Genomic DNA, 56993 nt, shown 5'->3' with positions numbered 1-56993 from the left:
GGGCTTTGGCGGATCAAGTCAAGGGACCCTTGTTCCAGGAGAATTTTCTATTTGGGACGCTTTAGCAACTATGGGGGGCGCTGGATTAGGCTTACTGCCTGTTGTTATAGCCACAGGCATTTCTTTTTCAATCGCTGGGAAACCAGGAATTGCTCCTGGCTTCATTATCGGATTAACAGCGAATGCAATCGGCGCCGGCTTTATCGGTGGTATCTTGGGCGGCTACTTAGCAGGATATCTCGTAGTAGCAATTTTGAACTATGTAAAATTACCGAATTGGGCGAAAGGATTAATGCCGACTTTAATTATTCCATTTTTGACTTCGATTATAGGCGGATTAATCATGGTGTATATTATCGGTACGCCAATTACCGCATTAACTTCACTATTAACCAACTTTTTAGATAGTCTAGGCAACTCTTCTCTTTTGATTTTTGGCGGCGTAACTGGCTTATTGAGTGGTGTAGATTATGGCGGACCGATTAACAAAACAGTTTTTGCATTTGTTTTAACGATGCAGGCAGAAGGCTTAAACGGCCCAATTACCGCGTTACAATTGGTTAACACAGCAACACCTATAGGATTTGGTCTGGCTTTCTTTTTTGCCAAGTTATTGAGAAAAAATATCTATACAAAATTAGAGGTTGAAACGTTAAAATCAGCTGTTCCAATGGGGGTTATTAATATCGTTGAAGGAGTCATTCCTTTAGTCATGAATGACATTGTCCGGGGAGTTATAGCCACAGCAATCGGTGGTTTTGTCGGTGGAGCAACAACAATGATTTTAGGCGCAGATGCCACAGTACCATTTGGTGGAGTCTTGATGATTCCGACGATGAGTAAACCGCTGGCTGGTGTCATTGCAATCGTTGTAAATGCAGTAGTCACTGGTTTAGTCTTAGCAGTTATTAAGAAAGATGTATCTGAAAAAGATGCAGCCTCACTAGTAGAAAAGGAAGAAGATGAAATTAGTTTGGATGATATTCAAATTTTCTAGAAAGCAAATAGGCAAGCTAAAAAAACAGCAATCTTGAGACAATCAAACGTAAACATTGTAAAAGGGCTGGGTTAGCGGAGGCACAGATTGGGTACTTTTAGCTGTCCCGATTTTTTTTAGACGCCATTCACACACAGAAGAATGGCTAGTTATGAAAGAATAGCAAAGTTATAAAATAGTATAAAGAAAGAGTTGAGAGCTAGAGTGAGTAAAGTTGAATTTTCTCCATCATTAATGACGATGGATTTGGACAAGTTTAAGCAGCAGATTACTTTTTTGAATACTCGTGTTGCTTCCTATCATATAGACATAATGGACGGTCATTACGTACCAAACATTACCTTATCCCCATGGTTTATTGAGGAGTTAAGAAAAATTTCAGATTTGCCAATGTCTGCTCATCTAATGGTGACAGACCCAAGCTTTTGGGTTCAGCAGCTTGTGGATATTAAATGTGAATGGATATGTATGCATGCAGAGGTTTTAGATGGTTTGGCTTTTCGTTTAATTGATCAGATTCATGATGCAGGCCTCAAAGCGGGAATTGTCATTAATCCTGAAACACCAATTGAATCAATTTTCCCTTATATTGATTTACTGGATAAAATCACAATCATGACAATTGACCCAGGCTTTGCGGGACAAAGATTTATTGAAAGTACCCTTGATAAAATTGTTGATTTACGCAAATTACGTAAAGAAAAGGGCTATAATTATGTAATCGAAATGGATGGATCGTCAAATCGTAAATCATTTAAACGGATTGATGCAGCAGGACCAGACATTTATATTGTCGGAAGAAGCGGGTTATTTGGACTAGATGAAGATATTGAAAAAGCCTGGAAAATTATGAGTACTGATTACGAAGAGATGACTGGAAAGAAAATGCCATCAGAAATTTAAAGTTAAGACAGCAGCTATTTCCTCGGCTGTAAGATAAAATTCAAAAGAACTTATTTAATCATTTGGGTAAATTAGGGTTTATTAATATGAGCTAATTGTTTCTGTTCCAACGATTATTCGGATTTAGGTGTACTAAAAATCTGGAAATTGATTCATATCCCGACCTCCTTGTGTAGCCGGAGGTTGTAAGTCACTACGATGACAAAAAAGTTCTTGTTCTGATGTCTCACCGTTTATTTAGATTTTAGAGAAAAAGGGTTTGGGCATATTACGTTGTCCCGAACCCTTTCTTGGAGGGAAAAGAATGTTTGATAAAATTGATGAATTAGGAGTTAACACACTGCGGACATTAAGTATTGAATCTATTCAATCGGCCAATTCAGGTCATCCTGGATTACCTCTGGGCGCTGCTCCAATGGCTTATGTCCTATGGACAAAGTATTTGAAAGTAAACCCAAAAACTTCAACAAAGTGGATTAATCGTGATCGGTTTATTTTATCTGCCGGGCATGGATCGGCACTGCTATACAGCTTGCTGCATTGTTCTGGATATGAGGTAAGCATTAATGATTTGAAAAATTTCCGTCAGTGGCAAAGTAAAACTCCCGGACATCCGGAAGTCCATCATACCGATGGGGTAGAGGCGACTACGGGTCCTTTGGGTCAAGGGATTGCGATGGCAGTAGGAATGGCGATGGCAGAAGCCCACCTTTCGGCAACATTTAATAGAGCGGAATACAATGTAATTGACCATTATACTTATTCGCTTTGCGGAGACGGCGATTTAATGGAGGGTGTATCACAAGAAGCGGCCTCAATGGCTGGACATATGAAATTAGGAAAGTTAATTGTGCTGTATGATTCAAATGATATTTCTTTAGACGGACCCACAGCAAAGGCTTTTACAGAAAACGTGGGGCAAAGATTTGAAGCTTACGGCTGGCAGCATATCCTAGTTAATGATGGAAATGATTTGGATGACGTTGCTAAAGCAATAGAGCAAGCAAAATTAGAAACAACAAAACCAACATTGATTGAGGTAAAAACGGTTATTGGCTATGGAGCTCCTAATCAAGGAACATCAGCTGTTCATGGTGCACCTTTAGGGAAAGCTGGTATTTCAGCAGCTAGAGCTGTATATGGCTGGGACTATCCTGAATTTACAGTACCAGTCGAAGTAAGCCGTCGATTTAGAAAAACAATGATTGAAGATGGTCAAAAAGCAGAAGATGAATGGAACCGCTTATTTTCAACATATGCGAGTACTTATCCTGTATTGGCTGAGCAATTCAAGCAAGCATTTGCAGGAGAATTACCAGAAAATTGGGCTGCTGAATTACCTTCTTATGATGTTGGTTCAAGTCAGGCAAGCCGGGTATCGAGTCAAGAGATGATTCAGGCATCATCTAGAACAGTTCCTTATCTTTGGGGTGGTTCAGCTGATTTATCTGGCTCTAACAATACAATGATAGCGGATGAGCTGGACTTTGAACCTAATCAATATGAAGGGCGCAATATTTGGTTTGGCGTTCGCGAGTTTGCGATGGCAGCTGCTATGAATGGTATTCAATTACATGGCGGGACAAAAGTATATGGTGGTACCTTCTTTGTATTTGCAGATTACTTACGTCCAGCGATTCGCTTAGCAGCTATCCAAAAAACACCAGTAATTTATATACTTACACATGATTCTGTTGCTGTGGGTGAAGACGGACCTACCCACGAACCGGTTGAACATCTAGCAAGCTTGCGTTGTATGCCAAATGTCCAAGTTATTCGTCCAGCTGATGGAAATGAAATGAGAGCTGCATGGAAAATTGCAATGGAAACAAAAGATAAGCCAACGGTTCTAGTATTGAGCCGTCAAAATCTGCCTGTTATTAAGGGGACGAAGCAATTGGCTGATGAGAAAGTTGCGAAAGGCGGCTATGTTATTTCCCCGCAAAATGGCGAGTCTTTAGATGGGATTCTGATTGCTTCGGGATCAGAAGTGCAATTGGCAGTTCAGTCACAACAGGAGTTATCAAAAGAAGGAATTGAGGTTTCCGTTGTTTCAATGCCTAGTTTTGATTTGTTTGAAGAACAATCAGAGGAATATAAAGAACAGGTACTGCCTGAAGCTGTAAAAAGACGTATTTCTATAGAGCTTGGTTCAAGTTTTGGCTGGGATCGCTATGTAGGCAAGGCTGGGAAGGCAATATCAATCGATTGTTTTGGAGCCAGTGCTCCTGGAGATAAAATTATTGAAGAATATGGCTTTACTACTGAAGCAGTTGTAACTGCGTATAAAGATTTTTTACAATAAATTTGATAAAAATATTCTATTTTTCTGCTCAGATATAAGAAAATTAGATGAGTAAAAGCAACTTTAATCAAGCATGATAGGTTGCTAATTTATTGATGAAAAAGATAAAACTAAATCATTCTAACAAATAAAGGTTGATGAAGCTAGTTTAATTGTTTGATTGTACAACATTTGTTTTGATTTATTTTGGAAATATGTATATTATATTATTATATCGTGTTTAACAACCCACAGTGTTAGACCCTTTATTGATATACTCTACTTCTTATGAGGTAGAGTTATTTTTTTACCTTAGTCGCTAGTGAATCCTTAAATATTTCAAAAGAAAAACTAAAGTTTTTGATTTAAAGAGAACCTCATAAAGAACCGGACTAGTTTGGTAGGCGTCAAAGATCAATCATCATGTGATAGTTGGAAGTAGCTAAGTTTTGTATGAAAATCTTATTAAGTTTGCGGCATAAAATTTGCTGGATGCTAACTGAAATAGGTTTAGCTGTCTTTGAGATTTTTGAGGATTTAATGGTTTATGAAGAGTATAGTAATGAAAGGGTATCTCTTTTTTAACGATGCTCTCTTTCATTGACGGGCTATACTTGTTGCTAAATTTTATGAAGATAAACTATTAAGAATCTGATAAATAAATAATAACTTTTACAAAAGTATCTATGCTTACTTGAAACGACATTATAAAATGCAGTAAGAACGATTTTATTTTTACTATCGGTATAACAACAGTTTGGGAGGGAAACAATGACTAAGCAAAAGAGGAATAGGCTGCTTATTGGTGCGTTGGCTGCTGGCGTGGTGGTTTGTTCGGCAGCAGGTTTTTTCATTTTAAAAAATCAACAGGAAAAAAAGGATGTTGCTAGTGCGGTTAATAAGTATACAGAGGCACTAGCAAAGCAGGATTTTTCAAAATACAATGAATTATTTACAGAAAAATCCTTTGCTGAATATTCAACCTCTAAGGATGAAACGATCCAAAGGTATGAGTCAATCTTTTCGGGGATTGGTGTAAAAAATGTTAAGGTGGAGAATCTCTCAACAACCGAGAAGGAAAAGAATCATTATCAACTATCCTATACCTTAAAGCTGGACACAGAGTTTGGTGAAATCTCTACAGAAAAATATCAAGTAACGATGAAAAAAACAGACGAAGCTTATTCATTTGAGTGGCAACCTTCTTTACTATTTCCGGAAATGAGTGCTGAGGATACAGTCAGTGTGGCTAATGATGAGGTAACACGAGGGGAAATCCTCGACAGAAATGGCAAGAAAATCGCAGAGAACTATGATTATCAGCAGCTGGGAATAACTCCTGGTCAATTAGGTGAGGGCGAACAACGGGCCCAGCACATACAGGCGATTAGTGAGAAGTTCGCTATTTCGACAGAAATAATCAATGAAAAATTAAATCAAACATGGGTGAAGGATGATTTGTTTGTCCCTCTTAAAACACTGGAAAGCAGTATCAGCTTTGAGGAAATAGCAGCGCTTCCTCAGGGAGCATCGATTGGTAAAATCAATCAGAGACATTATCCTTATGGGGAAGCGACAGCACATTTATTAGGTTATGTGGGTAAAGTCAGTGCAGAGGATATTGAGGAAAATCCTGCGTTATCGGAAAATGACTATATCGGAAAAGCTGGTTTAGAGGCGGCTTTCGACGAGAAGCTAAGAGGTAAAAACGGTGTAAGTGTTGATATCTTAGATAAGAATGGACAAGTTAAGAAGAACTTGCTAGCGGTTGAAAAGATTCAGCCAGCAGATATCACATTGACAATTGATAGCGACGCACAGAAAATTGCCTACGAGTCTTTAGCAGGTAAGCCGTCTACGGCTGTTATTTCAAGTCCTAAAACAGGTGAACTGCTGGTGGCGACAGGTGCGCCATCTTATAATCCCAATAAAATGGTTTTGGGAATTTCTGAAGAAGAGTATAAAGTCTATGCAGATGATACAAATCTGCCATTCATGGCTCGCTATGCCAATCGCTATGCACCAGGTTCAACTTTTAAAACAATTACTGCAGCTATTGGTTTGGATTCAGGGCACATTAATACAACAGAAGAACGGGAAATTAATGGTTTGAAATGGCAAAAGGATGCAAGCTGGGGCGGTTTTTGGACGACACGGGTGAAAGAAACACCTGTGGTTGATTTAAAAAAAGCATTGGTCTTTTCAGATAATATTTTCTTTGCGCAAAAGAGTTTGGAAATGGGGGAGGAGGTTTTTCGCAGCGGGTTGAATAAGTTCATTTTTGGTGAAGAATTGGATTTACCCATCTATATTGAACCTGCAAGTATTTCTAATGAAGAAACTTTTCACTCTGAAATTCTTTTGGCCGATACAGCTTATGGACAAGGTGAATTAATGATTTCACCGATTTCTCAACTGACAATGTACAGTGTATTTATGAATGACGGGGCTCTTGTGTATCCTCAAATTGTTAAGGATCAAGAAATAAAAAGTAAAAACGAAGTTGTCAGTGCTAACGCGGCTAATACTGTATTAAATGATTTAATTGACAGTGTTGCCTCGCCGGAAGGATATGTATATAGCTTAAACAATCCCAATTTTACATTGGCTGCTAAAACAGGAACTGCTGAAATAAAAGAAAAGCAGGATACATTAGGTACAGAGAACAGCTTTTTATTGTTTTTCGATGTGGATAATCGTAATTTCATGGGGCTTATTATGTCTGAAAACTCAAGAGAAAACGGTACAGCTACAGAAAAAGCTGGCGGAGTTGTTCAATATTTGGAAGAACATTATCAATGATACGAGGCAGTTAGTTGGTAAAGGAAAAAAAGCGAGCGGCAACTGCGAAACAAGCAGTGCCGCTCGCTTTTTTATATGAGGAATGAAGGGAAATTTTATACGGTACCAACAGCTTGCTGATATTCTGTTTGTGCAGCTTTTCATTTATAAAAAAAGCAGAGAGTATTCAGAAAGTTAATCAACTTTCAAAGATAAAAAGAAGAACAACAAGCACACCTATAAAGAAAGTAAAAATAACAGAAAATTCAGTTAATTATTCTGTTAACAGAAAACTCTTTTTAATGAACGAAAACGCTTTAAATAAGGTAGAGCCAGCCATATTAATGTGATATAATGAGCAACGGGTAAAACAATTATTTTAGGGGGCAATTATATGAAAAAGATTACATTAACAACGGCTATTTTATTGGCATTACTAACAGCTACAGGATGTTCTTCTGATGACAAGAAAACTGCAGAAAGTTCTTCTACTGCACAAAGCAGCTCAGTAACTACAGAAAGCAGCAGTTCAGCGGCAGCAGCAGATATCACAATTGCGGACGGCAGTACCAAAGATTCAGCACCTGCTGAAGGAACTGTGTACATGAGACAACTGCTTACAGCACCTCATGGAACAAAATCATTTGCTGTAGTCAATGTAACAATGAACGGAGATAAGATTTTAGCAGTGCAATTGGATGAATTCCAATATGTGTCTCCTGATGACTTCACAGGCGTACCGAATTCTGATGGTGCATTTGGTGAAAACTATCCAACCGATACAGTATTATCCAGCAAACGCGGCAACGACAAAGCCTATTCGGCAATGATGGCAGATAAAGGCGGCGCTTCTCAAGGCTGGGCTGACAGCATGGATGCAATCGCAGCTTTTGCTGTAGGCAAAACAGCGAAAGAACTGGAAGACACTGTTAAAGAATTAGACGACTTAGGTGAAGACGGCAATCCGGCTGATGTAGTAACAGGAGCAACATTCTCTGATACTAGCGGCTACCTGCAGTCAATCATCGATACAGCAAACACTGGTATGATTTCAGAAGGCATCAAAACCTCTACAGAAGACTTGAAGGAAACACAAGTATTAGGCGCACCTCATGGAGATAAATCATTCTCTGTTACAACAGTTGCTTTAGATGGAGATAAATTAGCAGCAGCTTCATTAGATGAGTTCCAATATGTTGATCCAGCTGATTTTGGTGGTGTACCAAATTCTAATGCTGATTTCGGAGCAGATGTTCAAGAAGGCCTAGTATTATCTTCAAAAGAAGCTAATAATGATGCCTATTCAGCAATGATGGCAGACAAAGGCGGAGCAACTAATCCTTACGCAGATAATATGTCTGCAGTAATCAAATTTGCTTTAGGCAAAACAACTTCTGAATTGGAAGACACAGTTAAGGAATTAGATGGTCTAGGAGAAGATGATAGTCCAGCAGATGTAGTAACAGGAGCAACATTCTCTGATACAGCAGGTTATCTACAAGCAATCATCGATGCAATGAAAGCAGCAAAATAAAATTGCTCGTTGACTGTATAAGTTTAAAATCAAACAATTTATAACAGCAACATTAAATGGACTGAAACCCTTGGGAATTCAAGGGCTTCAGTTCATTTTTAATTTAGGCGGTTAGGGAAATTCTCTATAAAGTTAGAAATCAATGGTATAATAAGCATGAACTGAATTGCAAAGCTTACAGATGAGGAGAGAATATAAGATGCTGGATAAGAGTATACCTTACCGTGAAATATGGATGGTTCGGTCAAAGGAAGAACCAGTGCCAGCAATCAATTTACCTGAAGGGTTTCATTTTGCTTTCTATCAAGAGGGAGATGAGGCTGAATGGGCAAAAATTGAAACCTCAGTATTCGAATTTTCAGATGAGGAGGAAGCCCTGGATTATTTTAGCCGAGCTTTCGCACCATTTCCACAGGCGCTTTCGCAACGAATGCTGTTTATTGAAGATGAAACCGGAGAAAAAACCGCAACCTGTACAGCGTGGTGGAAAGAAGTGGATGGTAAAACGAAACCGCTGCTTCATTGGTTAGCGGTTAAGCCGAAGTTTCAAAAGAGAGGGCTGGCAGCGGCTTTAGCAGCAGGGGTGACAGTGCGTTTGGCTGAGCTTGAGCCAAATGAAGATATTTATTTACATACACAAACGTGGAGCCATCCAGCGGTCAAGCTGTATGAACGATTGGGTTATAAAATAGTTCCTGAAAATATAGACGGCAGTAAAAATGAAGACTATCAAGAGGCGTTAGAGATTATTAATCAGCTGCAGCAGAAAAAAATGGAATAGCAGCCGTTTTTGAGGGATACTTGGAAAAAGATTCAAGGCTATCTATGTTCCGCTAAGAAAAGACAGCTAAAAAGGAGTGAACGAATCATCGAGAAGAAATCAAAGTTGGATAAACGGAAGAATCTAATCTTTATTATTGTCTTTTGTTTATTGGCAGCATCTGTTGTTTATGCAGTGATAATGCTGCAGAGTGCCCCTTCAGGCAGTTCAAATAAAGAGTATGAACTAGTTAAAAGTGATTATGTTCTAATGATTCTGCAATGTGTTGTTGGAATGATCGTCATTTTTATTCCCTATCGAGTAGAAAAAATATACGGAATTGATATTCCCGATTTGATGGAAATCATCTACTTTATTTTTCTTTTTTGCGCGATTTATTTAGGTGAGGTTCAGAATTTTTACTACAAGATTCCATTTTGGGATATGATTCTACACGGCTTTAGTGCTGGTATGCTCAGTGCACTAGGTTTTCTAATTGTTGATTTAATCAGTAGAAGTAAAAGAACCAATGTCCATCTCAGTCCGTTCTTCGTTAGTCTGTTTGCTCTTTGTTTTGCGACAACCTGTGGTGTGCTTTGGGAAGTTTATGAATATTTAGCAGATCATATTCTACAGACCAACATGCAGAAATTTATGACAGTAGAGGGAGAGATTCTTTCGGGACATGAAGCGTTAGGCGATACGATGGAAGACATCATGGTCAATCTGGCTGGAACCTTAATTGTTGTAGCCATCGGTTATCTTCACCAAAAGCGTCAGGAAAAAATTAAGGACCGTTTGATATAACCAATAGTTTTTTTGTAGCAGGTAGTTGATACAGACAACAAAAATATGTCGCTGCAAATTATCATTGAGCATTATTAAGATAGAGAAAATAATGTTGACTAAAAAAAGAATAGCTTTGATTCAGGATTCAAAACGAATTTCGTTTTGCAGTTTATCAAGAAGAGAGCGAGACAATCAGCAAAGAGTATTTCAGTTGATTGTCTCGCTTTTTTAATTATGCTCCCTGAATTTCTTGGCATATTGTTTGGGTGTAACGCCGGTAATTTTCTTAAAGGTACGAATGAAGTTGGAGTAGTCATTGAAACCGGAAAGGTAGCAGGTGTTTAAAACATCCTTGCCGTTTTCCAAATGCTTTTTGGCTGCGGAAATCCGGCTCAGCAAAATATAGTGATAGATGCTGCTGCTGAGTTCTTTTTTGAAAATACGGTTTAGATAGATGCCGTTGTGAGAAAACTTTTGAGCCAGCATATCAACAGACAGCTCTGAAGAATCCAAATTTTCCTGAATGAAAATCAGCATATTTTTAACCAGCTCTGGTAAATGACTGTCCAAGACTGCTTCTTCGCTGTTCGCTGCGCAGCGGTTGGCATAGAGTAGGATTCGAATCAGCATAGAGGACATCTCTAAATCATGACCATAAGCAGAAGGAGCGTTGTATTCATTGGTTAGTTCCTTCATTAGATTAATCATATGCTGAAGTTGGTTGTCAGAAAGCTGGATTAATGAGACCCGTTCATTAAAGGTTTTCAAAAGAGATGTTTTTTCTGTGGACAGCACTTCAGCAAATTTATTGGAAAAGTGAACGGAAATTCGTTCGTACAAGGCATCAGATAAAAGGTTTGGACCATGAATTTGGTTATTGTTGATAAAAAGCAGGTGCCCTGGCTTCAGCTCAATTGCTTTTCCATCGATGAAATAGCGGACGTCTCCTCTGATAAAGAGAAATAGCTCCAAGTGATTATGAAGATGCAATTTGATTTTCGGGATATTAATATTGTAATAGCAGTCAATCTTTTTGTGGAAATGCTCAATAAGATATTCCATGAATAACACTCCTCTATAAGTTTGTTTTTGCATGTTTTTATGTTTACAAACGCAAAGAAAGCGCTTTTAATTCATATTATAATCACATTGTAAGGTAAAAAAAAGAAAAGTCAAAGAGTTTTTCACCAGCTCTTTGATCAAGAAGGGGATTATTAAGATGAAAAAATTTCTAAAGCTCGCAGTATTGTCTACCTTGTTTGTCGGCATCTTATCTGGATTAGCTGCCTGTGGTAAAGGCGGGGAAGAAAGCGGGGGAAAAGAGTCGAATGAATTGTCTGTCGCAGCCTGGGCATATGATGCCAACCCTGAATTCAAAGCGATGGTGGAAGCCTTTGAAAAGGAGAACGATGGTGTAAAAATTAAAATCGTTGATATTGCTGCTGATCAATATGAAGACAAAGTAACAACGATGCTTTCAGCTGGTGATTCGACAGATGTGCTGGCAATTAAAGGAGTAGGAAGCTACGTCAACTATGCAACTAAAGGACAGCTGCTGGATCTTTCAGAGGATGCAGACAATATCAAAAATCCGGACAATTTCAAGGGCAATTTGGAAGGATACAAACTGGACGGTAAATATTATGCATTACCATTTAGAAAAGATATTTATATGCTTTTTTATAATAAAAAAATCTTTGATGACAACAATGTCGCTTATCCAGAGGAACTGACTTGGGATGAGTATGAAGAACTGGCGAAACAGCTGACGACTGATAAAGACGGAGAAAAAATCTATGGCACGTATCATCATACTTGGTATCCGATTCTGTTATGTACAGCAGCTAATCAAACGGACAGCTCACTGCTGGATGGAGATTATGGCTTTACAAAAGAATATCTGGATCGCTGGATCCGCATGCAGGATGAAGGGTATGCAATGGACTATTCATCCATAAAAACAGCGAGTGTAACTTATGCTTCGCAATTTGAAACAGAGAAGACTGCTATGATGCCGATGGGCAGTTTTTATCTAGGCAAACTGTTGAACGCTGCCAAAGAAAACCGTACGACTGTTGAATGGGGAATTACTTCGATGCCGCAGAACGAAAAAGGAAGTGTTAGTACGTATGGCGGCCCTTCTGGATTTGCTGTTAACAAAGGATCGAAAAATCCGGAGCTAGCTAAAAAATTCGTTAGCTTCTGTTCAGGTGAGGAAGGTGCGAAAGCAGTTGCCGGGATTGGGATGACGCCAGCTTATCAGTCAGAGGAAGTGATGGATGTCCTTTATAATCTTGAAGGCATGCCGCAGGATGAAGAAAGTAAGCGTGCTTTGAATCCAGATAAAAACGGCTGGGAAATGCTGCCGGATCCAAAGAGTGCAGAAATTAACTCAATCATTAATGAAGAATACGATTTAATTATGGTAGAAGATAACTCTGTGAAAAAAGGAATTGACGCATTGAATAAGCGTGCGAAGGAAGTGTTGGAAGAAGATAATTGAGGAGGAAATGATGAATTCAGTTAGCTACTCAGTCATGAAAACGAAAGAAGAATTTACTACAGCTTTTCAAAAAATTGCACAGCCGGCTGTGCAAGCATTGGATGAACGGCATCCGGGGCTGCTGGATATCGGTTCTGCTGGAGCAATTTACAGTAAAAAAACAAGAGAGGCAGAAGGTTTTTTACGGCTACTGTGGGGCTACGGCCCCTTCTATAGTCAGCAGTCAGCAGATGAAACCTTTGATAAGCTGTTGAAGGGCATCTGTGAGGGAGTCAATCCAGACTCTCCAGATTACTGGGGAAAAATTGGTCACGTAGATCAGCTAATGGTGGAGATGGCTCCTTTGGCAGTTTTTCTTGTGATGAATAAAGAAAAGGTTGACTCACGACTGTCGGAAAGACAGCACCACTACTTAGTTGAATGGATGAACCAAATTAATTCATTTGATACGGCGCAAAATAACTGGTTGTTCTTCAGGGTTCTGGTGAATGTTTGCCTTCATAAAAATTACGGAATGGATACCTTCGTTCAAATTGAAAAGGATTTCGCCAAGATTGAGACCTTCTATTTAGGAAACGGCTGGTATTACGATGGGGTGAAGGTTCAGATTGATTACTACATTTCCTTTGCAATTCATTACTATTCTTTACTGTATTCCGTTCTATTTGAAGCAGAAGATCCTCAACGCAGCAGAATTTTGAAGGAACGGGCTGCAGAATTCGCGCAGACATTTCAGCACTGGTTTGATGATGAGGGACGGGGAATTCCTTTTGGAAGGAGCTTAACCTACCGTTTTGCCCAAAGCTCTTTCTGGTCAGCGATGCTGTTTGCTAAGGTGGAGGGATTCGCTCCGGAGAAATCCAAAAGCTTATTAAGTAAAAATTTGGCTTTCTGGCTTTCACAGGATATCTTTTCTCCAGAAGGCTTGCTGCGAGTCGGCTACTGCTATGATGATCTGGTGATGTCGGAGGAGTATAATGCTCCCGGCTCTCCCTACTGGTCATTAAAGGCGTTTCTGGTTCTGGCGTTGCCGGAAGATGATTCAACTTGGTCATTGCCTGCTGCTTGTTCAGAATCATCAGCGGACACAGCGCCAACCCTGATAAAGGAAGCCAGAATGCTGTTGAAAAAAAGCTCTGACGGCAAAGAGGTTCAAGCCTTTCCTGTGGGTCAGTTTGTCGAGCTGCATACACATGGGGAAGCAAAATATGGAAAGTTCGTATACTCTACATTATTCGGCTTCAATGTATCTAAAGGGCTGGTTGGTTATGAAAAAGGCGGCTTTGACAATGTGCTGGCTGTTTCAGAACGCGACAACTTTTATCGTGTCCGTACAGCCTTTGAAAGCTACCATACGGAAAATACACATGTGGCTGTTACTTGGCAGCCTTGGGCTGATGTGGTTATTCAATCCTGTATTATTCCGTTTGGACAATGGCATTTCCGCATCCACAAAATCAATAGCGAAAGGGCATTGAATATTCGTGACGGCGGATTTTCGGTTCCTTATGATGGGGCAGAAACTGTACAAATCCAACAGACAGAAACACGCAGCTTTTTAGATTCAGCCATCGGGGTCTCTGGTGTCGTTAATCTCTCTGGTCAAGGACAGACAGGCATTTCAGCTCGTTTAGCGAATGTCAATGTTTTATACAACAACGTTGTATTTCCTTATCTGAATCAGGATATTTCTAAAGGAGAGACAATCATCTGTAATGCTTTCTTAGGAGATGGTCAAAAGAAGAGCAGCGAGATCCAAGACTTACCGAAGGCCGTTGTTTCTGATAACAAGGCAGTTCTAACTGTGGGACAAGAGCAAAAAACAATCGATTTACCGTTCATTTAAGGAGTAGAGGAGAAGACGATGGAAAAAATTGATGACTACTTGGATAAAATCGCAACGAAGGTTTTAAGCGAATCAGCCAGAATAGCAGAGGGCATTCCTTATATTCCGGAAAATGGGCGCTATACAGATATGGGGCAGGAAGATATTGCCTGGTGGACCAATGGCTTTTTTGGAGGACTACTCTGGCAGCTCTATCACCATACTGGGAAAGAAGCCTTCAAATCTCATGCAGAACGTATTGAAGTGAGACTGGATCAGGCATTGGATGAGTTCGTTGAGCTGCATCACGATGTAGGTTTTATGTGGCTTCACACAGCGGTAGCTAACTATCGTGCAACTGGGAATGAGAAATCCAGAGTTCGAGGGTTAAAGGCAGCTTCTGTTTTGGCTAGTCGTTTTAATAGTAAGGGGCAGTTCATTCGAGCATGGAATGAAGATAAAACCGGCTGGATTATCATTGACAGCATGATGAATATTCCGCTGCTGCATTGGGCATCCGCAGAACTCAATGATCCGCGCTTTAAGCAGTTTGCTATTGCTCATGCGGATACGGTTCAACAGTATCTTATTCGCAAGGATGGCTCATCAGCTCACATTGGCAGCTTTAATCCGGAAAGCGGAGATTTCATTGAATGGATTGGCGGACAGGGCTTTAGCAGTGATTCTGCCTGGTCACGAGGACAGGCATGGGCAATCTATGGCTTTGCGTTGAGCTATAGGCATACGAATAATGATGACTATTTAAATACAGCGATTCAGGTTGCCAATTACTTTTTAGCAAATATTTCGCAAACGAATGATGTACCAGCAGTCGACTTTAAGGCGCCAGCGATTGAAGAAGACACAGATACGAGTGCAGGAATGATTGCCGCCTGCGGTTTGCTGGAGCTAAGCCGGTTATTGCCGAAGGAACAAGGGAAAATCTATAAAGCTGCAGCAGAAAAAATGCTGACAGCAGTGTTGGAAGGCTATACGGATTTTTCAGTTGAAACGGATGGTTTAGTAAGCGGTGGAGCAGTTGACTACCACGGGAAAGAAGGCAAAAACGTTGGCTTGGTTTATGCAGATTACTTTTTGATTGAAGCTTTGCTGAAGCTAAAGGAAACTGAAATGGATCTTTGGTAATCGTGTCTTAGTCTACAGATGAGGGGGAAATACGATGAAAAAATATCTGTTATTCTTGCTTTTTTTTACTATTATTTTCCTCTCTTCCTGTGGAGAGCAGGAGCGCCTGCATTCTTTTGACCATCAGGTGGAAGAAGAAACAGCGGCAATCTATAAGCACTATTCTGCGGAGGCTTTTCAAAATGGCGATGTACCTCCGAATACTCTTATTCAGCTCAGCGGTGTCATTACGGTCACAGATAATGATGATGGACAGTCAGTCAAAAAAAATGACCGCTTTATTCTGGAAGCAGAAGGACAGCGGTATCAGGTAATTAATTATTCTGACAGTGAATGGCAGCTGGCGGAACAGGTAACAGTTTATGGAGAATACTATGGGTTTATCAAAGCTGAACAAATAAAAAATGAACTTTAGTAAGGGGGGACATGTCTTGAGCACTTGGCTCGGGCATGGGAAATAATGGAGTCTGTTAAACAGCGTCGTTCAAAAAGCTTGAAAAGAAAAAATTTATTGACTGCTTATTCATTTATCGCACCAAACTTTATCGGATTTTTCATCTTTACATTAATTCCGGTTGTTTTTTCGCTAATTCTAGCATTTATGGAATGGGATTCGTTCTCAACACCAAAGTTTGTCGGATTAAATAATTTTATCAAAATGATGAATAATGAAACGTTCTGGATTTCTTTTAAAAATACCATATTGTATACAGTTGGCGTGGTGCCGCTGACGCTGATTTTTTCATTGGGCTTAGCCATTTTGTTAAATCAGAAAGTTAAAGGGATGAAATTCTTTCGAACAGCATTCTTTTTCCCTTATGTAACGTCGCTGGTAGCTATCGCTGTTGTCTGGAATATGCTGTTTCATCCAACCATGGGACCGATTAATCAGTTTCTGAAAGTGATTATTGATAATCCACCGGGCTGGACATCTAGCTCTCAATGGGCATTATTCGCAATTATTATTGTTAGTGTTTGGCGTGGTATGGGTTATTATATGATTTTATATTTAGCTGGTCTACAAAGTATTCCTAAAGAATTGTATGAGGCAGCATCTATGGATGGAGCCAATAAGTGGAAGCAGTTTATGAATGTTACGTTGCCTTCGCTAAAGCCAACCACCTTTTTTGTCACAATTATGCTGGTAATCAACTGCTTTAAAATCTTTGATTTAGTTCAGGTTATGACAGCCGGCGGTCCAGGCAGGTCTACAAACGTACTGGTTTATACCATTTATAATGAAGCCTTTGTTAAATTTAATTTCGGCTATGCTTCAGCAATTGCACTGGTACTGTTTATTATCGTTCTGATGATTACGGTTGTTCAATTTAAATGGAATCAGATTCAGGAAAGAGCTTAGCGAAAGGAGAGGAGCGAGATGCAGATGACTGCAAAAACCAAACTATTGGATGCACCAGAGAAAAAAATGAAAAAGAAAAGCGGCGCGGTCAAACGAGGAGTTTTAATCGTAATCCTGACTATTTTGGGATTAATAACGCTGGTTCCGTTTATCTGGATGGTTTCAGCATCCTTTAAGGCGAATAATGATGTTTATACCGTTCCAATCCAATGGATTCCTAAGGAATGGCATCCGGAAAACTATGCAACCATTTGGGAGCGGGTCCCTTTAATGACCTTCTTTAAGAATACAGGTATTTTAAGCGTACTGATTACTTTGATCCAACTGTTTACCAGCAGCTTTGCTGCTTATGGTTTTTCCAAGATGTACTTTAAGGGCAGAGATGTACTGTTTCTAGCCTATATTGCAACGATTGCTGTTCCGTGGCAATCTTACATGATTCCGCAGTTTATTATGATGCGTAAGCTGGGATTAACTGATACTTTATGGTCGTTAGTTCTGTTGCAGGCCTTTAGTGCATTCGGTGTCTTCCTGCTTAAGCAATATTACAGCAGTATCCCGGATGAGTTGTGTGAAAGCGCTCGAATTGACGGATTATCTGAATGGGGCATTTACCGAAAAATTATTCTGCCGTTAACCAAACCAGCCATTGCCAGCTTGACAATTATTACATTTGTTAATACATGGAATGACTATATGGGACCGTTCATCTATTTGACCTCGACTGAGAATAAAACGATTCAATTGGGACTGAAAATGTTTGTTGGTCTGTACGATGCAGAATATGCGCTGATTATGGCAGCATCGGTTCTATCTATTTTGCCGGTAGCTATTGTGTTCCTCGCTATGCAGAAATACTTTGTGGAAGGAATTGCAACTTCAGGAATGAAAGGCTAGGTGAGCAGGATGAAGTCGATGCGTACATTTGAAAATAATATCTATATGAAAGCATTTCACTGGGCGTATTGTTTACTGACGTTCAATCTCTTATTTACATTGTTGAACCTGCCTTTATTCTTAGCATTCAATCTGTTAGCCATTGATTTGCGCAACCTGTTTTTTTTCTCATAGCAGCTCTACCCTTTGGCGGCGCGTTTGCTGCGCTGTTGGGATCGCTGGAGCAGTTTATTCAGGAAAAAGAAAGCGAGCCCTTCAAGGTGTTCTTTCGTCAAGTCCGTAAAGGCTGGTTAAAAGGAACCGGCTATTGGCTGGCTGCAATACTTTGTATGATTATCATTGGAGCAGATTTGTGGTTCTTTGTAGCAACTCCATGGTTTCAATGGATTAGTCCTTTGTTCTTTATTATTGGAGTGCTGGGGTTGGGGGTCTTTCTGAATACTGTTTATTTTCAGCTTAAAAATCCACTGGCTCGCAGAAAAGAGATTTACAAAATCAGTCTTTACTATGCACTTAGAAAATGGTATGTAACGGGACTCAACAGTTTACTGCTGATAATTATCCTAGGTTTTATGCTTTTGAAACCACAGTTTGGGTATTTACTCGCTCCATCCATTTTGGGCGGACTAATTTATTTGAACAGCAGCAAGCTTCATAAGTTGAGACAAAGCCCTGCTGAAAAGGTTTAAGCGGGGAGCTTTTTTTAAGGATATGTTAAGCTATGCTGGTAGGACAAAAACTGAATAAAATCATAAAGCTTGGAATTAAAATCAGGAACTTTCTGGTTTTATTCTAAGCTTTTTTCTACCAGTGTATGAGATTTCACTAATCATTTGAACTGTTAAAAGCAGGGGAATAGCAGTGATTACCTTTCCAATTAATAGTGACCTTTCTATAAGCAGATTTGATGATTGATGTTGATTAATAGCGTACTGCTGTAGATTTACAAAGGAATGACGAATACATGAAGTAGACTGAGAGGCTAAGCAATCTTTATTTTTCGGACGAAAAGTTGTAAATCTGGTATAGTTAAAGAAAAAAGCAAAGAGGATGCTTATGGAAATCAGACTTTTACGTTATTTTTGGACAGTTGCTCAGGAAGGGAATATTTCGAAAGCTTCAAGATTATTGAATATTACACAGCCAACACTGAGCCGGCAAATAAAAGAGCTTGAAGAAAGCATAGGGGTACCTTTATTTCATAGAGTAAAAAATAGGCTGACTTTGACTCAAGACGGATTTTTTTTGAAAGAACGTGCTGAGGAAATATTGCTGTTGGATGAGAAATTAGAACATGCTTTCTCAGAGCAGCGGAAGAAGCCCTTAAGCGGCTGTGTTACTATCGGCTGTGTTGAGGCAGACAACTCGGATACCTTAGCTATGCTGCTGGAGGAGCTGATAAGTGACTACCCGCAAATTCGATTTAATCTTGTCACTGGAACAAGTGAAGATATTGCCGAGCGCTTAGAAAAAGGAATTCTTGATTTAGCGATTTTGCTGGAGCCAGTCTCTTTACATGAAGTTGAAATGCTAAGACTACCCAGAGAAGAAACTTGGGGATTTCTTTTATCAAAAGAGCTGTTTATCGCTCAAAAGAAGCAGCTGACACCAGAAGATATGCTTGGTTTGCCTATTCTATGCTCCAATCGAGAAGAGGTACAGCGTCTATTGAGTGACTGGTCGGGCGTACCCATTACCAACTTAAATATTGTCGGTCATTTTAATTTGATTTTTAATGTATTTTCTTTAGTTGAAAATAAGGTTGGTGCAGCGTTAACAATTGAAGGGGCTGTTTCCAATAGAAATTCAGCAGAGACACTATTTGTTCCGCTGAGCCCATCAGTCAAAACGAGCTGTGTTCTAGTATGGAAGAAAAGAGTTCAGACACCTGCTGTTCAAGAGTTGATTAATCGGTTTAACTATGCTTTTCAACTATAGTCTTATGTAATAATAGGTATTAGACATAGAATAAAATGAGCGGTACGATAAACATGTGTTTATTGTACCGCTCATTTTTTTGGAGGGATGCTTATGACAGCGGTCATTATTTTTTTCTCACGGGCTGGAGAAAATTTTGTTAAAGGAAAAAAACAATATATTTTAGTCGGACACACTGAGGTTGTCGCAAGAAAGATAAGTGCTAAATTGAAGATTCCAGCGTATCCTTTACTGCCAGTTACACCCTACCCGAAAGACTATGAGGAAGTGGTTCAGCTAGCCGCAGAGGAAAAACAGCAGTCGCTGCGAATTTGCTATGAGAATTTGCCCGTTAATTTTAAGGATGTAACGCATGTCTTTCTTGGATTTCCCAACTGGTGGGGCAGCTTTCCTAGAGTAGTCGGGACATTTTTAGAGGATATGAATTGGGAAAACAAGATTATTTTTCCTTTTTGCACACATGAAGGCAGTGCTTTTGGATCAAGTATGCAGGATTTAGAAAAAGCCTGTGCCGGCGCAGAGATTAAAACCGGTTTACCCATCCGCGGTTCGCGTACTGAGCTGTCGGATACAGCGATAAAAAACTGGCTGCTTTCTTTTTAGAAGGTAGCATAAATAAAAAATAATGGAGGAATAGAGGATGACGAAGCATGAAGAAGTAAAAAACGGAGTGATTTTCCCCGTGGGTGAAAAGAATCAGGCATTTGCACAATACTTTATTGGACAAAGCTATTTACAAAGCTTGGTTGCTGACCCAGCCATAAGTGTGGGAGTTGGTAATGTCACTTTTGAACCTGGCTGTCGGAATAACTGGCATGTTCATCGGGACGGTTTTCAGCTATTGCTTGTTACTGGTGGTGAAGGCTGGTATCAGGAAGAAGGACAGCCGGCTCGATTTCTCAAAGCAGGAGATGTGGTTGTAACTCATGATGGGGTGAAGCATTGGCATGGCGCTGCGAAGGACAGCTGGTTTGAACATCTGGCCATTACCGCTGGAACACCTGAATGGCTGGAAGCAGTAAATGATGACTGGTACAACAGTTTAAAACAATAGGGAGGTAATATGATATGAGAAAACAGACAGCAGGAAGAAACCAATTGGGCGAATTTGCGCCGCAGTTTGCGGCCTTGAATGATGATGTGTTATTTGGAGAGGTATGGGCAAAGGAAGAAGAGCTTTCACTGCATGACAGAAGTATGATTACTTGTTCTGCTTTACTGGCGCTAGGCGCTCCTCAGCTTGAAGCTCATCTAAAAATCGCAAAGGAAAATGGTGTGACTAAGCAGGAAATTACGGCACTGATTACTCATCTGGCTTTTTATGCAGGCTGGCCTAAGGCTTGGACTGCTTTTTCAATGGCGAAGGAAATTTTTGACTAGCTGATTAAGCATCAGAATCAGGGAGAAGATTGTTATGAAAAAACGAAATGTGACAGGAAAATAGCTATAGTTCAAGTCCTGCTGCTCCCCGACTACTTGAAAAACAGGGCTGCATCCAACCCTGTTTTTACGAAATCGCAACGACCGCACACTTTGTCTTATTCACGAGAGAGGATTGCTGAGGGCGCTGCTGTTTGGCACGATATAGCTTTTCAGCAGAGGCGTTGGCAGTTTTTGTCGTTAGTCAACCTTTTTTAGCAGCTGTAAAAAAGCTTTCGCTGCATTAGAAAAAAACTGATCCTTTTTCCAGATAATACTAACAGAGGCAGTTAATGGCGGTGAAAAAGGAATAAAAGCTAAATCTGAATTTTCCGTAGAAAGAACACCATCAATACACAGTGCACTTGCAATATTATGTTTTACCAGGAGTGAGGCATTGTAAAGCAGGTTATATGTACCCACTACATTGAAATGTTCCAGATTGCTGCCCAGCCAATCAGCCAGCTGGTTGTCAACAGAGGACTGATTAGAAATTAATAACGGCGTACCGGCAATTTCATTAGGTGCGACCGTTTGTTTTTTTGCTAACGGATGTGTATGATTTACCAAAATTCCCCAGTGGTCAGATAACGGCAGGCGCTTATATTCATATTTTTGTTTTTCAACCGGATCAATAACAAGACCAAAATCTAACAGCCCTTTATCAACTTTTTCCAGTACATCGTCCGCATTCCCACTATATAACCGGATGGTTATCTTGGGATACTGTATTCTCAACTCCTGTAAAAGAACAGCGACGAATTCAAATGCTTTTGTCTCCCCGCCGCCAATGGCGATTTCACCGCTAATTTGTCCATCAGGAAGTAGATTTGAGGTTGTTGAATGAACAAGGGACAAAATTTCTTTGCCTTTATTAGCCAAATAGAGGCCTTCTTCGGTTAAGACGATCCCTCGGTTGCCCCGTTTAAAAAGTGTAACACCCAGCTCATCCTCTAAATCTTTAAGCTGCTTCGATAAGGTCGGCTGAGAAAGATGCAGCACTTCAGCTGCTTTACTGATGGTTTTTTCTTTAGCCACAGTTAAAAAATAATTCAGTACTCTTAATTCCATTTTTATTCCTCCTTCATATAGAAAATAGTTATAATTAGCTATTCAATATAAGTATTGGTTAAGTATAACTCATTTGCGTACAATAAAGGTAAGAAATTCAGAATAAGGAGAAGAAAGATGAAGAAATTAAATTTGCTGAAAAAAATCCAAAATCAAGACATAGTTGCTGGGTCACCATTATTTAAAGAGATTCATTTAGTTAAGGAAGCAAACGAACAATTACTAGTAGAAATGAATACAAGCTACCATACAAATATGGAAATGCTCTCGTATCTTGAAAAAATAACCGGTCGCAGCTTAGCTCCTTCAACAACAGTTTCGCAGCCCTTTTATAGTGACTTTGGGGGACACATTGAATTAGGAGAGGATGTTTTCATCAATAAGAACGTCACTTTTGTAGATTTAGGGGGTATTACAATTGAAGACCATGTTTTGATTGGTCCGGATTCAAGGTTGATTACAGTCAATCATTTGATTGAGCCTGAAAAAAGGCGAGGAATCCGAGCGGCTCCCATTTTAATCAAGGAGAATGCCTGGCTTGGAGGGAATGTTACAATTCTGCCGGGAATAACCGTAGGAAAAAATGCAGTTGTGGCAGCTGATTCAACAGTTACTAAAGATGTTCCTGATAATACCGTTGTAGCCGGCAGTCCGGCAAGGGTGATGAAGAAGCTTCCTTCTTGAATGGAAAAAGAAAAGAAGTTGAAAGGTGAAGATGCTATGCTTGATAGAAAGCTGAAAAGAGTTTACCGGCTGTTTTATGTGATAGGATTAGCAATGTTTTTTCTTTCCGGCTGTTCCCCCAAGGAAGCTGCTGTGCCAATTTCAGCTATTGAATCAGAGGATCAGTTGTCAGCGGCTCCCAAAAGCAGCAATCAAATAGATGGAAAGGAAAGTCTACGTATAGTGAAACTGAAGCTGGATAATCAAGACTTTCAGCTTGAGCTGGAAGAAAATGAGACTGTAGAGGAGTTGACTGCTCAGTTTCCTCTCTCTTTAGAGCTGGAAGACCTAAACCAAAATGAAAAATATGCCTACCTATCAAAAGCCTTACCGACAGCTCCACAAAGAATAGTCCAGATTGAAAAGGGAGATGTGCTGTTGTTCGGTTCAGATTGCCTAGTGATTTTTTATGAAAGCTTTGAGACAAACTACACATATACTCGTATAGGAAAAATTAAAGAAGCAGCAGCGTTAGATTTCCTTAAAGAAAGGAAGTCAGTATGGCTGTGGCTAGGTTAGTTAGCTTTATAGAGTGGACCGATTCGGGCTCCACTCTTTTTTTGTGGAAAATATAGAGATGGTCAAATATCCATTTAAAAAAAATTTTTCAGCCAGCTTACAAAAAATTTGAATTTTTGCGAATGATTTTTCCTTTTTCTGCGACTACCTTAATGTACACCACTTTTTTAGAAGGGAAAGAAAGCGTGTATTAGCCAAAATGATTTTTTTACAACAGTATATAAATAAGAAAGAGTAGCATTTAGTGACCTATCCTTAAACTACTTAATCACTGGTATACTGAAGAAAAGTAAATAACCAGCAGCGGAAAATAGTTGTTGGGAGACTAGGGAAGGGCGAAGGAGTGTGAGCAATGGCAGAAAAAAAGTATGAAGAAAAATTTATTCAGCTCTATCATTCCTATGTTGATGAAGTCTATAAATTCGTTTATCTGCGTACGGGTTTAAATCAGCAGCTGGCGGAAGATGTTACGCAGGATATTTTTCTTGAGGTATATAAATCTCTGAAAACATTTAAAGGTTTGTCCTCTGAGCGAACCTGGCTGTTTAAAATTGTCCGCAACCGCTTAAATGATTATTATCGAAAACAATATAAGCATTTTTCGGAAAATACCGATATAAATAATGAAGAGCTTCAGACGATCCCGGACTCTTCACAGGATATAGAGCTTGAACTCATCAAAGAATATGATAAGCAGCTGATCCGTACGTGCTTAAATAGCCTTTCGCCGTATTATCAGCTGATTTTGACAATGAAATACTTAGATGACTCATCAGTTAAGCATATGGCCGAACTATTAGGAAAAACGACAAAATCTGTGGAAAGTGTGCTTTATCGTGCAAAGCAGGCGTATATCAAGGAATATCTGAATCTTGGACAGGAGGAATACAGAAATGAAAACAAAAAATGATGACTTTATCAAGCAGTCGCTAGAAGAATTAGCATCAGATAAAGAAATATTTCCAAGTTCAATTCAAAAACAGCGGATGCTGGCAGCTATCCAAAGTGAAGTCAAGATAACAACTACTCGTTCCCGCAAACAACGGTTGAAAGACTTCATTGTGAATCGGCCTTATCGTTTTGCCTTTTCCTTCTCAGCTGTACAGGCGGTTATCTGTGCACTTGCTTTTGGAAATGACTACACAGAATTTATTTTAAAACTATTTGAATGAGAAGGGATGTGTTCTAATGAAAAAAATTTTTGAAATCCTGAATGATCCAGTAGGGTCTTTTAATAAACAGGATAAGGTGATTTCACTGCTGTTCGTTTCATTTACTGCGCTAATCGTTACAGCTTTCGACCCGCTGATAATGGGGACATCATTTACGATTATTAATCTGTTAAAGATTTTTCTACTGAGCCTAATTGAATATAGTTTATTTTGCTTATTGTTATTTGCGGTTTGCTGGATATTCGGCAACCGACAGAAACTTAGCTGGTTTTTGACTCAGTGGGCATTTACCTTGTTTCCTACAATGATATTTAGTGTTTTAATTCCTCTTATGTTTATTATCGAGTCCAATTACAATCATATGTCGGAAAATTTTTTATGGGGCTTATTTGTTAATATAGTCTTTTTCGGTGCACTCATCTGGAAAGTTATACTATACGTGCTGTTTTTAAGAAAGGCAGCTGGACTTAAAGGTATTCGTTTTTATGGAGCGTTGCTGCTGATTATAGTAGCAGCCTTGTTTTTAGCTGAGTTCATGGGCGGTATAGGTCCCAAAACACCCATTATCTGATTGATGTGTGAAGACAAAACTGGTTATATAAGCCAGTAAGTCCTGTAATTGAACTGGTTTGAATAAGAGCGTTTATAAACTTTATATTGATGCGTATTAGCTGTTTACACATGTTAGAAAAGCGGCTAAGACAATCATTTTATTAGATGAAGGAGGATTTTCAATGAAGATATTATTGTATTTTGAAGGTAAAAGAATATTAGCAAAATCTGGTATTGGCCGCGCACTGGAGCATCAGAAACGGGCATTAGCGGCCGCAGGAATTGAGTATACACTGGATCCGAACTGTATAGATTATGATATTCTGCATATTAATACTTATGGGATTGGCAGTTATCGGATGATTGCCAAGGCCAGGCGAATGGGAAAGAAGGTCATTTATCATACACATTCTACGGAAGAAGATTTTAGAAATTCATTTATTGGTTCTAATCAGGTGGCACCCTTGTTTAAACGCTACTTAATCTCTCATTATTCTAAAGCTGACTGCTTAATCACACCAACAGTCTATTCAAAAGAAATACTGGAAGGCTACGGGATGAAGCAGCCGATTGCAGCGATTTCCAATGGAATTGATTTAGAAAAGTATCGTCCGGATACCCGTAAGGAAACTCTTTTTAGAGAATACTTCAAATTGGCGCCAGAGCAAAAGGTTGTTATCTGTGTTGGTTTGTTTTTTAAACGAAAGGGACTGATTGATTTTGTAGAAATTGCTAAATCAATGCCTGACTACACCTTTATCTGGTTTGGTCATGTCAATATGTTGAGTATTCCCAAAGAGATTCGGGAGATTGTTAAAAAGAAGCATCCAGACAACGTTCTTTTTCCGGGATATATCAAGGGAGAAATTATCGAAGGAGCTTATTCAGGCGCTGATTTGTTTTTCTTTCCTTCATACGAGGAAACCGAAGGAATTGTTGTTTTAGAAGCGTTAGCCAGCAAGCAAAAGGTTTTGACTCGTGATATTCCTGTCTATCATGACTGGCTTGAATCAGGGATAAACTGCTACATGGCTTCCGATAATGCTGGGTTTAAGCAGCATATTCAAAAGATTGTTGACAAGCAGCTGCCGGATACCGTAGAAAGAGGCTATCAAACAGCTGTAAGGAGAAGTATCAGTGAAATTGGTCAGGAATTAAAGCTGGTTTATGAACAGGTTCTAGATGAAAGTTATGTAAAAATTTAATTGTAAGAACAGGAGGAGTAATATGCTGGAGAATGAGAGCTTTTGGATACTTTGTCCGGTTTGTACTGGTAAGACGAGAACCAAAATTAGAAAAGACAGCGAGCTGAAAAATTTTCCTCTGTATTGTCCCAAATGTAAGAGAGAGTTTTTGATTAATGTGGCAGCTGCTGAAATTGAACAAATAAAAGAGCCAGACGCCCAGACGCAGAGCCGCTAACATAGAAGTGTGGACACTTCATGTTGGCGGCTCTTTTGTTGGATTTTTAGAGTATAAGTGAAAGGGATTTAGCTTTGTTTGTCTAGTTGATCTCTCGGAGGAGAACGGTTCTGTTGCGGCATACTCGTGAAAGTATTGGTTTTGTTTAAAATGTAACTAACTATATCAGCCTATTCGCTTGTTTTTAATCCGCTTCGAATTTAAAAACCAGTATTGCTGGTAGTTGCCAACCAAGGCAGTGAAGGGGATGGGCTGCTTATTTTGAGCAATGATTTGTTCTTCTAAATAATTTTTTAAAACCCAGGGATCTTCAATGCGAGTAGTTTGAAGCTGAAGGGTGTTTTCGATAACTGAAATACTTGTTTTTAAATCTCGTGCGATTTCTGAGAGAGACAAGCCGGAGAGGACTAGATTTTTTTGAAATTCCTCTTGTGTCTGCAGCATCTGATTAGAGGTTAAAGACATGATAATCGCTTCTTTCTTTGGTTTTTAATGTTAAAAAATTAATAGTTGTAAATTTAACTATATGAATAATACTTTATTATGAAACAGTTGTCAATTAGAGTATTTTAAATTAAACTAACGGAGAAGAGGTGAGGCTAGTGACTTTCAACAAAGAGGATATCACAGAAAAAATTTATACATTAAGTGTTCTTCAGCAAAGCTATGTTGGGGAGCATTTGAGAACGCTACAGCTAAATAGTCTACAGGCACGGAGTCTAACCTATGTGTACAAACATCCGGCTACTATTCAGCGTGGACTAGCTAACTATTTAGGAAAAAAGCAGGCAACGGTAACAAACATTCTAAAAATTTTGGAAGAAAAGCAGTTGATTTACAGAGAAATTCCTAAAGAGAATGAACGGCAAAAAAATATTTATTTGACGGAGCAAGGGAAACAGATGGTCATAAAAATTGAAGAAATCTTCCAGCATTTGAATGAAGAGCTTTGCAGCACTTTTTCAGAAGAAGAACATCATCTGTTTTTAGAACAACTGAAAAAAGCAGAAAAGGCGCTAGAGAATGTGTGAGCAGTCTAATCTGATATGTGCATTAAAAAAATAATTTAAGAGGAACGATTGAAGCAGACTAGATTGGTATTTTCCATCCTAGTCTGTTTATTTGAGTCGATTTATAGTGTGTTAAGACAATCAAGCCCTTCATTACACATACTTCTGTGACTGGATTAAAAAAGTTCTTTTGTACAAACCACTATCATGGAGGGGAGAACGGTTTGATTTTAAGAGCTTTACGATTTAAACAGAGCAGCCTAATCTTGCTGTTATTTAGCTATTTCTAAAAAGTAATGTAAAAATATCCAATTAATAGTAAGATAAAATGAAAGCCGAAACGTAAAGGAGCGAAGTGAATGAAAAAGATTTTTTTAGTTGAGGATGATGAACAGCTGCGTCGGGGAATTACCTTTGCCTTGGAACAGGAAAGCTACCGAGTAGTTACAGCAGAAAAAATGGCTGGAACAGTCGAAAAAATTAAGCAGGAACAGCCGGACTTGATTATTTTAGATATTAATTTACCTGATGGGAATGGTTTAGATCTTTGCATGGCTATTCGTAAAATAACCAAGACGCCTATTTTCTTTTTGACGGCTTTAGACATGGAGACCGATGTTGTTGCCGGTTTGTCCGTAGGGGCGGATGATTATATTATTAAGCCCTTCTCCTTGGCTATTTTAAAGGCAAAAATCATCGCTACTCTGCGCCGGCTGGAAACCTATGGAACAGAGCTTTCTGTACCGCCGTTTCTATTAGATGTGTCTGCCAACCGTCTTTTTAGAGATGGACAGGAAATAGCCCTAAGTTCAACAGAATATCGACTGGTTCATTATCTGCTCAAAAATGCTGGAACTGTTTTGGAAAAGGAACAACTCCTTGATGTATTATGGGATACTCAGGGAAAATTTGTCGATGAAAACACATTATCAGTTAATATTAGAAGAATTCGAGTGAAAATTGAAGCTGATCCTCAGCAGCCGGAGTTTATTCAGACAATACGTGGAGTAGGTTATGTGTGGAAGAAGCGGAGGAAATCATGAGTATTTGGATAGGGATAATACTTAGCTGCTGTTGCTTAGTTGGAGGGCTCTATATCCGCCAGCTAAAGCTAAAGCAGGAGGCAGAACTGGAGAAGCTGGAAGCAATCTTTGATCAAGTGATTTTTAGCTCGTTTGATCCAAATGAGGTGAAGTATGAGGAGGGGCAGTTAGCTAAGGTCATTTTTAAAGCTCAGCGAATTGCGGAGATTGCAGAGGACCGCAAACAAACGGTAGAGCTTGAACATCAGCGGATTCAAGAGCTGATTGCGGATATTTCCCATCAGATGCGAACACCGTTATCCAGTATTATGATGTACACTGAATTAATGCAGATGACCGGATTGTCAGAACATGAGGCAAAGGAGTTTCTAGCCAGAATCGAGGTTAGCTCTGAGCGGCTCATGTGGTTAGCTTCTGAATTTATTGTTATGACTCGATTTGAAACGGAAACGATTGATTTACAGCCGGAGTTGCTGGATATCAACCAAACCCTTCAGCAGGCAATAGCAGAAAATCGTGAAGCGGCCAATCAGAAGGGGATAACTATTCAACTGGTATTTCAAGAGGTGAATCCGCTTATGCATGACTCCAAATGGACAGCAGAGGCCTTTAGCAACGTTATTGAGAATGCAGTGAAGTATGCAAATCCAAAAACTGAAATAAGCATAACTGTCAAACGGCTTCTTTCTTATACGCGAATTGACATTTGTAATTCAGGAATAGGTATCCTGCCTGACGAAATGCGATTGATTTTTCAAAAATATTATCGGGGAGAAAATGCTGGAGATATGTCCGGTGCGGGTATCGGTCTTCATCTGACCAAGCTGATTTTGGAAAGACAAGGCGGTTATATTCTTGCTAAGGAGACATCAGAGGAGACTGTATTTTCTCTATTCTTACTAAACTGACAGAAAAGAAGTCTGGATTGTCAGCGGGGAGTAAGAACGCCTTGCTACACTTAGATTAACAAAGGAGGCGTCTACTATGGAAATCGTAACAGTCAAACATTTGATGAAAACCTACGGGCAGGGAGAAAATCAGGTTCATGCAGTAAATGATGTCAGCTTAACAATTTCTGCTAAGCAGTTTGTAACAATAGTTGGTACTTCAGGTTCTGGAAAAAGTACCCTGCTTAATCTGCTGGGGGGACTGGATCAGCCAACTAGCGGTGAACTATTTGTTGACGGGAAAGACTTGTCTGCAATGACAGAAGAAGAATTAACGATTTTTCGCCGCCGTAATGTAGGTTTTATTTTTCAAAATTATAATTTAGTGCCGATTTTAAGTGTTTATGAAAACATTGTATTACCAATTCAATTGGATGGAAACAAGATTGATGAGGACTTTGTAGCTCAGATTATTGAGACCTTGGGCTTGTCAGGGCGGGAAAATGAACTGCCTAATGCATTATCCGGCGGACAACAGCAGCGGGTTGCGATTGCCAGAGCACTGGCTTCAAAGCCAGCTATTATTCTAGCTGATGAGCCAACTGGAAATCTGGACAGCCACACCAGCCAGGATGTGCTGGGCTTATTGAAGATGACTGCTAAAAAATTTCATCAGACAGTTATTATGATTACGCATAATGATCATATTGCTCAGCTGGCAGACCGGGTTATTCGAATTGAAGATGGTCGTTTATCTGAAGAAGGTGACTTCTCATGAAAACACAAAAAAAGATTATTCGCTCAATCGGAATCAAGAGCTTTCGAGCCAATAAACGTCGAAATATTTTTGTCAGTATTGCGATTATTCTAACAACCGTGCTGCTGACTTCGGTTGTCAGTTTAGGAATGAGCTTTCTTGAATCGAATGAGCAGCAGCAGAGAAGAATTTTGGGTACGATGGCTGATGCCAACATGAATAATCTGACGGCTGCTCAATATAAAAAGCTGTCGGAGAATGAAGGCGTTGAAGCTTATGGAACGCAGCGAACCATTGGCATGATTAATCCAGTCAGTCAGAAGAAGAAAGATGCTGAGCTCATTCTGCACTGGTACGATGAATCTGAATGGCTGAATCTAAGAGTACCCACAGTTACTGATATTGAAGGGCAGTTTCCCAAGAAAAAAGACGAAGTTCTAATCCCTTTGTCAGCGCTGACGATTTTAGGAATTGAGCATCCGAAAATTGGCATGGAGATTCCATTAACCTTTACTTATCAGAATCAGACAATCACTCAGTCTTTTACTTTATCTGGTTACTTTAAGGAGTATGTGACACAGCGGGTTTCGAATATGAGCTATCTCTTGGTATCTTCTGCCTTTGCAGCAGAGTATCCGGATTTAGAAGGAAAAAATACAGTTTCGATTAAATATAAAAACAGTCAAGGGATTGGAAAGCAAAATGACGAGCTGGCCAAATCATTGGCCCTGACTGAAAATCAGGAAATAAAAACAACTGTCCGTGAAAGCGGGGGCAGCTCTATGACTCTGTTTTTGGGTGTTGGTGCGTTTATTTTGATTATTTTGTTATCCGGAGGCTTGTTAATCTACAATGTGTTATATATTTCGATTGCAAATGATATCCGTTTCTATGGCTTGCTAAAAGCCTTAGGGACGACAGGAAAGCAAATTCGAAGCATCATTTTACGTCAGGCTCTGATTTTATCCTTGATTGGTATTCCTATTGGTCTTATTTTAGGCAGTTTGGTCTCTACAATAGCGGTTCCTTTTGCCTTGAATATTTCAACCTTTGCTGATACAAAAGTAACTTCTGTCAATCCTTGGATTTATATATCTGCTGCCGTCTTTGCACTATTTGTAACCCTAGTCAGCTCTATTAAGCCTGCCCGAATTGCTGCTAAGGTTCCGGCTATTCAAGCGATTAGATTTACAGAAAGTGCCCCTAAAAAACAGAAGGTCCGCGGACATTCCGGTGGAAAGCTGTATGCTATGGCATGGCGCAATATTTTTAGAGATAAGAAACGGGCATTAGTTGTGATTTTATCCTTATTTTTAGGAATTTCTTTGTTTATTGCTACAAATACAGCCTTGGAAAGTATGGATTTGGAAAATTTTGTGACCAGTGAAATGTCGGAGGACTTATCGGTTTCCCAAAAGGAGATACCAGCTTCCAACCGTTGGGAAGAGGATCAGGAGCTACTGCAGCAAATGAATCAATTCTCTGGTATTGAAGAGCTGCACATTTATTTATCGAGTAGAATCCTAGTAGATTTTGAAAAAGGCAAATTCTCTGATTATATAAAGAACTATAATAAAACATTTAAATATGGCACGCATAAAGAAGAAAACCTGAATAAAGAAAACTTCTTTAGCCAGATAATTGGTATGGACACTGAGGAAATCCGTACAGTGATGGAGGCAAACCACCGTTCTTTCGATGAAGAGGCATTTGAAGTTGGTGAACTCTGTCTGGTTCAATCGGATACACCAGAAGACTTTAAAGCTATTCCTAATCTGGATTTTACTGTCCTTGAAACACAGCAGAAGCTTAACTTGCCAATCGGCGGTTATTTTCCAATAGCTTATCTTGAGCAGCAAAGTGACGGCGCACCAACCATTCTGATTTCAAAAAATTATATGAAACAAATAATCCCTAAAGCAACGATTTTAGAAATAAGAATGAATTTTTCTGATGAAGAGGAAGAGGCTGGCGTTAAGCTCATGACAGAGCTGGTAAAACAACGCCCCTACTTTCATTTGATGTCCAAGAAAGAGCAGATTGAAGCAGCACGTACAGGAACGATGACGATGCGAATCTTGGGAAATGCACTAGCAGTAATTTTAGCTGCTATTGGACTATTGAATTTTATTAATGTAATTACCACCAGTATTATCTCTAGAAAACAGGAGCTGGCAACCTTAGAGAGTATTGGCATGACACGCAGACAAACCAATAAAATGCTGGCTTATGAAGGTCTTTACTATGGCGGGATAACGGCTGTTCTTGTATTGACACTGGGAATGTGTTTGACATATGGTTTGTTTCTAGTTGTAAAAAATTCCGCCACTTTTGCAGTTTTCAGCTTACCCTTACTCGAGGTCAGCGGCTCCCTGCTGTTAGTATTTCTTGTCTGCCTTTTGACTCCTATCCTAGTGATGAAGGCGTTAGGACATGACCATCTTGCCAACCGCATTAAATAATAAAGGCGTTAACTTAAATTGTCTTAGTAATAAAACACTGAAGGAACGCGAAGAGCTTGGAACAAACAGCAGAAAATTGCTGGTTTTGTTTCAAGTTCTTTTTTGGACTAGATATAGAAAATGTTTGGTAGAGAAAAGAATCATTCGCAAGCTTGTTGAATGACTAAATTTTTTTCAAAGAAAAGCGAAGAGGGTTCAAGGTCTTTGGATTATGTATTATACTATCAAAAGAGGGCGGCAGATTTTGACAAAGCTGTACCAAGCAAGAGAAGTAGAAAAATGAGGATGACGTGTGTGGAATTAGGTGAGAAGCTGAAACAGCTTAGAAAAGAACATGATTTAACTCAGGAAAAATTAGCAGAAAAACTATTTATTTCCCGGACTGCGGTCTCAAAATGGGAGAGCGGCAAAGGATACCCGAATATTGAATCTCTGAAAAATATCTCTCAGTTGTTCTCTGTGTCAATTGATGACTTATTATCAGGTGAAGAGATGGAGCAGGTTGAAAGAAGAGAAGAAAAACAGCAGCAGGAGAATCGTTTATATACGCTGATTTATGGACTGCTGGATATACTCACCTTGGTCTGTATTTTCCTGCCCTTCTATGGTCAATCAGCTGGACAAATGATTCGGTTAGTTTCCTTGATTGAGTTTAATGAATCTGTAATTGATAAATCGTTTTTTTTGATTTTACTGTTGCTGATGATTGTGACGGGTATCATAGAATTAATTTTATATTTTTGGAAAAAGGATAAGCTGTTAAGATATAGTCGAATTTGGTCGCTATTTTTCCATTCACTGGTCATTTTATTTTTCGCAATGGCAAGACATCCTTATGTGATTGTCTATCTGTTTTTGATTTTTATAATAAAAGCCTTTCTTTTATTTAAAGCAAATAAATAGGGGAAAGCCTTTAATACCAACCTTTGACACGGAAAGTGTCAAAGGTTTTTTTGTATGTGACGAAAAGATTCTTGGACTTTGCCTGGAAGAAGTTAATAATCGAGAAAACGGAAAAGTAAAAAAATCCTCAAAAGAGGAGAAAAAAATATGAAAGGATTAGTTGATTTTTTTAATATAAATTCTGCAAAGGATTTATAATTATGATTTATTTTTAGGATTTACATGAATGAAATTTTTCAAATAAAAAAGTTGTAAAGGAGAAAAAAATGACAACAATAGACAATGAAGTTTTTCGAAGCATTAATAATTTAGCAGGAAGGAACGATGTTCTAGATTATCTAGGAATTTTTATTAGTAAGTATACGATTTTCATTCTGGCAGCCTTTCTGATTTTTCAATGGTTCTATAAAAGGCAGGACAGCTCTTACAGAAAAGTTCTGATACTGTCTCTATTAACCTTTATCGTTGCCGAAATACTGGCGAAAGGTTTAGGACAGCTCTATGAACATTTACAGCCCTTTGCGGTTCTTCCAGAGGTAAATCAGCTGATTGAAAAAGAAGTGAATAATAGTTTTCCCAGTGACCATACAGTTTTGTTCTTTAGCATTTTAACACCATTATTTTTATATAGCGGTATAAAAGGAAAAGTTCTTTGCTTCTTTAGTGCACTGCTAGTTGGAATCAGCAGAATTTTTGTAGGGGTTCATTATCCATCAGATGTGGTAGCAGGAGGATTATTGGCGATAGTTGTAGGTATACTTATTTATCGTGGTTTGTTTTCTTCTAAAATAATGAATCAGCTGGTTGCTTTCATTGAAAAATTGGAGACAAAGCTTCTCAGCAGATAAGCTGTTTAGCGGGCAGTTATTTGCTGCTTTTTAATATTCATTCCTTTGACTGGTAAGGGTTTCTACCTGTATAATTTCTTTCAGAAGTACTAGAAAATTCAGCTGGGTAAAAGGACAAACAATCGCTAAATAAACTTTGTAGACTAAAATTCTATAAGTTCATCAAAAATCAGCTTCACAACTCATTTAAATAAACAATTTATTTCGATCTTTTGAGAAAATATTTCATAGGAAATACTGCTGGTCCTTGGCATTGTTGTGAGGCTGTTTTTTACAAGGTTTGTATGGAAGAAAGGAGGGGCTGACAGTTAACATCTACAGAACATCAGAAGTAGCAAAAATCGTGGGCCTGCATCCAAATACAGTTCGCCGTTATGAAGAATGGGGACTAATTCCGCAGGCTGAGCGTGAAGAAAACGGCTATCGGCGGTTTACCGACTTTCATATTGCAATGATTCAACTAGCTCAGACTGCTTTTCAGGTGGAGGTGCTGCAGAAGGGACTTCGGAAGAAAATGGTTGGAGTTATTCAGTCGGCAGCAAAGAAAGATTTTGAACAGGCCAGTCAGCTGGCAGATGACTACCTCCAGCAAATTCAAAAAGAACAACAGCAGGCTCGTGAAGCGATTACAGCTGTAGAGGCGCTTTTATCAGGGAAAAATGAACAGCTAAAACCGATGAAACGCAAGGAAACAGCTGACTATCTGGCAATCACAGTAGACGCATTACGTAATTGGGAGCTTAATGGCTTGTTATTAGTTAAACGGCGGGATAATAACTATCGAATCTATACCGCAGAAGATATCAACCGGCTAAGAATCATCCGGATTCTGCGCAATGCCAACTATTCCCTTGAAGCAATCCTGCGCTTATTGAATACTATAGATAATCCGCTGCCGGCAGCAGCAATCACAGGACTTCTTAATACACCAGCAGCTGATGAAGAAATCATTAGTGTCTGCGATACCTTAATTGATTCTTTAGAACTGGCTGAGAAAAATGCTAAGCTTGTTAAGAAAAAACTTCAAGAAATGAACAGAACGTTTAACTAAAAACCCTCCACTATACCACCAAGGTTTTGATTGGTGGTATGCTTCTTTTCTATGGCAGATTTGTTGATTTTTAACAGCCGTTTTTATTATCAGAAAAGGAGTGGATGATAAAATGACGATTTCGACAGAAGAACAAAAGCATTTGACTAAAACACTAGAAACGCTTGAGAAAGCATTTCAAATTTCTCTTGGCAAGGAACAGAAAACAGATGCCGGCTATATGGAACTAAAAAAATATACGGTAGATTATCACCATGAGCTGGACAAATACGAAGTTTATGACTACCAGAAGAGCTTAGCTTCGATGGATCGTCAGGTCGGCGCAGAACGTCAGAGTCAGCAAAAGCTGCGGTATGCCTTATCCAGTCCCTACTTTGCACGAATTGACTTTTGCTATGATGATGAGAGTGAAGCAGAGCGTTTTTATATTGGGCGCTTTGGTTTTTCCCAGGCTGCGGGAGACAGTTTGATTTACGATTGGCGAGCCCCGGTTGCTTCATTATATTATGATTTTGGTCCAGGAACTGCTGAATATCAAACAGATAGCGGCTGCTTTTCAGGGGAGCTGACAAAGAAAAGACAAATTAAAGTTGAAGATGGGCTCCTTCAATATGTAGTTGATACCGATCAAGCTCTTCATGACGAGGTTTTGATGGAGGAACTAACGAACTCTTCCAGTGAACAAATGAAGACAATCATTCATACGATTCAAAAAGAGCAAAATCAGATTATTCGAGATCAGCAAACAAAGCATTTAATTATTCAAGGAGTAGCAGGGTCGGGAAAAACATCGATTGCACTGCATCGTATCGCCTATCTGCTTTACAACAAGCGAACGAGTCTGCGGGCTTCTGAGGTTCTGATTCTCTCGCCTAATGCTGTATTTTCTGATTTTATCGCAGGCGTACTGCCGGAGCTTGGGGAAGAGGAGCTGATTCAACAAGAGTTAGGGACTATTCTCCAGCCGTTTTTACCTCAACTGACGATTGATTCATCTTACCTAAAAGAAACAAATAATCTTAGTGCTTTTCCCAACAGCCAACAAGCAAAACGCTGTAGAGAAATTAATCGAAAAGGATTCACTAAAAAACTGCAGAATTACTTAGAGGAGGTAGCTAAAGCTCCCTTTGAAAAAGGAATCGAGGCTGGAACTCTGCAGCTGTCAAAAGAGGCATTAAACAATTTATTTGCCTTATGCAGCAGCTCCGCTTCCGTGTATGACAGAGTAGATGAACTAGCGAAGCAACTGTTTCTTCGTCAAAGGGAAGAGCAGCAGACTGCAAAGAGCTTAACTCAAAAGCAAATCCACCAGCTGCTCTTAAAAAGATTGATACATCAGAGCCCGCTTTCAATTTATAAAGATTTTTGTTCCAAAACAGGACTGATGTTCAGCAGCAAAAACAAAGAAGCACTCAGCTATTCAGATATTTTTCCGCTACTTCTTTGTAAATTTAGTTGGGAGGGACAGGAAGAAATCAAAAACGTCAAGCATCTGATTATTGATGAAATGCAGGACTATTCAGAAATTCAATACGAGGTAATCAGCAGGCTGTTCAGCTGTAGTAAAACAATTTTAGGAGATGTTTCTCAAAATATTTCACTAGAGCAAGGACTAAACAGCCGAGAAATCAGTAAATATTTCTCCGACGGAAGAACGGTAGAGCTAAATAAAAGCTATCGCTCCTCATACGAAATCATTCAATACGCTCGGCGATTCCTTTCGGATCAAAAACTGATTCCAGTGGAGCGCCACGGAAAATTACCGGAAGTAAAGCGTTATAAAAATCTGACTGATCAGATGAAACAGCTAGAGGAATTGTTCATCCGTTTTTCTGCATCAGGCAGTCAGCTATGCGGTGTCATTTGCAAGAACTCGAAAGAAATTGCTGAAATCAAGAATTTTTTTAAAGAAAGGGAGCTGCACGTTTTAGATGAAAACAGCAAGCAGTTCAAAAGAGGCATTAATTTGACAACCTTCACGCTAGCAAAAGGCTTGGAGTTCGATGTTGTGATTCTTCCATATATTACAGAGGAAAACTATCATTCCAACTTAGATAAAAATCTCTTGTATGTGGGCTGTACACGGGCGATGTCAGAACTGTATTTACTTGAAAGCGATCAGCAGCCTTCTCAGCTGCTGAAACAGTCATAGAAATATTTGGAAAAGCTGAGTCTGTTCCAACAGTTATGCAGCTTTGCGCAAAAAAAGAGAATTTGACCATCCCTTATGGCTCAAATTCTCTTTTTGTATTAAATTTAAACAAAGGCTGTTATCAAAGCCGCTCTTAAACAAAAGAGGCTGCTTTGTATATAGAAGCTTCTAAAGGATTTAACTATGCATGGTTAATCAATATGTATCCATTCTTCTTTAATATCTTCAGAAGTTTCTTTCCATGTCTTTTTTAAGGATGAACGGAAATTTTTTGCCTCTTTTTTCATTTCTTTTGCAGTCTTATCCAGCTGTGAACGTGTCTCTTTCTGCCAATCATTTGAATAGAAAATAGCCCCTTTAGAAAAACCAATGAGACAAATGACTCCAATTAGTGCGACACCTACGACAATTTTACTTCCTCTTCTCATTTCTATTTCCTCCATTCTTCTTTCTCTCTTACTCTTATTCTATAGAATTAACGCTTTTTCTTCATCCTGCTTCGGTCTGACTTTTCAGTGCTGATTATTCGGTCTCTGGTTGTAGATTTGATAATCTGTGAAAAAATTTTTTCTTGATTTTTAATATGAATAAAAAAATGATCCAATCCTCGTTCACTCAAAGGATTGGATCATTCTTTTTAGTTAACTGCTAAAATTTTTCTAACGATTTAGCATTGACTGGAATTTGAAGCTCGGTGATGTTTTCCTGATGATAAATCTCCCTGATAAATCCGCTGATAGTCAGCCCAGTTTGTTCAATCCAGTCCAACATCTGAGTATAAGTTTCGCCAATACTGTTCAATTTTCCTTCATGAATAGCAGAAACAACCTGCTCTGCCGGTAAAGTTGTCAGTGTTACATCACTGTTTGGCGGAAGCTTCAACTCTTTAACCAAAGGCTCGATGATTTCCTGGTCAATAATTGGGCTTTCCTGTTTCAAGAACAAGCCTTCACGGTAAATGGTTAGACAGGGAGTAGTCACCTGCCCTCCACATGTTTGAATGGCAGTTTCCAGTTCATGCCAGACTTCTTCTGAAAATGCATCAAAGGTTTGTTTTGGATTTTTCTTTTTAAAGCTCCGTCGAATACTGGCGCCTAAAATAGGTTCAACTGTTTTTATAATAATCTCATTCATTACGGGGATTCCTCCATTCTGTAGTAAAAATAAATTAGTTTGTATTCTGCGAATCATCTGTTTTTTTTGAGAGATATCATTTTCCAATGCTGTAATATTTTCGGCAAGCCGCTGACTCAATGTAGCAGAGGCTTGGCTGTCCGTTAAAAGCTCTTTAATCTCCGCAAGTTTAAAGCCGGAATCCTTTAAAACCAGCAGCTGATTCAGCTCAGGTAATTGTTCAGCTGAATAAGTTCGGTAGCCGTTTTGAGCTATTCGTCCGCTAGGAGAAAAAAGGCCCTGTCGATCGTAGTAGTGCAGTGTACTGACGGATACACCGCTGATTTTTGAAAATTGCGCAATATTCATTGGTACTCCTTTCGTTGCTTATCAATTGATATTCTAATAATAAACTATGAAGCAGGTTTAGAGTAAAGAGAAATTGGTAAAAAAATTAAAAAGGAGCTAAGAGTGGCTTACAAATGATATTACTCTTTCACGATTGTGCATTGTATGATATAGTTTGTTCAGATGAAAAAGGAGCAAAGCTATGGATGAAGAAAAATTACTGATGAGAATCGCGGAGATGTATTACCAAGAAGACAAAAATCAAAGTCAGATTGCGAAAGAGTTGAATATTCATCGGACGACGATTAGTCGCCTGTTGAAAAAATCAAGAGAAGAAGGAATTGTTCAAATTACAATCAATTATGACAAATCAACTAGCTATTCACTGGAACAAGAGCTAACACAGCAATTTGGGTTAAACAAGGCAGTTGTTGTTCCTGTAGCTGCTGATTTAACCAGACAGCAGAAGGAACATATATTAGGTAAAGCTGCCGGCGAATGCTTTCTCTCTTATCTAAAAAATCAATTAAAGATTGGTTTTTCATGGGGACACTCTCTTGCCGCGATGGCTGAAGAAATGCCTTCAAGAGCCTTTGAAAATATCCTTTGTGTACCAATGATAGGAGGACCTTCCGGAAAGCTGGCGAGTGAGTATCATGTAAATACGATTGCTTATGCTGTTTCAAAAAAAATTACTGGTGACGCTTTAATGATTGATTCTCCAGCAATTACTGAAACTAGTGAATTAAGAGATGGCCTGATGAATGGTTCGTTTAACCAAGAGTTGCTGCAGCTTTGGCAGGAACTGGATATTGCTGTATTCGGAATCGGTAGTCCAATCTTAAGTGAAAATGATGTTTGGAAGGGCTTCTATGGAGAAGAGGTTTTAAAAGAGCTGGAAACAAAAGGAATTGCCGGTGATATTGTATCCCGCTTCTTTGACAAAGAAGGACGACAGGTAAGGAGCAACTTGGATGGTCGGATTATCGGTATCTCAATGGAGCAGCTGCAAAATGTTCCTGAACGGATTGGGATAGCTGAATCTTTAGAAAAGGCTGCCGGTATTCGTGCTGCATTAAAAGGACATCTGCTAACAACCTTGATAACAACTGAAGAAACCGCAAGAAAAATAGTAGCATTAAAATAAATAATTTAGCAACAAAAACAGGTAGTTTGTTAACAGACTGCCTGTTTTTTAGTTTTCGTAAGAATAACAAACGTGATTTCTGTATATCAAACGTGAAAAAAGTATTGACATTGTGAAAGCATATACATATAATGAATTTGTGATATCACAAATGTTAATGTAAAATATCAAATGTGAGTGAGGGAGAAAAATGAGCTGGTTAAATATTGAGAATAAAGTTGTTATCGTAACAGGAGCTTCTTCAGGAATTGGGGAAGCCATTGCAAAAGAGCTATGTAACTTAGGTGCATTTGTTGTTAATGCAGATATTAATGAAGGAGCATTCACGCATAGTAATTATTTCTTTGTTCAGACCAATGTAGCATTGAGAGAATCTGTGAAGCAGATGGTTGATTTTACTATTGATAAATTCGGTAGAGTAGATGCTCTGGTAAATAATGCGGGAGTAAATGTTCCGGCGTTGTTGTCAGATAAAAGGAATGTCAGTGATTATGAATTAACAGATGATCTATTTGATAAGATGACTATGATTAATCAAAAAGGTGTTTATCTTGCTAGTCAGTTAGTCAGCAAGATTATGTTAAAGCAGCATTCAGGGGTCATTATCAATATGTCATCGGAAGCAGGTTTAGAAGGGTCGGAGGGACAAAGCTGCTATGCTGCAACTAAAGCAGCAGTTAACAGTTTCACCCGTTCGTGGTCGAAAGAGTTAGGAAAGGAAGGGATTCGAGTTGTAGGGATTGCACCCGGAATTATGGAAGAAACTGGTCTTCGAACTTTAGCTTACGAGACAGCGCTAGCTTACACTAGAGGGAAAACGGTAGAGGCTATTCGAGAAGGGTATAGTCAGACGGCAACTATCCCGCTAGGGCGAAGTGGAAAGCTATCCGAAGTTGCTGATACAGTCGCTTATCTTATTTCAGATAAAGCCAGCTACATAAGTGGTGTAACATTGAATGTTGCAGGAGGAAAGACTAGGGGATAGGAGAAAGACTATGACAAAAGTAATTTTAGTAGCACATGGCTGCTTAGCGGTAGAAATGAAAAACTCACTGGAAATGATTTTTGGAAAAGCAGATGATTTTTTTCCGGTAGTGTTTAATACAGAGGATGGTTTGGATAGTCTGGAAGAAAAGCTTAGGTATGCGTTGGCAGATGCAGAAACGGCACTGATTATAACAGATTTATATTGTGGCACTCCATTTAATGCAAGTTGTAGTCTGGCAATGAAGGAGTCAACACAGAATATACAGGTTCTCTCAGGTATGTCACTGCCAATGGTACTGGAAATTGCAGGTCAGTTGAAGATAATGCCAATAAATGAAATCGTATGCAAGATTAAAGAGATGATCCCTGAGACAGTTAAATTATTTTCGAAGGATGAGGTTGAAGACGAGGAGGAATTATAGATGGAGATACGTTTAGCTAGAATTGATGATCGTTTAATTCATGGACAGGTTGCAACGGTTTGGGCAAAAGAAGCAGGAGCCTCACGAATTATCGTAGTAAGTAAAGAAGTGAATGAGGACAGTATACGGAAAACACTGGTCAAGCAAGCAGCACCTCCAGGAATAAAAGTAAATATAGTTGATGTAGAAAAAGCAGTAAAGGTTTTTCAAAATCCCAAATATGAGAAGGAAACAGTCTTTTATCTATTTACTAATCCGACAGAGGTATTGGAGCTGGTGCAACAAGGAGTGCCATTGGCATCGATTAATATCGGCGGTATGCAGTTTAGGAATGGTAAGACGCAAATTACTAAAGCTATTTCTGTAAGCCCAGAGGATGTAGCAGCGTTTAGAGGATTAAAAGCTGCCGGTGTGGAATTAGATTGCAGGGTAGTTGCAACTGATTCAAAAATTGATTTTGAAGCGAAACTTAAGGAAGCAGTAGTTTAAAAGGAGGTTATACTATGGAACTTTCAGTCATTCAGATTATTCTTATTTTTATTTTCTCAGCTATTTCAGGAATGGGTAGTGTTTTAGATGAGTTTCAGACCCACAGACCATTAATCGCTTGTACAGTAATTGGCTTAATTCTTGGTGATTTGACAACCGGGATTATTCTGGGAGGCACTTTGGAGCTTATTGCACTTGGCTGGATGAATATCGGTGCCGCCCAATCACCGGATTCAGCTTTAGCTAGTATCATTTCTACGATTTTAGTTGTTGTTGGTCAACAGGATATTCAAGCAGGCATCGCTATCGCTTTGCCAGTTGCAGCTGCCGGCCAAGTACTAACCGTGATTGCCCGAACAATTACAGTCGCTTTCCAGCATGCAGCAGATAAAGAAGCAGAAAAAGCAGCATTTAATAAAATTATTTTTCTTCACTTCAGCGCTCTTTTTGTTCAAGCTCTGCGGGTTGCGATTCCAGCTGTTATAATAGCAACCTTTGTCAGTGCTGAGATGGTTAATACCATGCTTTCTGCGATTCCCGATATAGTAACTGGCGGGTTGGCTGTTGCCGGTGGTTTTATTGTAGTTGTTGGGTATGCTATGGTCTTGAACATGATGAGTGTTAAGTACTTAATGCCGTTTTTCTATTTAGGGTTCGTATTGGGCGGTTATTTAGAATTCAGTTTACTGTCATTTGGAGTAGTTGGTCTGATAACTGCGCTAATTTATGTTCAACTGAATCCAGAGTTCAAGAAGCAGGGCACTGAGCTAGGAGAGCCAGCGGTTGCCGGCAGTGTGTCAGCAGTTGCAGATGATGAACTGGAAGATTAAGGAGGAGAAAAAATGGAAGCAACGGATACAACGGCTCCAGTAGAAAAAAAGGAGCAATCTCTGATTACCAAAAAGGATTTAATGACAACGTTTGTTTTTTCAAATTTTCAACAGGCCTCGTTTAATTATGAGCGAATTCATGCGCTGGCATTTTGCGTAGATATGATTCCGACAATTAAAAGAGTCTATAAAACAAAAGAGGAGCAGGCAGAAGCCTTGAAGCGTCATTTGACATTTTTTAATACGACACCAGCAGTATGTGGACCCGTTATTGGCGTAACGATTGCTATGGAGGAAGCAAAAGCTAGCGGAGCAGAGATTGATGATGGAACGATTAACAGCCTAAAGGTCGGATTGATGGGACCGTTGGCAGGAGTTGGCGATCCATTGGTTTGGGGTACGCTGCGCCCGATTACAGCAGCAGTAGGCGCTTCTTTAGCATTGACTGGTAATTTGTTGGGACCGGTATTTTTCTTTCTAGTCTTTAATCTTATTCGTTTAGCAATGAAATGGTTTGGTCTGACTTACGGTTTTAGGAAAGGGTTGGATATTGTTCAAGACCTGTCTGGAAATTTGCTGCAGAAATTGACTGAAGGAGCAACGATTTTAGGATTATTCATAATGGGCGTTTTGGTTACAAAATGGACAACCATCAATGTTCCTCTTGTTGTTTCTGAAACACCGGGAGCCGATGGAGAAATAATTGTAACTACTGTACAGAATATTCTGGACGATTTAATACCTGGACTATTAGCTTTAGGTTTAACTTTGTTAATGATGAAACTGTTGAAGAAGAAAATTAGTCCAATTTTGTTAATTTTTATTTTATTTGCAGTTGGAATTGCCGGGTATGGATTGGGAATTTTACAGTAGAGAAGGGGAAGAAAAAAGATGAGAACAAAAGCAATACGCTTATATGGAAAAAAGGATCTTCGGCTGGAAGAATTTGAGCTGCCAAAAATTACCGAGGATGAAATCCTGGCTTCGGTTATCACAGATAGTATTTGTATGTCCACCTGGAAACTGGCGAATCAAGGAGCAGATCACAAAAAGGCACCAGATAATCTCGCTGAAAATCCAATTATTATTGGTCACGAATTTTGTGGAGAGCTGCTAGAAGTTGGTGCAAACTGGCATAATCGCTTTAAAGCTGGTGAAAAATATGTTGTTCAAGCCAACTTGCAGCTGCCGGATCGTCCAGATTGTCCAGGATATTCCTACCCTTATACTGGAGGAGATGCAACTTATATCATTCTTTCAAAAGATGTTATGGAACAGAATTGTCTGATTCCATATAATGGAGAAACGTATTTCGAAGGTTCGTTAATTGAACCATTATCTTGTGTAATTGGTGCTTTTGAAGCAAATTTTCATTTGATTGAGAATAGTTATGAGCATCAGATGGGGATAAAAAAAGACGGAGATTTATTGATTATGGGCGGGACTGGTCCGATGGGACTGCTGGCAATAGATTATGCGTTACACGGGGAAAGAAAGCCGAAAAGAATTGTTGTAACGGATGTCAACGACGAAAAGCTCGAGCGGGCAGCGCGATTATATCCGAGTCAGGATGGTATTGAAGTTTTTTATGTAAATGTAGGAAATGTGGAAAATCAGGCAGAGCATTTAGAAAAAACTATTAATGGAAAATTTGATGATATTTTTGTTATGATTCCGGTTGCTAAAGTGTTAGAGGAGGCTTCAGCTTTATTGAATCCCGATGGCTGTTTGAACTTTTTTGCAGGACCGCAGAATAAGGAGTTTGCTGCACCAATTAATTTTTATGATTTACACTATTCATTTACTCATTATGTAGGTACTTCCGGCGGCAATACAGATGATATGCGAAAAGCAGTTCAACTGATTGAAAATGGAAAAGTTCATGTAGCTAATGTAGTAACCCATATTTTAGGATTGAATGCAGTTGGAGAAACGACTTTGACCCAACCTGAAATTGGCGGCGGGAAAAAGCTGGTCTACACTCATAAAAGCTTTGAACGTACAGCTCTGAACGAAATAGCACAGCTGGATAAAGCCTTAGCAGAAATCCTAGCTGACAATCAGGGAATTTGGTCCAAAGAGGCGGAGGATTATGTATTAAAGCATTTCCCGGAAATATAAAAAAAACGAATGTTTATTGGAAATTTACTTTCTTTCCAATAAACATTCGTTCTTTTTAATTAAAAGCTGCGTCCGCCGCCGCCAAAGGTACCGCCGCCAGTGGTATGTGTAGTACTGCCGCCACCGCCTCTAGTTCCACCGCCGCCACTACCAGATGTGTTTCGTGGTATCTTACGTGTCGTAATAAAGGAGTTGGTCATGCGGTCTTCTTTTTCAGTTAATTGTAATGAGGATTTCTCATAAACCGGATAGCTATGCTTTGCGGATTTTAGTCTATATTTAGACATTGTCAGCCAAACGAATAAAGCACTAATCGCGAGTGCTGCGATGAAAGCAACAGCAATTTCAAAAGGGGTCAATACTTTATAATACGTGATTTTACCGGTTTCTGAGTCTACGCGATAGTGCCCTTTGGGAACGCCGTCGTCAAAGTAGGTGCTGACATTGCCTAAAAAGCTGTCAGCTGCCTGAAAATATTGGCCATCACTCATATAAGATTCCATGTTGTCCAGCGTGTTTTCAATCCGACTGTCTGTCATGTAGTCAATCATATTTCCAGATGTAGAGATGATAAATTTTCTTTGATTCATATCGATGTACAAAGTAATACCGTTCTGATTTTTTCCAATTTTATCAAGCATGTACTGATCGGCAAAGCGGGTGGAGTCTACCGTATTATCTGTATTGGTTACAATGAAAACAGAGGCCTTTGCCTTTCGTTCAATTTCATTTGCTTTTTCATTTAACTGCTGTGCCTGTTCAGTCGTTAGAAGACCCGCTTGGTCATCCACTGTTACTGATGAGGCTTCCCCATATAGAGGGAAAGAAAGTAAAAAGCCTAAAAGAATTGCAGCTATTATCCGATATTTTCTCATATCATATATCCCCCAATCATAAAGAGGATAAAGAGGACTGCAAAAATGCCAAACCCTGCGAAAAGAAGGCGTTTGAAGCTAATCGGCAGTTCACCGTGCGTTTCTCCAGTAACACCGTTCATCGCGTAATAATATATTTTATCATCACCTGAACGGTTATTATAAGTAACTAGCCAGACAGGTAATAAAATATAATCCTGCTGCTGCCGGTCGATACGGATGTCCGTATTCACGCCTGTTAAAGTTGTGTAGCCGGAAGCGGAATTTTTCAACAATTGATTAGAATATCCTTTTAGCTCCTGCTCAATGTCCGCCTTAAGTGCTTCAAATTCAATGTCTCGTTTTTCAGCCTGAAAACCTGATAGATACTGGCTTTTGAAAGGAACCGCCTGTTCCAGTGGGAACGGTTGAACAACCTCGACCATTTTTTGCTGGGTGTTCTTTGATAACGCATTTTTTACTAGTTCCTTAAAGGAAAGCTTTCCTTTTCGTCCGACAGCAAACTGTTTTGTTTCAGTATGTTCAATATCTCCTACGCGCCAAACACGAACCGTTGTCCCAGTGGCGTTCAGCTGACCAGTAATATCAGAGTCAACCGACCAGTAGGGAAAATAAACCCCAGTCATCTTTTCAATTTGCGAGGCATTAAAAAAATCTTTTGGAATAAATTTCTTTTTTCTAGTCCAGTCAAGGAATCTATTGACCGCTTCTTCCTTCTCAATTTTAAAAGGGAGAACTTTATCCGGGAGAAATTTCCCGCTGATTCGACCAGATAATACAACCGGATTATGGCAATAATAACAGTAGGTCGCTGCAGTAGTTGCATCCGTTACAATTTCTGCGCCGCAGCTGGCACAGGTAAACAGTTCCAAGTCACCGCTGCTTGTTTGAGCTTCACTTGTCATTTTTTCTGCTGCTGAAGTATCTGTCTCCTGTGCAGCTTCATCAGGTGTTTTTTGAAGCCGTGCTTCCTTTTGATTTTTCTCGTAGGCGGTTACCTCTTCTTCAGTGAAAATACTTAAGCAATATTCACAGTGAAATTTCTGATCCTTCGGATCAAAAAAGAGTGGTCCGTCACAGTTGGGACACTTGTGTGTAAATGAACTTTCCATAAGTACTCCTTTCTAAAATATATTAATCAGAGATCTCTTGTTTATTGATTAGAGTGTAAGTTCCAAAGTCGTTAGAGACAGTATTGTTTTTTTGATAGGCAGGTGAGTATAAACTAGAGCCACCCATACCCCATCCTGCAACAATAACGGTTAGAACAAGAGCCCACAAATAATCGGTATCTTGAAGTCCAGGTGAAGGACGTAATTGTGGATTGGCTTCAAAATAAGCTGTTGCTTTTTTAGTTAGAAACTCAATGGTACCTACGCTTCCTGAGAAAAGCAATCCAGCGTTGAATGCGTAATTATTTGATGCCAGAATTTCTTCTTCAGTAACAATTGATTCAATAATACCTTCTGCTTTAATCATATGAATTTGAGCATCTCTATCAAAGAGTATGAGAATCCCGTTACCTTTAAAACGCTTGTTGCTCAGAAAAGCGTCATAGTTATCATTCAATAATTCTTCGGTTGATTTTCCATCATTCTCGCTTGTAGTTATTAATTTTATTGGAATGTCGGTTTTATATTTGAATGACCTTAACTTTTCTTCTAAGATTTCTTTTTGATCAGAAGTAAATTGTCCAGCATAGTCATTCAATGGCGAAGAACTGCTTCTATTAGAAGTAGCCATGATTAGAAATGATAAGAAAACAAATAAACTCAAAAAAATTATAATTTTTTTCATAAAATAATTCTCCAAAAATATAGCACGAATAATACAGTCGAAAAGGTGAGGACACTAGTTAGAACGAAACGAATCCCTTTAGAAAAAGGCTTAGCCGGATAGCAACCAGAGACTTTACCTGTTTGACCATTGACAGAAATAAAATAGGAAGTATCTTTTTCGCAAAGAACCCAAACCGGCAGGAGTGTCTGTACGTATGACTCTTTAGACAAAGAAACCGTATCAGAGAGCAATTTCTCACCCTTTTTTGGAAAAAGCTTTGCTTTTACTAATTTAGAAGCAGAATCAGTTAATTCTGGTAAAATAGAGGCTCTTAAGTCTTTTGTTGTTAAGTTGTCCATAAGTGTTTGATGGTTTTCAAGCATTTCAATAGAGATTGGTTGAACTGCATCTCTATTGAATGGTTTAACTGAATCACAGAAAATACGTATATTTTGCTTTAGGTTAGGGCTAGATTTAAATAAATTACGAAATAATATCTGACCAGTATATTTAAATTTTTGCTTCTTTTTATTAATAGAAATTACTTCACTATTCATTTGAAAATTCATCTCCCAGTTGGGGAAATAGACAGCTTTGATTGTTTGTAGATGGTTGTTTGAAAAAAAGTCCGACTCTAGGCTTGGAATTTTTTTTAGCTCTTTTTGAATTGCTGTGATTGCTTCCTCTTTAGATAGGGAGAAAGGGATGAGCCTGTGAGGGATTTGTTCAGCTTCGGCCAACCCTTCAAATATTAGATTTTTGCTGCATGAGAAGCAGAAAGAGCTAGATTCCTTATCTGTAAGCAACATATGAAAATCGCATTCTGGACAACAATACATATAGAGTGGTTCTTCTAAAGCCTCTTCTTCTGGTACGAGTAAGTCATCATCTTGTGTTTCAGATGTAATAACTACTACTGTTTGATCTGATTCATCCTGGAGAGGTTTATCATCTTGCTTAATGTATATTGTACTTAGACAAAAAGCACAAGTTGACGAAGAAGCTTCTGAATCAAAATTAGAAGATAGCGGAGCACCACAATTGGGACAATGATATGTGTGTATAGGCATGATTATTTCCTCTGTTTTTTTATTTTCCAAAAGTAGTCAATATCAAGCTGCAATACCACGCTTAATATTGACTACTTTTATTATTTTATAAAGGAACTCCTTGAAACGGCTTGCCGCAATGAGGGCAGAACTTCGGAATACCGTTGGCAAGATCAACGATTTCGTGGCATTCGCTGCACTTCATTTCCAGCTTTGGTACTTCATTCGTTGGTTTTGGTGTGCCGCAGTTTGAGCAGAATTTACCTTGATTTTCTACGCCACACTGAGGACAGGTCCAAGAATCCGCCGCTGATTGTTTCTGCTGCTCCTGCTGTTGTTGATTTTGCTGCATTTGCTGCTGGTTGGTCTGCGAAGCCTGATTGAAATAGTTGCCGCTGGTATTCATCCCCATACCGACACCCATGAAGCCGCTCATTGACCCATTCGGATTTTTACCAGCTTCCTCCATGCCGCGGGCAAGGGAACCTTGTACATAACCTTCACGAACTCCTGGATCTCCCAGCATTGCACCTTGATTTCTCATGTTAATCAATTTTGTAGAATCATCAGTATAAGAAATACTGGCAACCGCTGCTGAAACTATTTCCATTCCGCGAAGCTCCCGCCAGTTATCATCAAGAATAGAGCTAAGGTAGCTGCTTAGTTCCATGCTTTTTGATGGTACATAGGAAATTCTTTCCCCATCAGCTGACATCTTATTAATGGCAGCCTGTAAAGCAGTTAAGAACTCAGATAAATACTGTTCATTAATGTCATTAATTTCAACCTGTTCTTTATTTCTCGGAATGGCATTTGAGAAGAACAATAACGGGTCAGTGATTTTAATTGAGTACGTGCCATGTGCTCTGAGAAACAGCTCTGCATTATAAAAATTATCAAAGTAATTGATTGGCGAAGCTGTTCCAAACTTAATGCCTTTGATTTCCTGCAGATTAATGTAATAAACCTGCTGCTTCTGTGGTGTTACACCACCAAATTTGAAACGATTGAAGGTCTCAGCTACAGCGTCCTTCAAGCTACCGTTGAACATGGATGGAGCGGAATCATTTTTTACTACATAGTAGCCTTCTTCGGCGGTATAATCGATAATTTTTCCGCCGTCGACCAAGATCATCATCATATTAGGATAAACATGGACAACAGAACCATCAGTTAAAACATCTGCCGTTCCTTTTTTATTCGAACCTCTACGGTCATCTTTTCGTACAAATACACCCTTTGTCATAACAGTCGTGTCTGACATGTCAGCCGGCTCAATCGCCTCGACCCACTGATCAGCTAAGCCTCCGCCGACAGCGCCAATTGCTGCTTTAATAATACCCATTACGATTCCTCCTTCAAAATACTTGTAAACGTATTAATTATACCATAGGGGATTCCAAGAAAATATAACCCTGTTTTATGTTTAGTTTTTTTAATGAAAAAAATCTCAGATGTTTCAGAAACTTATACTGTATGAAAAAACAAAAAATTAAGTATTTTGTTGCTTTTTATAATGATTAAAAAGAGTAAGTCTTTTTCTACTTTTTACCTTAATGAGAAAATGTGCTACAATAAATCGACAAAGAGATGGAAAGGCTGGTTTTTGTGCGTATTTTAGCTATAGATACATCAAATCAAACATTATCCGTTGCAGTATGCGAAGATAACAAAATACTGGGAGAATTTACAAGTACTGTAAAGAAAAATCATAGCATTACTCTGATGCCGGCGATTACAGAGCTGATGACTGTTTGTCAGTTGAAGCCTCAGGAGCTGGATCGGATTGTAGTTGCTCAAGGACCTGGATCCTACACTGGCTTACGAATCGGTGTTACTACAGCAAAGACGTTGGCCTATACATTGAAAAAGGAGCTTGTGGGCATATCCAGTTTAAAAGTGCTGGCAGCCAACTGCATAAATATTTCAGGACTGATTGTCCCTGTGTTTGACGCTCGCAGAAACAATGTTTATACAGGAGCTTATACGTTTAATAAAGAGACAGAAGCATGGGAAACTATTATTTCTGACCGGCATATTTCTATGAGTGACTGGCTAAAACAGCTCCAAAGCTATCCCGCTGTTTATTTTGTTGGAGAAGATATCGAAAAATTTCGTGAACAAATAGAACAGGAACTGCCGGACAGTTCCCTTAATACTTATCCGCAGTGGCAGATTCCTTCCAGTGCAGCTGCCGCCTTTTTAGGAGCGGTAGAAGAACCTGTGGAAGAGATACATACATTTTTGCCTGACTACTTGAAAAGAGTAGAGGCGGAAGAAAATTGGCTGAAAGAACATTCAATGGGGGATGAGAGTTACGTTGAAAAAATTTGAGTCGCTTCGCAGACTGTTTAAAAAAAAGTCGAATTGGCAGGCTTTTGACCGTAAAACAGTCACTATTGAAGATAAAGAGTATACAGTAAGAGGGATTGTGGAAAGTGATATCAAGGATCTTCTGACCATTGAACGAGAGGTATACAATGGCGAACTGCCTTGGACTCGTTCTGCTTTTCTATCAGAAATTCATTCGAAAAATCCTCATCTCTATATCCTAATCCTGAAAGAAGAAAAGACCGTGGGATTTATTGGCTGTCGGGTGATTGAGCATGACGGGCACATTACGAATGTTGCGGTTGGAAAATCAGCACAGGGACAGGGGATTGGCAGTTATCTTCTGAACGAAGCAATTCAATTTGCTTCTGCACAAGGCTGTACCCAAATGTCATTGGAGGTTAAGCTGATAAATAAGCATGCGCAAAGTGTTTATCGAAAAATCGGCTTTACCTCAAGTAAAATCACTGAAGGATATTACGATGACGGGGAAGATGCATTAGAAATGATTCTGGATTTGAGCAATGGCTAGTTTAGAGAAGCTGAAAAAAATAAAGAGTACAGACTATTCCAGCTGGGCAGAAAAACTTTGGCAGCTGTGTGTGGATAGCTATCCACACGGTTCTCCCTGGTCAGCTGCACAGTTTCAAGAAGATGTGATGAGAGAGAGCAGCCATTATTTACTTTACACTGATGAAGAGCAGCTGATTGGCTTTGTCAGCTATCAGCAAGTATTAGATGAAGCAGATATAACTCATGTTGTAATTGAAAAGAATAGTCAAAATCAGGGGTATGGGAAAGATATGCTGCTGAATACTTTCAGAATATGGCAGGAGAACAGGTTGCAGAAAGTTTTTTTAGAAGTTCGGGCTTCAAACCTTTCTGCACAAAAGGTCTATAATAAGCTTGGTTTCCAATGTATCCATCGAAGAAAGAATTATTACCATCACCCTCAGGAAGACGGCTTAGTGATGGAACTGAGAATAGAAGAAGGGGATTAAATGTCGGATTTAAAACAAGAAGAATGCTTAATATTGGCAATTGAAAGCAGCTGTGATGAAACAAGTGCCGCGGTCATTCGAAACGGTACTGAAGTGCTTTCTAATATAATAGCCTCTCAAATAAAAAGCCATCAGCGTTTTGGCGGTGTTGTACCAGAGGTTGCCAGTCGTCATCATGTAGAACAAATTACAATATGCATGGAAGAAGCGCTGGAAGAAGCAGGTATAGAAGCGGATGATTTAACCGCTGTTGGGGTAACCTATGGTCCTGGCCTAGTTGGAGCATTGCTCATTGGAGTATCTGCAGCCAAGGCATTTGCTTGGGCGAATGATTTACCCTTGATTCCGGTAAATCATATGGCTGGCCATATTTATGCAGCAAAACTAGTTCAGCCATTGGTGTTCCCTTTGATGACGCTGCTGGTCAGTGGTGGTCATACAGAGTTGGTGTATATGGAGGAAGATGGTTCGTATCAAATTATCGGTGAAACTCGGGATGATGCTGCAGGCGAAGCCTATGATAAGGTTGGCCGTGTATTGGGTCTAAGCTATCCCAGTGGGAAGGAAATTGATGTGCTAGCTCATCTCGGCAGGGATACCTTTGATTTTCCGCGGGCGATGATCAAAGAAGACAACTACGATTTTAGCTTCAGCGGGTTGAAAAGTGCCTTTATCAATACTGTTCATAATGCACAGCAGCGGGAAGAAGCGCTCAGTAAAGAAGACTTAGCTGCCAGCTTTCAAGCAAGTGTAGTAGAAGTTCTTGTATCCAAAACACTGCGTGCCTGTCGGGAATATCCTGTGAAGCAGCTGATTGTTGCAGGCGGTGTGGCGGCCAATAAAGGATTGCGGGAAGCGTTGGAAAAAGCTGTCGCGCAAGAGCTTCCTGACGTCACGTTGATTGTTCCGCCATTGAAGCTTTGTGGAGATAACGCAGCAATGATTGGCGCCGCTGCTTTTATTGAATTAGAGAAAGGGCATCTTGCCGACTATCGTCTAAATGCTGTTCCCGGGCTGAGCTTTACTAGCTGATTTAGGCAAAAGCTGTGATTATCGATCACCAGTCCTACCTGCGTTCATAGAATTTTTATCAATGAAAAAACGGACTCAATAATCAAAAAAGGATGAGGCACATGTAATATGTGTTCCATCCTTTTTGATTTCCTTGACTGTTATCTACATAGGTTTCAAATTTTGCTCTAGCCGTTCCAGCATCCATGCTAGGCGTTTTGTACGTCCGCTTTCTGTTTTAGCATCGAAATAGGCTCTGGTATATGTCCGTTTCACAGAAGGAGACATATTTGTGAAATTTAGATAAGCTGCCTCATTTGCTTTCAACAGCTGACGAACCTGTGCCACTTGTTCCTCTGTCACAGTGGAAGGGGAAGAGGCACTCGCCCATTTTCCGTTTTTCTTTGCTTCGTCTATTTTTCTTCTGCCTAAATCGGTCATCAGCCCTTTTTCTTCCAGCTGAAGTGCCAGCTCTTTATTCTTTTTTGACCATTTACTATCTTTTCTACGTTGAGAAAAATATTTAATGTAAGACTGGTCGTCTACCCGTTTCATTAAACCATCAATCCAGCCAAAACAAAGGGCTTCTTCTAGTGCTTCACCGGCTTTTAATGTGGGTAGTGCCTTTGTTTTACCAAAGGTTAGCCAGACGCCATCACTAGTTTCGGCATTTTTTGTCAACCACTCTCTAAATGTATCACGGGTGTTGAACAACAAAGGTTCGCTCATTTATTTGCCTCCTTTTAATCGTTAAAGATGTTATTCTTCGATAGTAATTCCAATGGTTCGCTCCTTTTTAACATCGGAAATGAGCATGATATAACAGTTATTCCTTATAAAATCTGTGCGCATACTCATAGATAAAAATAGCTGCCGTCCTCTAATAGAGTAAGAGGGATAAAGTAAAAATATCGCTGCTGCAGCTAGTGTTATATAAACTATTATATATAAAAGCAGCGTAGGGTGCCAGCTAGGATTTTTAACTAGAAATTATTTTCAAGAAAAGAGAATGTCAGATTAATGCCAACTGATTATTCAAATCATTGGCGAAGTTCTTTTTCAAATAATAGAACTTGGAACAAAGCCAGACTTTTTCTGCTTGCTGTTCCAAGTTCTAGGGTTTTATTTAATTTTTCTCCAGCCAATACCATTTAACAACAAGCTAATTGAACGATTGCTTGTTGCGGGTAGAGGTTCGCTCAATTAGCTCTGTGCCAATCATTACTTTTCTTGGAACTGGTGCGTTTTCTTTCATCAGTTCAAGAATAGTATCGATCGCCAGTTCGCCCATCCATTCAGTGTGGACTTTTACAGTGGTAAGCGGCGGTGAGAGATATTTCGCAACGCTGACATCGTTAAAGCCAATCACAGAAATATCTTCAGGGATTTGAAGACCATGCTCTTGGATTGCTTTGATTGCACCAACTGCTAAGGCATCACTGGAAGCAAAAAGTGCTTCTGGTAAAGGTTGTCTATTATCAAGAAATTCTTTAGTCTTTTCATAACCGTTTTCTACTGAAAAATTTGCTTCGATAACAAAGTCTTCGGAAAACAGCTTTTTTTGCATTGTTTTTTGTTTAAATAATTGGTATCGAGGGTCAGCCAGCTTTGTGCCAGAGCCTTTAGTATGTTCGACTCCTGCCAGAATGCCAATTTTCTGATGTCCATCTGTAATAAACTTGTTTAAAACTAAGTCAATCCCCTGTGAGAAATCGACAACTAGTGAATCATATCCAGCAGCCGAAGCATCAAAATCGACAAACAGTAATTTGCCTCCTAATGAGCCTAGAGCTGTAGTTTGCTTTTCATCAAATTTACCGAGGGCAATAGTACCGTCAGTTTTAGTTTCAGATAGTGCATCCAAGGGCTCTTTTAATAAGAAAATACCTAATTCTTCAGCTTTGCGCTCGATTCCTAACCGAATGGATAAATAGTAAATATCTGCAAGCTCTTCCTGATCGTTATACCATTGTACCAACCGAAGAGTGTGCTTTCCTTGAGGCTGATTTCTTTTATGCTTTGTATAGCTCAATTCTTCAGCAGCTTCAAATATTTTTTTCTTTGTCTCATCACCTACGGATAGTCCCTGATCGTAATTCAAAACGCGGGAAACAGTAGCAGGGGAAACACCTGCCAGCTGAGCAATATCTTTAATTGTTGCGATAATCATCACCTTCTCTTAACTAAAATCTATAAATTCTGCTAAAACGAAAATAGATTCACTTTTTTTAGACAGCAGAGAATTATTCAGCAGAATTTAAATAATTGATAAATTTATGAAAGGCGTCCTGTCCCTGCTGGTTTCGTTTGAAAACTCCCGCATCTTCCAACACCCGTTCGAATACTTTGCCGACAGCTTGCTGAACAACCTCTGTTACATTTTCTTTAGTAATTATTTTTGTTTTTTTGAGCTTATCCGCCCAGGCCTTGTGATACACAGCCAGATTGTTCTCCTGCTCCAGCAGGTAAGCCTCTGTTTCCTTAAGCTCAGCTGCCAGCCTTGGCGGCAGAACAGCCAGTCCCATAACTTCGATTAAACCGATGTTTTCTTTTTTTATATGATGTACATCTTTGTGAGGATGGAAAATACCATCTGGAAATTCTGCTGAAACATTATTATCACGGAGAACTAAATCCAATTCAAACAAGTCGCCTTTTCTACGGGCAATCGGTGTAATAGTATGATGGGGTGTCCCGTCTTCAGAGTGGGCTTTAACTGAAACAGTTAAGTCGGAGTAGGTCTGCCACTTCTGTAAAATCATAGCAGCAGCTTCTGTTAGTACTGTCGTTTCAGTTCCTTGTAGTCGAATAACAGACATCGGCCATTTGACGATTCCGGCGTTTACCGCAGGAAAATCAGTCAGCGTAAAGCTCTTTTCAATCTCAGCTTTTTCCATGGCAAAGGTATGGCGTCCAGCTTGATAATGATCATGGGAAAGAATAGAGCCGCCCACAATAGGTAAGTCAGCATTTGAACCAACAAAATAGTGAGGAAGGACTTGAATTATCTCCAGCAGTCTCTGAAAGGTCTGTCGGGTGATTTTCATTGGCCGGTGTTCCTCAGCTAAAACAATCGCATGTTCATTGTAATAGGCGTAGGGGGAGTATTGGAATCCCCAGTCTTCTTCGCCAAGCTTCATTCGGATAATCCTGTGATTGGTGCGGGCAGGTGCATTTATCCGTCCTTTATAGCCTTCATTTTCCATGCACAACAGACACTTTGGATAATTACTGCTTGGCGATTCTTTTTCTGCTGCAATTTGCTTCGGATCTTTTTCCGGCTTGGAAAGATTAATTGTTATTTCCAGTGTACCATATTCTGATTTAGCTGGAAAAACAATATTTTGAGCAATTGCTTTTGTTTTAATGTAATTATTATTTTGGCTTAGCTGATAAAAATAATCTGTGGCAGCTACTGGATTTTCTGCATATTTTTCATTAAACAGCTGATTAACTTGAGAAGGAGAAGGGGTTAATAAATCAGTGAGCTGAGCCTCAAGCATGTCATAATCCGCCTGTAGTTCACCAATGACTTGATTTTTCTTTGCCAGCTTCATCAGCTGTTCAGTTAACTGGAGAGGGGATAGAACGGTTGCAGCAGCTGTCTCATCCTCTAAACCTGCTTCCCCAATCAATGCCAACACTCGATTCTCCAAGTAAATCCGGTCCAGCTCTTGCCAGCCGCCGCTTTGGATAGCGGCAGCGGCAAATGCTTTAATTGTCTGACTCGTTGTCATAAGTGTATGCTCCTATTCCTGATAGCCTTCTGGATGACTTACATG

At 39.4% G+C, this 56993-nt stretch carries 59 protein-coding genes (2 of these 59 cut by a window edge); 45 read left to right on the top strand and 14 right to left on the bottom strand.

What is annotated here, in order from left to right:
* From ACYSNQ_RS04835 to ACYSNQ_RS04805, 7 genes are all read left to right on the top strand, one after another.
* Positions 1-997, top strand: the 3' portion of a protein-coding gene (locus ACYSNQ_RS04835) for a PTS fructose transporter subunit IIC (protein ID WP_426081693.1). The gene continues 104 nt to the left of window position 1, outside the view; the window shows 997 of its 1101 coding nt (coding positions 105-1101); the start codon falls outside the window, past its left edge; it ends in the stop codon at positions 995-997.
* 204 nt (positions 998-1201) lie between these two features.
* Entirely contained in the window at positions 1202-1900 is a 699-nt protein-coding gene (gene alsE, locus ACYSNQ_RS04830; protein ID WP_426081692.1) for a D-allulose 6-phosphate 3-epimerase, read from the top strand.
* Positions 1901-2204: 304 nt separating this feature from the next.
* Complete coding sequence (gene tkt / locus ACYSNQ_RS04825; RefSeq protein WP_426081691.1) at positions 2205-4205, top strand: transketolase; 2001 nt, start codon at positions 2205-2207, stop codon at positions 4203-4205.
* A 750-nt stretch (positions 4206-4955) separates the two neighbouring features.
* Positions 4956-6986: a penicillin-binding protein PBP4(5) gene (pbp4, locus tag ACYSNQ_RS04820; RefSeq protein WP_426081690.1), complete on the top strand. Its 2031-nt coding sequence runs from the start codon at positions 4956-4958 to the stop codon at positions 6984-6986.
* A 373-nt stretch (positions 6987-7359) separates the two neighbouring features.
* Positions 7360-8499: a peptidoglycan-binding protein gene (locus ACYSNQ_RS04815; protein ID WP_426081689.1), complete on the top strand. Its 1140-nt coding sequence runs from the start codon at positions 7360-7362 to the stop codon at positions 8497-8499.
* A gap of 199 nt (positions 8500-8698) precedes the next feature.
* Entirely contained in the window at positions 8699-9280 is a 582-nt protein-coding gene (locus ACYSNQ_RS04810) for a GNAT family N-acetyltransferase (RefSeq protein WP_426081688.1), read from the top strand.
* Positions 9281-9385: 105 nt separating this feature from the next.
* A complete protein-coding gene (locus tag ACYSNQ_RS04805; protein ID WP_426081687.1) occupies positions 9386-10066 on the top strand; it encodes a hypothetical protein in 681 nt (226 codons plus the stop codon).
* A gap of 210 nt (positions 10067-10276) precedes the next feature.
* Here the strand turns inward: ACYSNQ_RS04805 and ACYSNQ_RS04800 are convergent, their stop codons facing one another.
* On the bottom strand, positions 10277-11110 hold the full coding sequence (locus ACYSNQ_RS04800) for an AraC family transcriptional regulator (protein ID WP_426081686.1): 834 nt from the start codon (positions 11108-11110) through the stop codon (positions 10277-10279).
* A 157-nt stretch (positions 11111-11267) separates the two neighbouring features.
* On the opposite strand from ACYSNQ_RS04800, the gene ACYSNQ_RS04795 reads away from it, so the two are divergent.
* The 11 genes from ACYSNQ_RS04795 (at position 11268) to ACYSNQ_RS04745 (ending at position 21097) form a co-directional block, all read left to right on the top strand.
* Positions 11268-12551: an ABC transporter substrate-binding protein gene (locus ACYSNQ_RS04795; protein ID WP_426081685.1), complete on the top strand. Its 1284-nt coding sequence runs from the start codon at positions 11268-11270 to the stop codon at positions 12549-12551.
* Positions 12552-12561: 10 nt separating this feature from the next.
* Complete coding sequence (locus ACYSNQ_RS04790) at positions 12562-14397, top strand: DUF2264 domain-containing protein (protein ID WP_426081684.1); 1836 nt, start codon at positions 12562-12564, stop codon at positions 14395-14397.
* 18 nt (positions 14398-14415) lie between these two features.
* A complete protein-coding gene (locus ACYSNQ_RS04785; RefSeq protein WP_426081683.1) occupies positions 14416-15522 on the top strand; it encodes a glycoside hydrolase family 88 protein in 1107 nt (368 codons plus the stop codon).
* A 34-nt stretch (positions 15523-15556) separates the two neighbouring features.
* On the top strand, positions 15557-15937 hold the full coding sequence (locus tag ACYSNQ_RS04780) for a hypothetical protein (RefSeq protein WP_426081682.1): 381 nt from the start codon (positions 15557-15559) through the stop codon (positions 15935-15937).
* A gap of 45 nt (positions 15938-15982) precedes the next feature.
* Positions 15983-16882: a carbohydrate ABC transporter permease gene (locus tag ACYSNQ_RS04775; protein ID WP_426081808.1), complete on the top strand. Its 900-nt coding sequence runs from the start codon at positions 15983-15985 to the stop codon at positions 16880-16882.
* A gap of 66 nt (positions 16883-16948) precedes the next feature.
* Complete coding sequence (locus ACYSNQ_RS04770) at positions 16949-17779, top strand: carbohydrate ABC transporter permease (protein WP_426081807.1); 831 nt, start codon at positions 16949-16951, stop codon at positions 17777-17779.
* A gap of 170 nt (positions 17780-17949) precedes the next feature.
* Complete coding sequence (locus tag ACYSNQ_RS04765) at positions 17950-18468, top strand: DUF624 domain-containing protein (protein ID WP_426081806.1); 519 nt, start codon at positions 17950-17952, stop codon at positions 18466-18468.
* A 367-nt stretch (positions 18469-18835) separates the two neighbouring features.
* Positions 18836-19717, top strand: coding sequence for a LysR family transcriptional regulator (locus tag ACYSNQ_RS04760; protein WP_426081681.1), 882 nt, complete (start codon positions 18836-18838; stop codon positions 19715-19717).
* Between the two features lie 93 nt (positions 19718-19810).
* On the top strand, positions 19811-20320 hold the full coding sequence (locus ACYSNQ_RS04755) for a flavodoxin (protein ID WP_426081680.1): 510 nt from the start codon (positions 19811-19813) through the stop codon (positions 20318-20320).
* Between the two features lie 37 nt (positions 20321-20357).
* Entirely contained in the window at positions 20358-20771 is a 414-nt protein-coding gene (locus ACYSNQ_RS04750; protein ID WP_426081679.1) for a cupin domain-containing protein, read from the top strand.
* Positions 20772-20785: 14 nt separating this feature from the next.
* A complete protein-coding gene (locus ACYSNQ_RS04745; protein ID WP_426081678.1) occupies positions 20786-21097 on the top strand; it encodes a carboxymuconolactone decarboxylase family protein in 312 nt (103 codons plus the stop codon).
* Positions 21098-21337: 240 nt separating this feature from the next.
* Here the strand turns inward: ACYSNQ_RS04745 and ACYSNQ_RS04740 are convergent, their stop codons facing one another.
* Complete coding sequence (locus tag ACYSNQ_RS04740) at positions 21338-22207, bottom strand: LysR family transcriptional regulator (protein ID WP_426081676.1); 870 nt, start codon at positions 22205-22207, stop codon at positions 21338-21340.
* 117 nt (positions 22208-22324) lie between these two features.
* Between ACYSNQ_RS04740 and ACYSNQ_RS04735 the strand changes: the two genes are divergently transcribed.
* The 7 genes from ACYSNQ_RS04735 to ACYSNQ_RS04705 all read left to right on the top strand — a co-directional run bounded on the left by ACYSNQ_RS04735 (position 22325) and on the right by ACYSNQ_RS04705 (position 26595).
* Entirely contained in the window at positions 22325-22891 is a 567-nt protein-coding gene (locus tag ACYSNQ_RS04735; protein ID WP_426081675.1) for a DapH/DapD/GlmU-related protein, read from the top strand.
* On the top strand, positions 22892-23449 hold the full coding sequence (locus ACYSNQ_RS04730; protein ID WP_426081674.1) for a cyclophilin-like fold protein: 558 nt from the start codon (positions 22892-22894) through the stop codon (positions 23447-23449).
* Between the two features lie 352 nt (positions 23450-23801).
* Positions 23802-24359: an RNA polymerase sigma factor gene (locus ACYSNQ_RS04725; protein WP_426081673.1), complete on the top strand. Its 558-nt coding sequence runs from the start codon at positions 23802-23804 to the stop codon at positions 24357-24359.
* Entirely contained in the window at positions 24343-24621 is a 279-nt protein-coding gene (locus ACYSNQ_RS04720) for a hypothetical protein (protein WP_426081672.1), read from the top strand. The genes ACYSNQ_RS04725 and ACYSNQ_RS04720 overlap by 17 nt, the downstream gene beginning before the upstream one ends.
* A gap of 16 nt (positions 24622-24637) precedes the next feature.
* The gene (locus ACYSNQ_RS04715; protein ID WP_426081671.1) at positions 24638-25192 is read left to right on the top strand and encodes a hypothetical protein; all 555 of its coding nucleotides are present in this window, start codon (positions 24638-24640) and stop codon (positions 25190-25192) included.
* Positions 25193-25355: 163 nt separating this feature from the next.
* The gene (locus tag ACYSNQ_RS04710; RefSeq protein WP_426081670.1) at positions 25356-26378 is read left to right on the top strand and encodes an LTA glycolipid anchor biosynthesis glycosyltransferase, IagA/BgsA family; all 1023 of its coding nucleotides are present in this window, start codon (positions 25356-25358) and stop codon (positions 26376-26378) included.
* Between the two features lie 22 nt (positions 26379-26400).
* On the top strand, positions 26401-26595 hold the full coding sequence (locus tag ACYSNQ_RS04705) for a cysteine-rich KTR domain-containing protein (protein WP_426081669.1): 195 nt from the start codon (positions 26401-26403) through the stop codon (positions 26593-26595).
* Positions 26596-26760: 165 nt separating this feature from the next.
* Here ACYSNQ_RS04705 and ACYSNQ_RS04700 read toward each other — a convergent pair whose 3' ends face one another.
* Entirely contained in the window at positions 26761-27060 is a 300-nt protein-coding gene (locus ACYSNQ_RS04700; RefSeq protein ID WP_426081668.1) for a DUF2316 family protein, read from the bottom strand.
* Positions 27061-27197: 137 nt separating this feature from the next.
* On the opposite strand from ACYSNQ_RS04700, the gene ACYSNQ_RS04695 reads away from it, so the two are divergent.
* The 9 genes from ACYSNQ_RS04695 to ACYSNQ_RS04655 all read left to right on the top strand — a co-directional run bounded on the left by ACYSNQ_RS04695 (position 27198) and on the right by ACYSNQ_RS04655 (position 37708).
* Positions 27198-27626, top strand: a complete 429-nt coding sequence (locus tag ACYSNQ_RS04695) for a MarR family winged helix-turn-helix transcriptional regulator (RefSeq protein WP_426081667.1) — start codon at positions 27198-27200, stop codon at positions 27624-27626.
* A gap of 338 nt (positions 27627-27964) precedes the next feature.
* Positions 27965-28648, top strand: a complete 684-nt coding sequence (locus ACYSNQ_RS04690; RefSeq protein WP_426081666.1) for a response regulator transcription factor — start codon at positions 27965-27967, stop codon at positions 28646-28648.
* Positions 28645-29556 (top strand): sensor histidine kinase, encoded by a 912-nt coding sequence (locus ACYSNQ_RS04685; protein ID WP_426081665.1) that lies wholly within the window; start codon positions 28645-28647, stop codon positions 29554-29556. The genes ACYSNQ_RS04690 and ACYSNQ_RS04685 overlap by 4 nt, the downstream gene beginning before the upstream one ends.
* 76 nt (positions 29557-29632) lie before the next feature.
* Complete coding sequence (locus ACYSNQ_RS04680; protein WP_426081664.1) at positions 29633-30313, top strand: ABC transporter ATP-binding protein; 681 nt, start codon at positions 29633-29635, stop codon at positions 30311-30313.
* Positions 30310-32754 (top strand): ABC transporter permease, encoded by a 2445-nt coding sequence (locus ACYSNQ_RS04675; RefSeq protein ID WP_426081663.1) that lies wholly within the window; start codon positions 30310-30312, stop codon positions 32752-32754. Before ACYSNQ_RS04680 ends, ACYSNQ_RS04675 begins: the two co-directional genes overlap by 4 nt.
* A gap of 204 nt (positions 32755-32958) precedes the next feature.
* On the top strand, positions 32959-33657 hold the full coding sequence (locus tag ACYSNQ_RS04670) for a helix-turn-helix domain-containing protein (RefSeq protein ID WP_426081662.1): 699 nt from the start codon (positions 32959-32961) through the stop codon (positions 33655-33657).
* A gap of 266 nt (positions 33658-33923) precedes the next feature.
* Positions 33924-34505, top strand: coding sequence for an undecaprenyl-diphosphatase (locus ACYSNQ_RS04665; protein ID WP_426081661.1), 582 nt, complete (start codon positions 33924-33926; stop codon positions 34503-34505).
* A gap of 280 nt (positions 34506-34785) precedes the next feature.
* The gene (locus ACYSNQ_RS04660) at positions 34786-35556 is read left to right on the top strand and encodes a MerR family transcriptional regulator (protein ID WP_426081660.1); all 771 of its coding nucleotides are present in this window, start codon (positions 34786-34788) and stop codon (positions 35554-35556) included.
* 112 nt (positions 35557-35668) lie between these two features.
* The gene (locus ACYSNQ_RS04655; protein ID WP_426081658.1) at positions 35669-37708 is read left to right on the top strand and encodes a HelD family protein; all 2040 of its coding nucleotides are present in this window, start codon (positions 35669-35671) and stop codon (positions 37706-37708) included.
* A gap of 191 nt (positions 37709-37899) precedes the next feature.
* Here ACYSNQ_RS04655 and ACYSNQ_RS04650 read toward each other — a convergent pair whose 3' ends face one another.
* Together ACYSNQ_RS04650 and ACYSNQ_RS04645 are read right to left on the bottom strand one after the other, a co-directional pair.
* The gene (locus ACYSNQ_RS04650) at positions 37900-38136 is read right to left on the bottom strand and encodes a hypothetical protein (protein ID WP_426081657.1); all 237 of its coding nucleotides are present in this window, start codon (positions 38134-38136) and stop codon (positions 37900-37902) included.
* Between the two features lie 220 nt (positions 38137-38356).
* A complete protein-coding gene (locus ACYSNQ_RS04645) occupies positions 38357-39190 on the bottom strand; it encodes a MerR family transcriptional regulator (protein ID WP_426081656.1) in 834 nt (277 codons plus the stop codon).
* A gap of 181 nt (positions 39191-39371) precedes the next feature.
* On the opposite strand from ACYSNQ_RS04645, the gene ACYSNQ_RS04640 reads away from it, so the two are divergent.
* From ACYSNQ_RS04640 to ACYSNQ_RS04610, 7 genes are all read left to right on the top strand, one after another.
* Complete coding sequence (locus ACYSNQ_RS04640) at positions 39372-40316, top strand: sugar-binding transcriptional regulator (RefSeq protein WP_426081655.1); 945 nt, start codon at positions 39372-39374, stop codon at positions 40314-40316.
* Positions 40317-40506: 190 nt separating this feature from the next.
* Entirely contained in the window at positions 40507-41301 is a 795-nt protein-coding gene (locus ACYSNQ_RS04635) for an SDR family oxidoreductase (protein ID WP_426081654.1), read from the top strand.
* A gap of 10 nt (positions 41302-41311) precedes the next feature.
* Entirely contained in the window at positions 41312-41725 is a 414-nt protein-coding gene (locus ACYSNQ_RS04630; protein WP_426081653.1) for a PTS sugar transporter subunit IIA, read from the top strand.
* Positions 41726-42214: a mannose/fructose/sorbose PTS transporter subunit IIB gene (locus ACYSNQ_RS04625; RefSeq protein ID WP_426081652.1), complete on the top strand. Its 489-nt coding sequence runs from the start codon at positions 41726-41728 to the stop codon at positions 42212-42214.
* 14 nt (positions 42215-42228) lie between these two features.
* Positions 42229-43044, top strand: coding sequence for a PTS mannose/fructose/sorbose transporter subunit IIC (locus tag ACYSNQ_RS04620; protein WP_426081651.1), 816 nt, complete (start codon positions 42229-42231; stop codon positions 43042-43044).
* Between the two features lie 12 nt (positions 43045-43056).
* Entirely contained in the window at positions 43057-43917 is an 861-nt protein-coding gene (locus ACYSNQ_RS04615; protein WP_426081650.1) for a mannose/fructose/sorbose PTS transporter subunit IID, read from the top strand.
* Positions 43918-43935: 18 nt separating this feature from the next.
* On the top strand, positions 43936-45165 hold the full coding sequence (locus tag ACYSNQ_RS04610) for a zinc-binding dehydrogenase (RefSeq protein WP_426081649.1): 1230 nt from the start codon (positions 43936-43938) through the stop codon (positions 45163-45165).
* A gap of 59 nt (positions 45166-45224) precedes the next feature.
* Here the strand turns inward: ACYSNQ_RS04610 and ACYSNQ_RS04605 are convergent, their stop codons facing one another.
* The 5 genes from ACYSNQ_RS04605 to ACYSNQ_RS04585 all read right to left on the bottom strand — a co-directional run bounded on the left by ACYSNQ_RS04605 (position 45225) and on the right by ACYSNQ_RS04585 (position 50213).
* Positions 45225-46040 (bottom strand): TPM domain-containing protein, encoded by an 816-nt coding sequence (locus tag ACYSNQ_RS04605; protein ID WP_426081648.1) that lies wholly within the window; start codon positions 46038-46040, stop codon positions 45225-45227.
* Positions 46037-47152: a TFIIB-type zinc ribbon-containing protein gene (locus ACYSNQ_RS04600; RefSeq protein ID WP_426081647.1), complete on the bottom strand. Its 1116-nt coding sequence runs from the start codon at positions 47150-47152 to the stop codon at positions 46037-46039. Before ACYSNQ_RS04600 ends, ACYSNQ_RS04605 begins: the two co-directional genes overlap by 4 nt.
* Positions 47153-47174: 22 nt before the next feature.
* Positions 47175-47837 carry a TPM domain-containing protein gene (locus ACYSNQ_RS04595; protein WP_426081646.1) on the bottom strand — a complete coding sequence of 221 codons (663 nt, stop codon included), beginning with the start codon at positions 47835-47837 and terminating at the stop codon, positions 47175-47177.
* Positions 47834-48889: a hypothetical protein gene (locus ACYSNQ_RS04590; RefSeq protein WP_426081645.1), complete on the bottom strand. Its 1056-nt coding sequence runs from the start codon at positions 48887-48889 to the stop codon at positions 47834-47836. Before ACYSNQ_RS04590 ends, ACYSNQ_RS04595 begins: the two co-directional genes overlap by 4 nt.
* Positions 48890-48974: 85 nt before the next feature.
* Positions 48975-50213, bottom strand: coding sequence for an SPFH domain-containing protein (locus ACYSNQ_RS04585; protein ID WP_426081644.1), 1239 nt, complete (start codon positions 50211-50213; stop codon positions 48975-48977).
* A 263-nt stretch (positions 50214-50476) separates the two neighbouring features.
* Here ACYSNQ_RS04585 and tsaB point away from each other — a divergent pair, with 263 nt between their 5' ends.
* The 4 genes from tsaB to tsaD are packed head-to-tail and all read left to right on the top strand — an operon-like array spanning position 50477 to position 53232.
* Positions 50477-51202 carry a tRNA (adenosine(37)-N6)-threonylcarbamoyltransferase complex dimerization subunit type 1 TsaB gene (gene tsaB / locus ACYSNQ_RS04580; protein ID WP_426081643.1) on the top strand — a complete coding sequence of 242 codons (726 nt, stop codon included), beginning with the start codon at positions 50477-50479 and terminating at the stop codon, positions 51200-51202.
* Positions 51177-51731, top strand: a complete 555-nt coding sequence (rimI, locus tag ACYSNQ_RS04575) for a ribosomal protein S18-alanine N-acetyltransferase (RefSeq protein WP_426081642.1) — start codon at positions 51177-51179, stop codon at positions 51729-51731. Before tsaB ends, rimI (ACYSNQ_RS04575) begins: the two co-directional genes overlap by 26 nt.
* On the top strand, positions 51724-52200 hold the full coding sequence (rimI, locus tag ACYSNQ_RS04570) for a ribosomal protein S18-alanine N-acetyltransferase (protein WP_426081641.1): 477 nt from the start codon (positions 51724-51726) through the stop codon (positions 52198-52200). The genes rimI (ACYSNQ_RS04575) and rimI (ACYSNQ_RS04570) overlap by 8 nt, the downstream gene beginning before the upstream one ends.
* A complete protein-coding gene (gene tsaD / locus ACYSNQ_RS04565; protein WP_426081640.1) occupies positions 52201-53232 on the top strand; it encodes a tRNA (adenosine(37)-N6)-threonylcarbamoyltransferase complex transferase subunit TsaD in 1032 nt (343 codons plus the stop codon). It begins immediately after the preceding gene.
* 144 nt (positions 53233-53376) lie between these two features.
* Here tsaD and ACYSNQ_RS04560 read toward each other — a convergent pair whose 3' ends face one another.
* The 4 genes from ACYSNQ_RS04560 to galE form a co-directional block, all read right to left on the bottom strand.
* The gene (locus ACYSNQ_RS04560) at positions 53377-53940 is read right to left on the bottom strand and encodes a YdeI/OmpD-associated family protein (protein WP_426081639.1); all 564 of its coding nucleotides are present in this window, start codon (positions 53938-53940) and stop codon (positions 53377-53379) included.
* A 433-nt stretch (positions 53941-54373) separates the two neighbouring features.
* On the bottom strand, positions 54374-55384 hold the full coding sequence (locus tag ACYSNQ_RS04555; protein WP_426081638.1) for a LacI family DNA-binding transcriptional regulator: 1011 nt from the start codon (positions 55382-55384) through the stop codon (positions 54374-54376).
* 70 nt (positions 55385-55454) lie between these two features.
* Entirely contained in the window at positions 55455-56948 is a 1494-nt protein-coding gene (gene galT, locus ACYSNQ_RS04550) for a UDP-glucose--hexose-1-phosphate uridylyltransferase (protein ID WP_426081637.1), read from the bottom strand.
* Positions 56949-56960: 12 nt separating this feature from the next.
* Positions 56961-56993, bottom strand: partial view of a UDP-glucose 4-epimerase GalE gene (gene galE, locus ACYSNQ_RS04545; protein WP_426081636.1) — the final stretch only. Its footprint extends 957 nt past the window's final position; 33 of the gene's 990 nt are visible here — the last part of the coding sequence; its start codon lies beyond the right edge, outside the window — the gene reads right to left on this strand; it ends in the stop codon at positions 56961-56963.

This window comes from Enterococcus sp. LJL51 (genome assembly GCF_054871795.1).
This window is presented reverse-complemented; position numbering and strand designations above follow the sequence as displayed.

Coding starts and splice junctions, on each gene's coding strand:
- ACYSNQ_RS04740 (WP_426081676.1), bottom strand. CDS start 22,207: ATGGAATTAAGAGTACTGAATTATTTTTTAACTGTGGCTAAAGAAAAA.
- ACYSNQ_RS04605 (WP_426081648.1), bottom strand. CDS start 46,040: ATGAGAAAATATCGGATAATAGCTGCAATTCTTTTAGGCTTTTTACTT.
- ACYSNQ_RS04600 (WP_426081647.1), bottom strand. CDS start 47,152: ATGGAAAGTTCATTTACACACAAGTGTCCCAACTGTGACGGACCACTC.
- ACYSNQ_RS04620 (WP_426081651.1), top strand. CDS start 42,229: ATGGAACTTTCAGTCATTCAGATTATTCTTATTTTTATTTTCTCAGCT.
- ACYSNQ_RS04795 (WP_426081685.1), top strand. CDS start 11,268: ATGAAAAAATTTCTAAAGCTCGCAGTATTGTCTACCTTGTTTGTCGGC.
- pbp4 (WP_426081690.1), top strand. CDS start 4,956: ATGACTAAGCAAAAGAGGAATAGGCTGCTTATTGGTGCGTTGGCTGCT.
- ACYSNQ_RS04640 (WP_426081655.1), top strand. CDS start 39,372: ATGGATGAAGAAAAATTACTGATGAGAATCGCGGAGATGTATTACCAA.
- ACYSNQ_RS04720 (WP_426081672.1), top strand. CDS start 24,343: ATGAAAACAAAAAATGATGACTTTATCAAGCAGTCGCTAGAAGAATTA.
- ACYSNQ_RS04680 (WP_426081664.1), top strand. CDS start 29,633: ATGGAAATCGTAACAGTCAAACATTTGATGAAAACCTACGGGCAGGGA.
- ACYSNQ_RS04755 (WP_426081680.1), top strand. CDS start 19,811: ATGACAGCGGTCATTATTTTTTTCTCACGGGCTGGAGAAAATTTTGTT.
- ACYSNQ_RS04590 (WP_426081645.1), bottom strand. CDS start 48,889: ATGCCTATACACACATATCATTGTCCCAATTGTGGTGCTCCGCTATCT.
- ACYSNQ_RS04625 (WP_426081652.1), top strand. CDS start 41,726: ATGGAGATACGTTTAGCTAGAATTGATGATCGTTTAATTCATGGACAG.
- ACYSNQ_RS04705 (WP_426081669.1), top strand. CDS start 26,401: ATGCTGGAGAATGAGAGCTTTTGGATACTTTGTCCGGTTTGTACTGGT.
- ACYSNQ_RS04685 (WP_426081665.1), top strand. CDS start 28,645: ATGAGTATTTGGATAGGGATAATACTTAGCTGCTGTTGCTTAGTTGGA.
- ACYSNQ_RS04700 (WP_426081668.1), bottom strand. CDS start 27,060: ATGTCTTTAACCTCTAATCAGATGCTGCAGACACAAGAGGAATTTCAA.
- ACYSNQ_RS04645 (WP_426081656.1), bottom strand. CDS start 39,190: ATGAATATTGCGCAATTTTCAAAAATCAGCGGTGTATCCGTCAGTACA.
- ACYSNQ_RS04635 (WP_426081654.1), top strand. CDS start 40,507: ATGAGCTGGTTAAATATTGAGAATAAAGTTGTTATCGTAACAGGAGCT.
- ACYSNQ_RS04730 (WP_426081674.1), top strand. CDS start 22,892: ATGGAAAAAGAAAAGAAGTTGAAAGGTGAAGATGCTATGCTTGATAGA.
- ACYSNQ_RS04735 (WP_426081675.1), top strand. CDS start 22,325: ATGAAGAAATTAAATTTGCTGAAAAAAATCCAAAATCAAGACATAGTT.
- ACYSNQ_RS04750 (WP_426081679.1), top strand. CDS start 20,358: ATGACGAAGCATGAAGAAGTAAAAAACGGAGTGATTTTCCCCGTGGGT.
- ACYSNQ_RS04655 (WP_426081658.1), top strand. CDS start 35,669: ATGACGATTTCGACAGAAGAACAAAAGCATTTGACTAAAACACTAGAA.
- ACYSNQ_RS04745 (WP_426081678.1), top strand. CDS start 20,786: ATGAGAAAACAGACAGCAGGAAGAAACCAATTGGGCGAATTTGCGCCG.
- ACYSNQ_RS04665 (WP_426081661.1), top strand. CDS start 33,924: ATGACAACAATAGACAATGAAGTTTTTCGAAGCATTAATAATTTAGCA.
- rimI (WP_426081642.1), top strand. CDS start 51,177: ATGAGAGTTACGTTGAAAAAATTTGAGTCGCTTCGCAGACTGTTTAAA.
- ACYSNQ_RS04675 (WP_426081663.1), top strand. CDS start 30,310: ATGAAAACACAAAAAAAGATTATTCGCTCAATCGGAATCAAGAGCTTT.
- ACYSNQ_RS04725 (WP_426081673.1), top strand. CDS start 23,802: ATGGCAGAAAAAAAGTATGAAGAAAAATTTATTCAGCTCTATCATTCC.
- ACYSNQ_RS04595 (WP_426081646.1), bottom strand. CDS start 47,837: ATGAAAAAAATTATAATTTTTTTGAGTTTATTTGTTTTCTTATCATTT.
- tkt (WP_426081691.1), top strand. CDS start 2,205: ATGTTTGATAAAATTGATGAATTAGGAGTTAACACACTGCGGACATTA.
- ACYSNQ_RS04770 (WP_426081807.1), top strand. CDS start 16,949: ATGAAAAAGAAAAGCGGCGCGGTCAAACGAGGAGTTTTAATCGTAATC.
- ACYSNQ_RS04615 (WP_426081650.1), top strand. CDS start 43,057: ATGGAAGCAACGGATACAACGGCTCCAGTAGAAAAAAAGGAGCAATCT.
- ACYSNQ_RS04790 (WP_426081684.1), top strand. CDS start 12,562: ATGAATTCAGTTAGCTACTCAGTCATGAAAACGAAAGAAGAATTTACT.
- rimI (WP_426081641.1), top strand. CDS start 51,724: ATGGCTAGTTTAGAGAAGCTGAAAAAAATAAAGAGTACAGACTATTCC.
- ACYSNQ_RS04780 (WP_426081682.1), top strand. CDS start 15,557: ATGAAAAAATATCTGTTATTCTTGCTTTTTTTTACTATTATTTTCCTC.
- ACYSNQ_RS04560 (WP_426081639.1), bottom strand. CDS start 53,940: ATGAGCGAACCTTTGTTGTTCAACACCCGTGATACATTTAGAGAGTGG.
- galT (WP_426081637.1), bottom strand. CDS start 56,948: ATGACAACGAGTCAGACAATTAAAGCATTTGCCGCTGCCGCTATCCAA.
- ACYSNQ_RS04650 (WP_426081657.1), bottom strand. CDS start 38,136: ATGAGAAGAGGAAGTAAAATTGTCGTAGGTGTCGCACTAATTGGAGTC.
- ACYSNQ_RS04785 (WP_426081683.1), top strand. CDS start 14,416: ATGGAAAAAATTGATGACTACTTGGATAAAATCGCAACGAAGGTTTTA.
- ACYSNQ_RS04800 (WP_426081686.1), bottom strand. CDS start 11,110: ATGGAATATCTTATTGAGCATTTCCACAAAAAGATTGACTGCTATTAC.
- ACYSNQ_RS04760 (WP_426081681.1), top strand. CDS start 18,836: ATGGAAATCAGACTTTTACGTTATTTTTGGACAGTTGCTCAGGAAGGG.
- ACYSNQ_RS04715 (WP_426081671.1), top strand. CDS start 24,638: ATGAAAAAAATTTTTGAAATCCTGAATGATCCAGTAGGGTCTTTTAAT.
- tsaD (WP_426081640.1), top strand. CDS start 52,201: ATGTCGGATTTAAAACAAGAAGAATGCTTAATATTGGCAATTGAAAGC.
- ACYSNQ_RS04585 (WP_426081644.1), bottom strand. CDS start 50,213: ATGGGTATTATTAAAGCAGCAATTGGCGCTGTCGGCGGAGGCTTAGCT.
- ACYSNQ_RS04610 (WP_426081649.1), top strand. CDS start 43,936: ATGAGAACAAAAGCAATACGCTTATATGGAAAAAAGGATCTTCGGCTG.
- ACYSNQ_RS04810 (WP_426081688.1), top strand. CDS start 8,699: ATGCTGGATAAGAGTATACCTTACCGTGAAATATGGATGGTTCGGTCA.
- ACYSNQ_RS04775 (WP_426081808.1), top strand. CDS start 15,983: ATGGAGTCTGTTAAACAGCGTCGTTCAAAAAGCTTGAAAAGAAAAAAT.
- ACYSNQ_RS04710 (WP_426081670.1), top strand. CDS start 25,356: ATGAAGATATTATTGTATTTTGAAGGTAAAAGAATATTAGCAAAATCT.
- ACYSNQ_RS04815 (WP_426081689.1), top strand. CDS start 7,360: ATGAAAAAGATTACATTAACAACGGCTATTTTATTGGCATTACTAACA.
- ACYSNQ_RS04690 (WP_426081666.1), top strand. CDS start 27,965: ATGAAAAAGATTTTTTTAGTTGAGGATGATGAACAGCTGCGTCGGGGA.
- ACYSNQ_RS04630 (WP_426081653.1), top strand. CDS start 41,312: ATGACAAAAGTAATTTTAGTAGCACATGGCTGCTTAGCGGTAGAAATG.